Origin of the sequence: Actinomadura syzygii, from assembly GCF_008085905.1 — a bacterium.
Classification (GTDB): Bacteria; Actinomycetota; Actinomycetes; order Streptosporangiales; family Streptosporangiaceae; genus Spirillospora; species Spirillospora syzygii.
On sequence record NZ_VSFF01000015.1, the window covers coordinates 1 to 57671 of the forward strand.

Here is a 57671-nt window from a genome sequence, read left to right on the forward strand (position 1 = left end):
GTTACTCACCCGTTCGCCGCTCGAGTACCCCCGAAGGGGCCTTTCCGCTCGACTTGCATGTGTTAAGCACGCCGCCAGCGTTCGTCCTGAGCCAGGATCAAACTCTCCATTAAGGTCAACACGACCATGCGAAGGGCGAACTCCACACGGCCAAACCTTGGAAAACAATCCCAGCAAGAACACGGCCCCTCGTAGAGGGCCGTGCATTGCCTCAAAGAAATCCCCGCCACCCCAACTAGGAGTGGCTACGGGGTGGCCAAACCAGGAGAACAAATCCCCTGCCCGGCCGTATAAAGGCACTGGCTTTTAACACGCTGTTGAGTTCTCAAGAAACGGACACCCACCGTGTCGGATCGGCTTTCGCTTTTCCGGCTTCCGGGGCGACTCGTGTTACTTTACCGGATCCAAGCGGACTGTCAATTCCGCCCTTTTCTGGCACGCCGATCCGAACCCGCTTGCGCGGTTTCGTTCCGGCGGTGGAACCATTTCATCAGATCCGGCCCGATTGTCAAAACCGAGCCTTTCCGATGCCACGACGCGACGGACACGACGAAGCCGTGTCCGTTTGGGAGGTCATGGTTTCCCCGATCGGTCGGCCGCCCATGAGGCGTCCTGCATCCGTGCTGGGGACGAACGGCCAAGATACGTGGACTCGGCAACCTCGTCAAATCGGCGCCCGTGGCCCTGGGAGAAGGGAATGGATCAGCGTCCTCGTACGCTCTCTCCGTCACGACGGAAGGATCGATCATGAGCGACGACGGACGCGCCCTGGTGCTCGGCGGCGGGGGTGTCGTGGGCATCGCCTGGCTGACCGGGCTCATCGCCGGGCTCGCGCGTGCGGGAGCGGACGTCACCGGCGCGGACCTCCTGCTCGGCACCTCGGCGGGAGCCACGGTGGCCGCGCAGGTCGGGACCGGCGTGCCGGTAGACGAGATGTTCGCCCGGCAGGCCGACCCCGGGTTGCAGACCCGCGAACTGGTGCCGTCCGGCGGTATGACCCCTGCTGAGATCATGGAGATCTTGGCTCGGCTCGTGGAGGAGAACGGCGGTGACCTGACCGCCGTTCGTCAGCAGGTCGGGGCGCGGGCGCTGGCGGCCGAGACGGTGCCGGAGCGGGAGCGGCTGGCGGTGATCGAGGCGCGGCTGCCCGTTCACGAGTGGCCGGCCCGGACGCTGCGGGTCACGGCGGTGAACGCGCTGACCGGCGAGCCGCGGGTCTTCGACCGCGATTCCAAGGTCGGGCTGGTGGACGCGGTGGCGGCGAGCAGCGCCGTCCCGATGATCTGGCCGCCGGTGACGATCGACGGCGTCCGGTACATGGACGGCGGGGTGCGGACGATGACCAACCTCGACCTGGCCGCCGGTCATGGGCGCGTCCTGCTCCTCGCGCCGCTGCCCGATCCGGCGCTGGACGCGGGCGTCGCCGCGGTGGCGGAGAAGGGCGGGCGGGTCGAGGTGATCAGTCCGGACGAGCCGTCGCTGGCCGCGTTCGGAACGGATCCGCTGTCGCCGTCCACCCGGACCCCCACGGCGGAGGCGGGGCTTGCGCAGGGCGAGGCGCTGGCCGAGAAGGTCGCCGCGTTCTGGTCGTAAGCCCCCACACCCCGCACATAGGCTCGCTCGCCTGGCTTGAGCAGCCGAAGCGCAGGGCCGTTCATGAGCTAGGACTGCGCGGCGTTTCGCATTGAGAGACGTCAACTCGCATTGAGAGACGTCGACGCAGCAATAGCTCAGGAAAGCCGTTCTAGGCGTCGGCGTAGCCAGGCGAGGGCTTCGACGCCCTGGGCGCGCTGGAATTCGCGCAGTGTGGGGAGGCCCGGGGGCGGCGGACGCAGGCCCTGTTCTACGAAGAAGCCGGCAAGCGCGGCGACGACCCGTGTCACGGCCTCGGCGTCGGCGTCCCGGCCGAGCGGGTGGGCGGTGAAGACGTCGTCGGACGGCGGTCCGCCCTGCATGCGGACGCTCGGCAGCATCGCGAGGAGGTCGAACCACGGCGCGGCAAGGCAGGCCCACGGCCAGTCGACGACGACGACCCGGTCGGCGGTGAGCAGGACGTTGTCGGCGCGGATGTCGGCGTGCGCGAGCGTGGTCCCGGCGGCGGCGTCCTCCCACTCGGATTCGAGGGCGGCGAGCCGGGCGAGGTTCGTCCGGGCCCAGGGGTCGAGGTTCGCGAGGTCGCGTCCGGGGTCGGCGGAAGCGGAGAGGACGCGCCAGCCGCGGAAGGCGTCGCCGAACCGTTCGGCCAGGGTCGGCGCGTCGACCGGCGACGGGGTCATGGCGGACGCCAGCTCCCCGAGCGCGGCGAGGACGCGGCTCAGGTCGGCGTCGGACCAGGGTTCGCGGGGGTGGCGGCCGTCGACGTCCTCGAAGACGAGCGTCACCCAGCCGTCGTGGTCGAGGGAGCCGAGCAGGCGCGGGACGGGCGCGGACGCGGGCAGCGCGGCGGCGATCCGGGCCTCGGCGCGGTGGATGCCGGGCGAGTCGGGGTTCAGTTCGGGGCCGACGGACTTGGCGAAGGCGCGGCGGCCGTCGTCCAGCAGGAGGCGGGCGGCGACGCCGGGCGAGAACCCGCCGGGCTGGGAGACCGCCTCGACGACCCGGCCCTTCAGCAGCGCCTCGACCCCGGCGCGGACGTGCGCGGGCGTGCTCTCCCAGCGGAGTCGGGTGCCGGTCACGGTGTCCATCAGGGCATTGTGGCGTGCCGCGGTCAGGTGACGGGAACGATTTTCGCGGCGGTGAGCCGTCCGTCGCGGATGTCGAGGAGGCCGATCGTGCCGTGCGGCTGGCGGCGCCGGTCGGTCGGCGAGCCCGGGTTGAAGATGCGGACGCCGTCGCCCGTCTCGTCCAGCGGGATGTGGGAGTGGCCGAAGACGACGAGGTCGGCGGCGGGGAACCAGCGTCGCAGCCGGGCGGTGCGGCCGCGTGCCTGGCCGCTGTCGTGGACCATCGCGACGGCGAGGCCGTCCAGGTCGAGTTCGAGGCGTTCGGGCGCGCCCCAGGCGGCGACGTCGGGGCCGTCGTTGTTGCCGAGGACGGCGTGCACCGGCGCGAACGCGGTCAGCTCGTCCAGGACGGAGGCGGTGCACACGTCGCCCGCGTGAAGGATCACGTCGGCGTCCCGCAGGTGCTCGGCGACACGCGGCGGGCACGACTTCCAGCGCCGTGGGGCGTGGGTGTCGGAGATGGCCACCGCTCTCATCCGTCCCATTGTCGCGCACGACTGTGAACGACCCCGGGGAGGGCGGGTGATTTTGCCACGGCAGGGCTCGGACACCAGTGGGAAACAACTGTAAGCCCGATGTCATTACATTGTTCTGACCTGCGGAGTTAGGCTCGGAACTCCTCGCGTTCGTCCAGCGGATCCCGGCCGTACGCCCCCGGTCGTTCCGACACGGCGACCCAGCACCGCGAGGGCCAGAGGGGACGGCCGGACCCCGAGGAGGATGATCACTCCCTTGCACCGGCCCCGGGGTTCCGGCCGTCTCCAGCGCAGCCTGGGCGGACGTCAGCCGCCGACGGTCGGCAGGCCCGCCGCCCGCCAGGCGCGGAAGCCGCCCACGACGTCGGTCGCGCGGGTGAGCCCGAGCTCCTGGAGGGACGCGGCGGCCAGGCTGGACGTGTAGCCCTCCGAGCAGAGCACGATGACGCGCAGGTCGTGGCCGGTGGCCTCGGGCAGTCGCGCGTCGGACGCCGGGTCGAACCGCCATTCCAGGACGTTGCGCTCCACGATGAGCGCGCCGGGCACTTCGCCCTCGTCCGCGCGCTGGGCCGCGGGGCGGATGTCGACGAGCAGGGCGCCGTCGCGCGTCTCCGCGTGGGCCTGCGTCGGGTCGATGCGCGTCAGCCGGTCGCGGGCGTCGGCGAGGACCTCGTTGATTGTGCGAGCCATGGCGTCCAGCATGACATTCCACTAAACCGGTCGGAAATCCCGTCAGGGCGTGAGCTGCGTCTCCGCGGAGGCGAGGATCTCCTGAATGCGCAGGCCGTGCGCGGCGTCCAGCCGGGGTCCGTCCTCCGGCGTGTCGCGGACGGCGGCGGCGAACTCGGCGACCATCCTCGCGAACGCGTCGTCGCCCAGGTCGGACCAGTCGAGCCGGGCGTGCCCGTGCCGTCCGTACACCTCGACGTGGGCGGGCGGGAGGTCGCCCGCGCCCGCCATCGACACGGACGCCTGGCTGACCGCGCCGCTCTCGTGCTCCAGCGTCAGCCCGACCCAGCCCAGCGGGTCGCCGTGCGCGCGGACGCCGGCGACCCGGCCGAGCGCGGCGTCCAGGAGGTCGACCATGTGCGGGCCGAGGTCGAGCAGCGCGCCCTTCTCCAGCCGCCAGGGCGTGGCGAACGGCCCGCCGCCGAGGGTGGACGAGACGAACGAGCCGTAGCCGCCGAACGGGTCCAGGTCCCGTGCGCGGTCGAGGAAGGCGCGGGCCGCGGCGGAGTAGCGCAGCGTGAACACCATCCGGGACGCGACGCCCGACTCGGCGACGGCGTCCGCCAGCAGCCGCGCCCCGGCGAGGTCCATGGCGAGGGGCTTCTCCAGGAGGACGGCCTTGCCCGCGCGGGCCGCCCGCGCCGCCAGCTCGGCCTGCACGTCCGGCGGAACGGAGAACGCCACGGCCTCGCAGGCGTCGAACAGCTCCTCGATCCGGGCGAAGGACGGCGCGCCGTGCCGGGCGGCCAGCTCGGCGGACGCCTCCGGCCGCCGCGCCCACACGCCCGCGAGCCGGGTGCCGGGGCCCGCCGCCAGCGCGGGCGCGTGCACCATCCCGGCCCACGGCCCCGCCCCGACCAGACCGACCGCTACGGGGGAATCGCTCATGAGGAACAAACTAGACGTTCCCGTCCGCGCGGGGACGTTCAGCCGAGCTGGACGCCGAAGAACAGCGCGGCCAGGGCGCCCACCGCGCCGACCGCGCCCCACGCGGCGAGCCCGGCCTTGGACGTGGCGCGCATGTGCAGGAACGCGCCCGCCCCCGACAGCAGGACGAACACGAGCTTCACCTCGAGCGTCCGCTGGGCGGCGTCCGTGAGGTCGCCGGAGGTGATGTTCCACACGCCGGTGAGGACGAGGACGGCGAACGCGGGCCAGGCGATCGTGTTGAAGCGGCGGGCGGCGGCCTTGGCGACGCCGTCGTATCCGCGCAGCGCCGGCACCAGCGCGCCGAGCGTGATCTGCCCGCCGACCCAGATCGTCGCGGCCAGCACGTGCAGGAAGATGCGCAGGTCGGCGGTGGTGACGGCGAGCACGGAGCCTCCGGGGGCGAAGATCGGGGGACGGTTTTCCAGGGACGTTACCGCCCGTCCCGCCGGGCCCGCGTCCGGGGTCAGGGGACGCGCTCCCACCCCCTCGGCGTCCGGTGCATGCCGAGTTGGACGTCGCGGCTGCGGTACACGATGTAGGGGCGGGTGAGGTAGCCGACGGGCGCGGTGAGCATGTGCACGAGCCGCGTGAAAGGCCAGATGCAGAACAGCGCGAGGGCGCTCAGCGCGTGCAACTGGAACAGGATCGGGACGCCCGACATGAGGTCCGGGTCGGGACGGAGGTAGAAGATCGACCGGAACCACGGCGAGACGGTCTCGCGATAGTTGTAGCCGCCGCCGAGCAGGTTCGCGACGACTGTGGCGGACAGGCCGAGCACGATCGTCAGCGTCAGGACGACGTACATGAGCTTGTCGTTGCGGGTGGTAACGGAGAACACCGGGCCGACCGTGCGGCGCCGGTAGATCAGGATGGCGAGGCCCGCCAGCGTGCAGACGCCCGCGACGGTGCCGAGCACGAGGGCGATGACGTGGTATGCGTCCTCGCTGATCCCGACGGCGTTGGTCCAGCTCTCCGGGATGAGGATGCCGCCGACGTGGCCGAGCAGCACGACCAGGATGCCGAAGTGGAACAGCGGGCTGCCGACGCGCAGCAGGCGGTTCTCGTAGAGCTGGGACGAGCGGGTCGTCCAGCCGAACTTGTCGTAGCGGTACCGCCAGACGTGCCCGAGGACGAAGACGGCGAGCGTGACGTAGGGCAGCGCGACCCACAGCAGGACGTCGATCATGACCGGGCCTCCACGGACGGATCGGGCAGCGCAACCGGGTCGGGCAGCGCGACCGGGTCGGGCAGCGCGACGGGGCCGGGGGCCATGACCGGGTCGGGCAGCAGGACGGGCCCGCCTCCATAGGGCGCGAGGCCGACCTCTTCTTCGGGCGGGCCCTGGGCGATGAGGCGGGCGACGGCGTCCTCGGTGCGGCCGGTCAGGGGCGGGAGGGTCGCGGTGACGGCGTCGAGGACGGCCGTCCAGGGCGACGCGGACTCGGTGAGCGCGAGGCGGAGCAGTTCCAGCCCGGCGCGGTGTTCGAGCAGGAGGCGGCGCCCCTGGGCGAGGTCGCCTGTGGCGGCGAATTCCAGGACGACGGCGAGGTGGTCGGGCAGTTCGGCGTCGTCCAGGTCGAGCCCGGCGGCGGCGTAGGTCTGTTTGAAGCGGAGCAGCGCCATGCCGCGTTTCCTCGTGTCGCCGTAGGCGTAGTAGGTCAGGTAGAGGCAGCAGCGTTTGCGGTGGTCGAACGTGGCGACGTAATCGGCGGCCAGTTCGGGCAGGGGCGTCGCGTCGAGGTGGTCGAGGAATGCGCGCAAATGGCGTCCAGCCGGTTCGGGGGCTTTCTCAACGGCCCGGCGCAGCAGCGTGCGCTGCTCCATGAGTTCGGCGTCCGGATAACCGAGAAGGAGCGATGCCGCCTGCCAGGTAGTGGCCAGTTGGGCGTCCGTGAATTCCGGTTTCCGCGCGGGTTTGATCCTCACTGTTCGCGCTCCGATCCCGTGTCCTCCGGAGGCGTTTCCGGGCGGGACGGGAAGAGCCCGGCGGGGGCGCCCTTGCCGTCCCAGTTGAGCAGGTTGACGCGGTTGCTCTTGTCGGCCGGGTCGACCGGGTTGTCGGCGGTCTGCCGCTGCCGCAGCATGTGGAAGTTCTCCACCGCGATGGGGTTGGCGCCGCCCGACGACTCCCCGAACGGACCGGAGCCGCCGCCCGTCCCGGCGCCGCCCATGCCGGGGCCGCCCTCGTAGTTCAGCGGGCAGTCGGTGGCCAGTTCTTCGAGGCCGTGGGCCTGCTCCGCGTGCGCGGTGGGGATCACGTAGCGCTCGTCGTACTTGGCGAGGGCGAGGAGCCGGTACATGTCGTACATCGCCTCACCGGACATTCCCACCCGCTCCGGAATGGCTTCGTCGGGGTCGCGGCCCATGTTGATGTCGCGCATGTAGGCGCGCATGGCGGCCAGGCGTTGCAGGACGGCGTCGACCGGCGCGGTGTCCCCGGCGGTGAACAGTTCAGCGAGATACTCCACCGGAATTCGCAGTGCGTCGATCGCGGCGAAGAGGTTGCCCGCGTTCTCGGCGTCGTGGCCGGTGTCGCGGACGACGTCCACGACCGGCGACAGCGGCGGGATGTACCAGACCATCGGCATCGTCCGGTATTCGGGATGCAGCGGAAGCGCGACCTTGTAGGTGTTGATGAGCGCGTGGATCGGGGACCGTTGCGCGGCCTCGATCCAGTCCTGGGGAATTCCCTCCCTTTCGGCGGCGGCCACGACCTCCGGGTCGTTCGGGTCGAGGAACACCTCGCGCTGCGCCTCATAAAGCCCCGTGTCATCGGGCGTCGACGCCGCCTCCAGCACTTTGTCGGCGTCGTAGAGCATGAGGCCGATGTAGCGCAGCCGTCCCACGCAGGTCTCCGAGCACACCGTGGGAATGCCGACCTCGACTCGCGGGAAGCAGAACGTGCATTTCTCGGCCTTGCCGGTGCGGTGGTTGAAGTAGACCTTCTTGTAGGGGCAGCCGGACACGCACATCCGCCAGCCGCGGCAGCGGTCCTGGTCGACGAGGACGATGCCGTCCTCGGTGCGCTTGTAGATCGCGCCGGACGGGCACGACGCCGCGCACGACGGGTTGAGGCAGTGCTCGCAGATCCGCGGCAGGTAGAACATGAAGGTCTTGTCGAACTCCATCTTCACCTTGTCGGAGATCTGCTTGAGCAGGACGTCCTTGTCGCCGTGGTCGATGGAGCCGCCGAGGTCGTCGTCCCAGTTCGCCGACCAGGTGATCTTCATGTCCTTCCCGGACAGCATCGACTTCGGCCGGGCGACCGGCGTGTGCTCCTGCAGCGGCGCGTTGGTGAGGGTCTCGTAGTCGTAGGTCCACGGCTCGTAGTAGTCGTCGATGCCGGGCAGCTTGGGGTTGGAGAAGATCGTGAGGAGCTTGCGGAACCGTCCGCCGCCCTTGAGGACGAGGCGGCCGCGCCGGTTGAGCGTCCAGCCGCCGCGCCAGCGCTCCTGGTCCTCGTACCGGCGCGGATAGCCCTGCCCGGGGCGGGTCTCGACGTTGTTGAACCACACGTACTCGACGCCGGACCGGTTCGTCCACGCCTGCTTGCAGGTGACCGAGCACGTGTGGCAGCCGATGCACTTGTCGAGGTTCATCACCATCGCCATCTGGGCCATCACGCGCATCAGTACTCCACCTCCTGGGCGCGGCGGCGGATCACGGTGACCTCGTCGCGCTGGTTGCCGGTCGGTCCGAGGTAGTTGAACGCGAACGACAACTGCGCGTACCCGCCGATCAGGTGGGACGGCTTGACCAGCAGCCGGGTCAGCGAGTTGTGCACGCCGCCGCGGCGGCCGGACGTCTCGGCGCGCGGGACGTCGATCAGCCGGTCCTGCGCGTGGTACATGTACACCGTCCCCTCCGGCATGCGGTGCGAGACGATCGCGCGGGCGACCACGACGCCGTTGCGGTTGACCGCCTCGATCCAGTCGTTGTCCCGGACGCCGATCTTCGCCGCGTCCGCGCCGCTCATCCAGATCACCGGGCCGCCGCGCGACAGCGACAGCATGAACAGGTTGTCCTGGTACTCGGAATGGATCGACCATTTGTTGTGCGGGGTGAGGTACCGGACCGTCAGCCCGAGTTCCCCGGTGTCCCCGAGCTCAGGCTCACCGAAGAGCGCGTGCATGTTCAGCGGCGGCCGGAAAGTGGGGAGCTGCTCCCCTAGCTCCGCCATCCAGTCGTGGTCGAGATAGAAATGCTGGCGCCCGGTGAGGGTGTGCCACGGCTTGAGCCGTTCGACGTTGATGGTGAACGGCGAATAGCGGCGGTCCTCGCTCTCCGCTCCCGACCATTCCGGGGACGCGATGACCGGCACCGGGCGGGCCTGGGTGTCGGCGAACGTGATCCGCGTGCCCTCGTGCTCGGAGGCGAGGTCGGCGAGCGGGACTCCGGTGCGTCTTTCCAGGGCGCGGAACCCCTGGACGGCGAGGTGGCCGTTCGTCGTCCCGGACAGGGTGAGGATCATCTCGCAGGCGTGCACGTCGCGGCGCAGCGACGGGCGTCCGTCCGCCGGGCCGCCGCGCACGACGCCGTTCTTGTTCCGCAGGATCTCGACGGCGCGTTCGAGGTCGAACGTGACGCCCTTGGTCGTCGCGCCGAGCCGCTCGGCCAGCGGGCCGAGCGCCGACAGCTTCGCCGCGACCGCCGGGTAGTCGCGCTCCACCGTCACGAGCTTCGGCATCGTCACGCCGGGCACCGGCTCGCACTCGCCCTTCGCCCAGTCCAGGACGCGGCCGTGCGGCGTCGCCATCTCGTCGGGCGTGTCGTGCAGGAGCGGCGCGGCGACGACGTCGGTGCGGGTGCCCAGGTGGTCGGCGGCGAGGCGGCTGAAAGCCTCCGCGATGTCCTGGAACGCGCGCCAGTCGCTGCGGGTCTGCCACGGCGGCGCGATCGCCGGGTTGAACGAATGGACGAACGGATGCATGTCCGTCGTGCTCAGGTCGTGCTTCTCGTACCACGTGGCGGCGGGCAGGACGATGTCGGAGTAGATGGTCGTGCTCGTCATCCGGAAGTCGAGTGAGAGGAGCAGGTCGAGTTTCCCGGCAGGCGCCTCGTCCCGCCAGACGACCTCTTCGGGACGGAGCGCTTCGGGCGTCTCCTCAGCGCGGACGGAATTGTCCGTGCCGAGCAGGTGCTTGAGGAAATACTCGTCGCCTTTCGCGGACGAACCGAGCAGGTTCGACCGCCATACCGTCAGCACGCGCGGGAAGTTCTCGGGAGCGTCCGGGTCCTGGCAGGCGAATTTCAGCCGACCGGCTTTCAGCTCGTCGACGATGTGCGCCGGGACGTCCTTCCCGGCGGCCGCCGCCTCGTCGGCGAGGTCCAGGGGATTGCGGTCGAACGTCGGATAGGACGGCATCCAGCCGAGCCGCGCCGCCTGCGCGATGACGTCGGCGGTGGAGCGTCCGGCGAGTCGCCCGCCGCCGTTCGCGGCCGACAGCGTCCCGGCGCTGAACTGGTCGTAGCGGAACTGGTCGGTGTGCAGGTAGAAGAACGCCGTGCCGATCATCTGGCGGGGCGGGCGCGACCAGTCCAGGGCGCCCGCGAGCTGCGCCCATCCGGTCACCGGACGGCACTTCTCCTGCCCGACGTAGTGGGCCCAGCCGCCGCCGTTCACGCCCTGGCAGCCGGTCAGCGTCGTCAGCGCGAGGAACGCCCGGTAGATCGTGTCGGAGTGGAACCAGTGGTTCGTGCCCGCGCCCATGATGATCATCGAGCGGCCGCGGGACTCCTCGGCGTTCGCGGCGAACTCGCGTCCGATCCGCTCGGCCGCCTGGGCGGGGACGCCGGTGATCCCCTCCTGCCACGCGGGCGTGCAGGGCTGCGAGGCGTCGCCGTACCCGGACGGCCATTCGCCCGGCAGGCCGTCGCGCGGCACGCCGTACTGGGCGACCATCAGGTCGTAGACGGTCGTGACCGGGTGGCCGCCGACCTCCCGGACGGGGACGCCGCGGCGCAGCGTCCCCGGCGAGCCGTCGGGCGCGTCGAAGCGCGCCAGTTCCACTTCCACCGCTTCGCCGCCGTGGAGGGAGAGCAGCGGGTCGGCGTCGCCGAGGTCCAGATTCCAGCGGCCCTCGCCGGACTCGCCGTAGCGGAATCCGAGCGACCCGTTCGGCACCAGCGGATGCCCGGTCGCCGCGTCCAGGACGACCGTCTTGAAGGCCGCGTTCTCCGATTGAGCTTCGGCGCCGGGCAGGTCGGCGGCGGTCAGGAACTTGCCCGGGACGTACACGTCGCCGCGCTTCTCCAGCCGCACCAGGAACGGCAGGTCGCTGTACCGCTTGACGTAGTCGACGAAATACGGGACCTGCCGGTCGACGAAGAACTCCTTGAGGACGACGTGCCCCATCGCCATCGCCAGCGCGCCGTCCGTGCCGGGCTGCGCGGCGAGCCATTCGTCGGCGAACTTGACGTTGTCGGCGTAGTCCGGCGAGACGGCGACGACCTTCTGCCCGCGGTAGCGCGCCTCGGTCATCCAGTGCGCGTCCGGGGTGCGCGTCACCGGCAGGTTGGAGCCCCACATGATCAGGTATCCGGCGTCCCACCAGTCGCCCGACTCCGGCACGTCGGTCTGGTCGCCGAACACCTGCGGCGACGCCACCGGCAGGTCGGCGTACCAGTCGTAGAACGACAGCATCGTCCCGCCGATCAGGGACATGAACCGGGCGCCCGACGCGTGCGACACCATCGACATCGCCGGGATCGGGGAGAACCCGGCGATCCGGTCGGGGCCGTGCGCGGCGATCGTGTGGACGTGCGCGGCGGCGATCATCTCGGTCGCCTCGTCCCACGTCGCGCGCACCAGGCCGCCGCGTCCCCGCGCCGCCTTGTAGGCGCGGGCCTTCTCCGGGTCGGAGACCACCTCGCGCCAGGCCCGGACCGGGTCGCCCGTCCGCGCCCTGGCCTCCCGGTACATCTCCAGCAGCACGCCCCGCACGTACGGGTAGCGGACGCGCGTCGGCGAATAGGTGTACCAGGAGAAAGACGCGCCGCGCGGGCAGCCGCGCGGCTCGTACTCGGGACGGTCCGCGCCCACCGACGGGTAGTCGGTCTGCTGCGCCTCCCAGGTGATGATGCCGTCCTTGACGTACACCTTCCACGAGCACGAGCCCGTGCAGTTCACCCCGTGCGTGGAGCGCACGACCTTGTCGTGGGACCAGCGGTCCCGGTAGAAGGCGTCCGCCTGGCGTCCGCCGGTCTTGGTCATCGTCCGCAGGTCCGGGGAGACCCTGGCGCGGGTGAAGTACCTGCGGGTGCTCACCAGCGCGTCTTCCAGCGGGCCGTCCAGTCCTGGCTTCGTCGAGCTCAACCCTCGGATCCCTTCTTCGTGCGTGCCGTGCGGTCCGCCACCGGGGCGGACGGCCGGGGCTAGGCGCCCGTCCGGTCCTCGACCGCGCGCCGCACGACCGTGGCGGTGAGGACCGCCGCGGCCGCCGCCACCACCGCGAGCAGCGCGAGGCCGAGGGCGTAGGAGCCGAGGCTCCCGTAGATCGTTCCCATCACCAGCGGCGGGAGGAACCCGCCGAGCCCGCCGGCGGCGCCGACCACGCCCGTCACCGCGCCGACCCTGTTCGCCGGGGCGATCCGCGCGACCAGCGCGAACGTCGCGCCGCTGCCCGCGCCGAGCGCCGCCGCCATGGCGAGGAACGCGATCGTGCCGAGCGGCGCCAGCGGCGGCGCGAACGCCTGGACGACCGCGCCCGCCGCCGTCACGACCAGGGCGGCGAGCATCACCCGCACCGCGCCGATCCGGTCCGACAGCCAGCCGCCGAACGGCCGCATCACCACGGCGAGCAGCACGAACCCGGCCATCCGGTTCGCCGCGTCCGACTGCGACAGCCCGTACTGGGTCTTGAGGTAGGTGGGCAGGTAGACCGAGAAGGCGACGTAGCCGCCGAACGCCACCGCGTACAGCGCGGACGCCTGCCATGTGACGGGCAGCCGGACGGTCTCGGCGAGCCGCTTCGCGAGCGGCTCGGCGGGCGGCGTCCGGCCCGGCGCCTCCCGCAGGACGAACCACGACACCACCGCGTACGCCGCGAGCAGGACCGCCGTGAGGACGAACGGGAACGCCATCCCCCGCGAGTCCACCAGCCGGACCGTCGTCAGCGCGCTGATCGCCGTGCCGCCCATGCCCATGCCGAAAACCCCGATCGCGAAGCCGCGCCGCGCCGGCGGGAACCACGCGTTGACGAACGGCACCCCGACCGCGAACGCCGTCCCGCCGACGCCGAGGAAGAACCCGCCCACGAGCAGCGCCGCGAGGGACGAGTGCCCGGCGAGCCCGAGGTACAGCACGGGCACGATCGTGATGGCGGACACCGCCGGGAACAGGGCGCGCCCGCCGAACCTGTCGGTCAGCGCGCCGACCGGGATACGTCCCACCGAGCCGACCACGACGGGCACCGCGACCAGGAGCGCCTGCTCGAACGAGCTCAGGTCGAGGGTCTCCTTGAAGCGGGGGCCGAGGGGGCTGAGCAGCGCCCACGCCCAGAAGTTCACCGCGAACCCGATCGTCGCCACGGCCAGCATGACCATGGGCCGCCGGTCGCCGCCGGGACCTCCGGGGCCCGTCCGCCCCGGCCCGGCCTCCTGCCGTGTTCTCGTCACCGCGAGCACCGCCCCCACCGTCGCCGCGTAGTGCCGGGGACGTTCCCACCGGTCACGCCGGTAACCATGATCGGCTTCCGGCGGTTCTCAGCCTCCTGGAGCCGCGCGGCGGCGGATAGGGACCTTCGTCCCGGGAACGGTCCCCGTGATCAGGTCCCCGTGATCAGGGACGGGGCCAGGTGATCAGGGACGGGGCCAGGCGCGCCCGGAGAGCCGTTCGATGTCGATGTTGAACCGCTTGAGGTAGTCGGCGAAGGCGGCGACCTCGTCGGGCGTCCAGCCGGCGAGGACCTTGTCGAGCCCGGCGACGATGTGCTCGCGGTGCTCGTCCAGGCGGCGGGCGCCGTCGCGGGTGATGCGGAACTTGCGGGCGATGCCGCCCTCGGGGTCGGGGATGCGCTCCAGCAGCCCGGCGCGCGTCATCGCCGACGTCTGCCGGTTGAGCGTGGACTGGTCGAGCCCGAAGGCGTCGCTGAGCTGGCGGATGGACATCGGCCCCTCGGCGCGCACCCGGCTCAGCAGGATGTAGGCGCTGCGCTCCAGGCCGCCCGCCTCGTCGGCCGCGCCCGAGGCGACCCGCAGCGTGTAGCGGCCGAGCAGCATGGTCTCGTACTCGATCAGGTGCGTGGGCCGGTCCATCCTTCGCGATCGTACACCTCCGCTTTGTGCATAATGCACATCGTATGTATCGTGCACATGCACTCACCTGCGGCCGGACGCCGCGGACAGGACGGGAGACACCACGTGGACCACCCCAAGCACGCCGCCGCGGCCGGACGCCCCGGCGGGATCGTGGCGGTGCTGGCGGTCGCCGGCGTCGTCGCCGCGCTCATGCAGACGCTGGTGGTGCCGCTCATCGGCGAACTGCCCGAACTGCTGCACACCTCGGCGGCCAACGCCTCGTGGGCGGTGACGGCGACGCTGCTCGCGGGCGCGGTCGCCGTCCCCTCCACCGGGCGGCTGGCGGACCTGCACGGCAAGCGGCGCATGCTGCTCGCCTGCACGGTGCCGCTGATCGCGGGCTCGGTGCTGTGCGCGGTCGCGGGCTCGCTCACCCCGATGATCGTCGGGCGCGGGCTCCAGGGCATGGGGATGGGGATCGTCCCGCTCGGCATCAGCGCGATGCGGGACCTGCTGCCGCCCGAGCGGCTCGGGTCGTCGATCGCGCTGATGAGCTCCTCGCTCGGCATCGGCGGCGCGCTCGGCCTGCCGCTGGCCGCGGCGGTCGCCGAGAACGCGAGCTGGCGGGTGCTGTTCTGGGGCGCGGCCGGGCTGAGCGTGCTGATCGCCGCGCTGATCTGGTGGATGGTGCCCGCCGTCCCGCGGCAGGCCGCCGGGCGGTTCGACGTGCCGGGCGCGGTCGGGCTCGGCGCGGGCCTCGTGTGCCTGCTGCTCGGCGTGTCCAAGGGCGCCGACTGGGGGTGGACGAGCGGGACGACGCTCGGCCTGCTCGGCGCCGCCGTCGCGGTCCTGCTCGTGTGGGGCTGGTGGGAGCTGCGCACCGGCGACCCGCTGGTCGACCTGCGCGTCACCGCCGGACGGCAGGTCGGGCTGACGAACGCGGCGTCGGTCCTGGTCGGGTTCGCGATGTACGCGCAGTCGCTGATCGTGATCCAGCTCCTCCAGCTCCCGAAGGCCACCGGGTACGGGCTCGGCCAGTCGATGCTCGCGGCCGGGATGTGGATGGCGCCCGCCGGGCTCATGATGATGGCCGTGTCCCCGCTCGGCGCGCGGCTGTCGCAGGCGCGCGGGCCGAAGGTGACGCTGTGCGCGGGCAGCCTCGTCATCGCGCTCGGCTACGGCATGTCGATCGGGCTGCTCGGCTCGACGTGGGGCGTCCTCGCTCTCACCTGCGTCATCAACGCGGGCGTCGGGCTCGCCTACGGCGCCATGCCCGCCCTGATCATGAGCGCCGTGCCGCTGTCGGAGACGGGCGCCGCCAACAGCTTCAACACCGTCATGCGGTCGGTCGGGACGTCGGTGTCCGCGGCGGTCGTCGGCGTCGTCCTGGCGCAGCTGACCACCGACCTCGGCGGGCACGCGCTGCCGTCCGAGAACGGGTTCCACGCGGGGATGCTGATCGCGGGCGCGGGGGCGCTCGCCGGGGCCCTGGTGACGCTCGGCCTGCCCGGCGGGAAGGCGCGGCGCGCCGCCGCGGGCGGCGACGTGAAGGCCGAGGCGCCCGCCCGCACCTGACCCGCCCGCACCTGACCGGCGCGTCCGGGCGGGCGGGTTGCCCGGCTTGATAGCTTGATCGGCGTGAAGGTCGCATTGATCGACTCCGGGCTCGGCCTGCTGTCCACCGCCGGTTGGGTGCGGCACCTCGTCCCGGATCTCGACCTGCTCCTGCTCCTCGACCCGGACGGCGCGCCGTGGGGGCCGCGCAGCACGTCGTTCATCACCGCGCGGCTGTTCGCCGCCGCGCACGCCGCGCTCGAGCGGGACGCGGACGCGATCGTCGTCCCCTGCAACACCGCCACCGTCACCGCCATCGACGCCCTCCGGAGCGAGTTCGAGCCGCGCGTGCCCGTCGTCGGGACGGTCCCCGCGGTGAAGCCCGCGGCCGCGGCGGGCAGCAGCATCGCCGTGTGGGCGACCGTCCGGACGACGGCGAGCGCCTACCAGACCCGGCTGATCGCCGACTTCGCCGGCGGCAAGCCGGTCGAGCGGGTCGCCTGCCCGGGCCTCGCCGAGGCGATCGACCGCGGGGACGTCGCCGCCGCGTCGGACGCGATCGCGGACGCGGCGGAGCGCACCCCCCGGCACTGCGACGCCGTCGTCCTCGGGTGCACGCACTATCCGCTGGTCGCGGCGGAGATCCTGGGGCGGCTGCCCGCGGGCGCCACCCTCTACGACAGCGCGGAGGCGGTCGCCCGGCAGACGCTCCGCCGCCTCGGCCTGACACCCGCGCCGGACGGCCCCGAGGGCGCGGTCGACGTGATGCTCAGCGGCCGTCCGGGGCGGCTGCCGGACAGCGCGCACGCCTATCCGGTGGGCCGCGTCCTCGACGCGGCCGCGCGAATGCCCCGCGAGGCGCTGCTGGCCGAGTCCGCGCGGCGCCAGGACGCGCCGCTGCCGTCCGGGGACGGTGTCGGAGACCCCCTGTGACCCGGGGAGGCCCGGTGACTCGGGAAACCCCGTGACTCGGGAGGCCCTGTGACTCGGGAGGCCCTGTGACGTTCTGCGTGTTCGGGCTCGGCGCGGTCGGCGGGCTGATCGCCGCGCGGCTCGCGCGGTCCGGCGTCCCGGTCGCGGGCGTCGCGCGGGGCGCGACGCTGGCGGCGATCCGGGAGCGCGGCGGCCTGGTGCTCGCCGAAGGGCCGGACGGGGAGCCGTCCGCCCCGATCCCGCTGACCGCCACCGACGATCCCGCCGGGCTGGGCCCGCAGGACGTGGTGGTCGTCGCGGTCAAGACGACCGCGCTGTTATCGGCCGCACCGGCGATCGCCCGGGTCATCGGGCCGGACACCGTGATCGTGCCCGCGATGAACGGGCTGCCGTGGTGGTTCTTCCACGGCCTCGGCCACGACATCCGCCTGGAGGCGACCGACCCGGACGGGACGCTGTCGCGGTCGCTGCCCGCCGACCAGGTCGTCGGGGCCGTGCTGCACCTGGCCGCGTCGTGCCCGGAGCCGGGCGTCGTCCGGCACCCGGCGGGCGAGCGGGTCATCCTGGGCGACCCGGCGGGCGGCTCCGCGCGGGCCGAGCCGGTGGCGGCGGCGCTGCGCCGCGCCGGGTTCGAGGTCGAGACGGCCGACCGGATCCAGCGGGCCGTCTGGTACAAGCTCTGGGGCAACATGACCCTCAACCCGCTGTCGGTGATCACGGGCGCGACCATGGACCGCATCCTGGACGACCCGCTCGCCCGCGGGTTCGCGACCGCCTGCATGCGGGAGGCCGCCGAGGTCGGCGCGCGGATCGGGCTGCCGATCGACACCGACCCCGAGGACCGGCACGCGGTCAGCCGCGGGCTCGGCGCGGTCCGCACCTCGATGCTCCAGGACGCCGAGGCCGGGCGGCCCGTCGAGCTGGACGCGCTGGTCGCCGCCGTGACCGAACTCGGGCGCGCGGTCGGCGTCCCGACGCCGTCCGTGGACGCGCTGCTCGGCCTGGCCCGGCTGAACGCGCGGGTCCGCGGCCTGTACCCGGACGAATGACCTAACGTTGACAGCGTGACCGACGGACCCGACCCGGCCGAACCGGCCGACCGACTCGACCGGCCCGACCAGGGCGATCTTGTGGCCGCGCTGCGACGGGCGGGGGTGGGCCGGGTCGACGACTCCGCGCTGGCCCGCTCCATGTACTCGGCGGACGCCTCGCTGTACCGCGTCCCGCCGCGGGTGGTCGTGACGCCGCGCGAGGCCGCCGAGCTGCCCGCCGTGCTGGACGTGTGCCGCCGGTTCGGGGTGCCGCTGACGATGCGCGGCGGCGGGACGTCCATCGCGGGCAACGCGGTCGGCCCCGGCGTGGTCGTGGACGTCGGCCGCCACGTCAACCGGGTGCTGGAGATCGACCCCGAGGCGGGCACGGCGCTGGTGGAGCCGGGGATCGTGCAGGCGCGGCTGCACCAGATCGCGGCGCGGCACGGGCTGCGGTTCGGGCCCGACCCGTCCACCCGGACGCGCGCCACGCTCGGCGGGATGATCGGCAACAACGCGTGCGGGTCGCGGGCGCTCGGATATGGGCGGACCAGCGACAACGTCCTCGGGCTCGACGTGGTCGCGGGCTCCGGGGAGCGGCTGCGGCTCGGCGACGTCCCCGGCGCGGACGGCGCCGCGAGCCCGCTGCTCGACCGGCTGCAAAGCCTGGTGGGCGACCATCTGGCGGTGGTCAGGACGGAGTTCGGGCGCTTCGGCCGCCAGGTGTCCGGCTACTCGCTGGAGCATCTCCTGCCCGAGAACGGCTTCGACGTCGCGCGGGCGCTGACCGGCAGCGAGGGGACCCTCGCGCTGACGCTCGCGGCGCGGATCCGGATGGTGCGCGAGCCCGCGTGCCGGGTGCTGGTCGTCCTCGGCTACGGGTCGATGGCCGAGGCGGCGGACGCGGTCCCGGCGATCCTGCCGCACGGCCCGGTGGCCTGCGAGGGCCTCGACGCGCGGATCACCGGCGTGGTGGCCGAGCGGCGCGGCCCCGGCGCGGTGCCGCCGCTGCCCGCCGGGTCCGGCTGGATGCTCGTTGAGCTCGCCGGGACGGACGTCGCGGCGCTGCGCGCCAGGGCGCGCGAGGTCGTCGCCGACTCCGGGTGCGGCGACTCCATGCTCGTCGAGGACATGGCGCTCGCCGACGCGCTGTGGCGGATCCGCGAGGACGGCTCCGGCCTGGTCGCGCGCACCCCGGACGGCGAGCAGGCGCACGCCGGGTGGGAGGACGCGGCCGTCCCGCCCGAGCGGCTCGGCGCCTACCTGCGCGAGTTCGAGGAGCTGCTGGGGCGGTACGAGCTGTTCGGCGTCCCCTACGGGCACTTCGGGGACGGGTGCATCCACGTCCGCATCGACTTCCCGTTCGCCCGTCCCGACGGCACCCAGGTCTTCCGGAGCTTCCTGAACGACGCGGCCGCGCTGGCGGCGCGGCACGGCGGGACGATGTCCGGCGAGCACGGCGACGGGCGGGCCCGCAGCGAGCTGCTGCCGCACATGTACTCCCCCGAGGCGCTGGCCCTCTGCTCGGCGGTCAAGGACGTGTTCGACCCGGGCGACCTGCTCAACCCGGGCATCATCGTCCGCCCGGCGGCGGTGGACGAGGGGCTGCGCCCCGCCGAGGCCGTCCCGCTGACCCGCGGCCTCGGCCTCGCCTACCGGGACGACCGCGGCGACCTGTCCCGGGCCGTGCACCGCTGCACGGGCGTGGGCAAGTGCCGGGCAGACAACACCGGCGCGGGCGGCGTGATGTGCCCGTCGTTCCTGGCCACGCGGGAGGAGAAGGACTCCACCCGCGCACGCGCCCGCGTCCTCCAGGACGCGGTGGTCGGGAAGCTCGGCCCCGACCCCTGGAAGTCCGACGCCCTGCACGACGTGCTCGACCTGTGCCTGTCGTGCAAGGGGTGCGCGTCGGACTGCCCGACCGGCATCGACATGGCGTCCTACAAGGCGGAGGCCCTGTACCAGCGCTACCGCCGCAGGATCCGGCCCCGCGCCCACTACGCGCTCGGCCTGCTGCCGCGCTGGACCCGGCTCATGGCGCGCGTCCCCGCGCTGGTCCGGCCGACCAACGCGGCGATGCGCGCCCGCGCCCTGCGGCCCCTGGTCGCCTGGAGCGCGGGTATCGACCGGCGCCGCTCGCTCCCGAAGTTCGCGCCGCGGACGTTCCGCCGCCGGTTCGCGTCCCATCAGAGCCGGGAGGGGCGCAACGGCGAGGTCGTCCTGTTCGTCGACACGTTCACCGATGCTTTCTCCCCCGACGTCGGCATGGCCGCCGTGCGGGTGCTCGAACACGCCGGGTACCGCGTCACCGTCACCGAGCGGCCGGTGTGCTGCGGCATCACGTGGATCTCCACTGGGCAGCTCGACGGCGCCCGCGCGCAGGCGCGGCGGATCGTCCGCGCGCTGCTCCCGCACGTCCGGCGCGGCGCGGTGGTCGTGGGCCTGGAGCCGTCCTGCACGGGCGTGCTGCGCTCCGACACCGCCGAGCTGCTGCGCGGCGTGGACGCGGCCGCCGCCCGCGAGGTCGCCGCCGCCACCCGCACCCTCGCCGAGCTGCTCACCGAGACCGCCGACTGGACGCCGCCCGACCTGTCCGGCGTCACCGGCATCGCGCAGCCGCACTGCCACCACCACGCCGTCATGGGCTGGGCCACCGACGCCGCCCTGCTGGAACGGGCGGGCGCCCGGCTGGACCGGCTCGGCAACTGCTGCGGGCTCGCGGGGAACTTCGGCGTCGAGAAGGGACACCACGACGTGTCCGTCGCGGTCGCGGAGCAGCAGTTGCTCCCGGCGGTCCGCAAGGCCGGGGACGGGGACGCGGTCCTCGCCGACGGGTTCAGCTGCCGCACCCAGCTCCACCAGCTGGCCGGACGGGACGGCGAGCACCTCGCGGAGCTCCTCGCCCGGCATCTGCCGCCCGGTTAGGGTTCGCCGCCGAGCGTGCGGGACAGCGTGAGCGCCGCCGTGTGGACGGCGGGCGCGACGACCGCGAGCCGCATCGTCGTCGCCCAGCCCGACACCGACAGGGCGCCGAGCGCGTACCCGTCCGGGCCGAGGACGGGACTGGCCGCGCAGACGATCCCGGTCCCCGACTCCTCCCGGTCGTAGGCGACGCCCTCCCGCCGGACCCGCTCCAGCTCCCGGGCGAGCAGGCCGGGCGCGGTGACGCTGCGCTCGCTGGTCTTGGCGAGACCCTCCTCCAGCACGGACCGCACCACGTCCGGCGGGGAGAACGCGAGGATCGCCTTGCCGACGCCGGTGACGTTCGCGGGCAGCCGCCCGCCCACCTGGGACGGCATCCGCGGCCCGCCCGCCGAGCCGAGGATCTCCACGTAGACGACCTCGGCGCCCTCCAGCACCGCCAGGTGGACGGTCTGCCGCGTCGCCTCCCGCAGGTCGGACATGTGCGGGACGGCCGCGTCCCGCAGCACCCGCTGGCGCGGCACCCGCTGCCCGATCTCGAACAGCTTCAGCCCGAGCCGCACCCGCGGCCCGCGCCGCTCCAGCAGCCCGGCCTCGACGAGGTCGAGCGCGATCCGGTGCGCCGTCGACTTCGGCAGGCCGCTGCGGCGCGCCAGCTCGGCGGGGCCGAGGTCGGCGTCGTCGGCGCGGAAGGCGGCGAGCACCGCGACGGCGCGGCGCAGGAACGTGCCGCCGGACGGCGGGGATTCGGCCATGCAAGAAGTGTCCCACCACGCGGGACGCCCGCGTTGCCCGAGGTGGGCCGCACGGGGCAGGCTCGGCGTGCCAGCCGACGAGACGATGTGAAGGACGGCCCCATGGATCCGGGTTCGGTGGAGAAGGCCGCGACCGCGCTGCTCGACGCCTACGCGACGCGCACCCCGGTGGCGCCGCTGACGGCGGGCCATCCGGACATGACGGTGGCCGACGCCTACGCGGTCCAGCAGGCGCAGGTCGAGGCGTGGACGGCCGCGGGCGCGCGGATCAAGGGCCACAAGGTCGGGCTGACCTCGGCCGCGATGCAGCGCCAGATGGGCGTCGACCAGCCGGACTTCGGCGTACTGCTGGACACGATGTTCGTCCAGGACAGCGCCCCGATTCCGACCGGCCGCTTCCTGCAGCCGCGGATCGAGCCGGAGATCGCGTTCGTGCTCGGCCGCCCGCTCGCCGGGCCCGGCGCGACCGCCGCCGACGCGGTCGCCGCCGTCGAGTACGTGCTGCCCGCGCTGGAGGTCATCGACTCCCGCATCGCGGACTGGAGGATCACGCTGCCGGACACGATCGCGGACAACGCGTCCAGCGGCGGGGTGGTGCTCGGCACCCGCCCGGTCCGGCTGGACGGCCTGGACCTGTCGCTGATGGGGTGCCTGCTGCGCCGCGGCGGCGACCTGATCGACACCGGCGCGGGCGGCGCGGTGCTCGGCTCGCCGATCAACGCGCTGGTGTGGCTGGCGAACGTGCTCGGCGAGCGCGGGGTGTCGCTGGAGGCCGGGCACGTGGTGCTGCCCGGGTCGATCACGGCGGCCGTCCCGGTCGCGCCCGGCGACACGATCACCGCGACGTTCGGCGGCATCGGAACCGTGACGGCGAAGTTCGGGAAGGGGGAAGCATGAGCAAGCTGACGGCCGCGATCGTCGGGCCCGGGAACATCGGCACCGACCTGCTGGTCAAACTGACGCGCAGCGAGCTGATCGAGGTCCACTCGATGGTCGGGGTGGTGCCGGAGTCGGACGGCCTGGAGCGCGCCCGGAAGATGGGCGTCCCGGCGTCGGCGGAGGGGGTGGACTGGCTGCTGGCCCAGCCGGTGAAGCCGGACCTCGTGTTCGAGGCGACGTCCGCGAAGGCGCACCTCGCCAACGCGCCGCGCTACGAGGAGGCGGGGATCACGGCGATCGACCTGACGCCCGCCGCGACGGGCCCGCTCGTGTGCCCGCCGGTGAACCTGGACACGCTGTCCGACGCCCCGAACCTCAACATGATCACGTGCGGCGGGCAGGCGACGATCCCGATCGTGCACGCCGTGTCGTCGGTGGTCCCGGTGCCGTACGCGGAGATCGTCGCGTCGATCGCGTCCCGCTCGGCGGGGCCCGGCACCCGCGCGAACATCGACGAGTTCACGCAGACGACGGCCCGCGCGATCGAGCGCGTCGGCGGCGCCGGACGGGGCAAGGCGATCATCATCCTGAACCCGGTCACGCCCCCGATGATCATGCGGGACACGGTGTTCTGCGCCATCCCGGAGGACACCGACACGAAGGCCGTGGCGGCGTCGATCGAGAAGATGGTCGCCGAGGTGCAGACCTACGTCCCCGGTTACTCGCTGCGCGCGGAGCCGCAGTTCGACGAGCCCCGCGACATCTGGAACGGCATGGCCCGCGTCGCGGTGTTCCTTGAGGTCCGCGGCAACGGCGACTACCTGCCGCCGTGGGCCGGAAACCTCGACATCATGACCGCGGCCGCCGCCCGGGTGGGCGAGCAGCTCGCGCGCAGGAAGGCGACCTCATGACCGACAAGATCAGGATCACCGACTCGACTTTGCGGGACGGCAGCCACGCGATGGCGCACCGCTTCACCGAGGAGCAGGTCCGCGGGGTCGTGCACGCGCTGGACGCCGCCGGGGTGGAGGTCATCGAGGTCACGCACGGCGACGGGCTCGGCGGGTCGTCCTTCAACTACGGCTTCTCGCTGGAGGACGACGTCAGGCTGGTCGCCGCCGCCGTGGACGAGGCGACCCAGGCGAAGATCGCCGTCCTGCTGCTGCCGGGGCTCGGCACCGTCGAGGACCTGAAGCTCGCGCACGACGCGGGCGCTTCCGTCGCGCGGATCGCGACGCACTGCACCGAGGCGGACGTGTCGCTGCAGCACTTCGCGGCGGCCCGCGACCTCGGCATGGAGACGGTCGGCTTCCTGATGCTGTCGCACCGGATCGGCCCGGACGAGCTGGCGAAGCAGGCCCGGATCATGGTGGACGGCGGCGCCCAGTGCGTCTACGTCGTCGACTCGGCGGGCGCGCTCGTGCTCGGCGACGCGCAGGAGCGGATCAGCGCCCTGGTCAAGGAGATCGGGCACGAGGCGCAGGTCGGGTTCCACGGGCACCAGAACCTGTCGCTCGGCGTGGCGAACTCCGTCCTCGCGCAGCAGAACGGGGCCCGGCAGATCGACGGGGCGCTGTGCGCGCTCGGCGCGGGCGCGGGCAACTCCCCCACCGAGGTGCTGGTCGCGACGTTCGAGCGGCTCGGCGTGCCGACCGGCGTGGACGTGCAGGGCGCCCTCGCGGCGGCGGACGACGTCGTGAAGCCGTTCCTGCACCGGCTGCCGTTCGCCGACCGGGGCGCGATCACGCAGGGGTACGCGGGCGTGTACTCCAGCTTCCTGCTGCACGCGGAGCGGGCGGCGGAGCGCTACGGCGTCCCGGCGCACGAGATCCTGCAGAAGGTCGGCGAGGCCGGGTACGTCGGCGGCCAGGAGGACATGATCATCGACGTGGCGCTGCAGCTCGCGGCCGAGCGCGAGCGCGCCTCCTGACCCTCGACGGGGTCGACGGGCGGCCGTCCGGCACCGCCGGGCGGCCGCTCAGTGATCTTTGCACGGTGCAACCGTTGGGATAGCTTGGGCGGTATGACCCCCGAGGATCCGGCCGGCCAGCGCGCCGCGTCGACTCCTCGCGGACGCGCGCGCCGCGAACAGCTGGTGCGGATCGGCCTCGATCTGCTCGCCGAGGGCGGCTGGCCCGCGATCACCGCGCGGGCCGTGGCGGACCGGGCCCGCATCCGGCCCGGCCTGCTCCACCACTACTTCAACGGGCTGCCCGGCCTGCACGTGGCGGTCGCGCGGCGCGCCACGGAGATGATCGCCGACCCGGTGCTGGACGCGCTGCTCGCCGCCCCGGACACGGCGTCCGCGGTGGCGGCGATGCGCGCGCAGATCCCGGCCGCGGCGGCCGAGCGCAATCTCAGGCTCGCCGCCGAGCTGCTGGTCAGGGCGCTGCGCGACCCGCGGATGGGCGCCGAGCGGCGGGACTGGACGCGCGCCGTCCAGGGCCGTGTCGCCGCGCGGCTCGCCGAGACCTGCCCGGACTGGCCCGCCGAGCGCCGCGAGGGCACGGCGATGCTGTGCACGGCGATGCTGGACGGCCTGATGCTGCAGTTGATCCTCGACCCGGACCGGCCCGCCGAACCGGCCCTCGCCGCGACCGCCGCCCTCGTCGCGAAACCGTAGCCGCCGGGTCAGCCGGGGCGGCTCGCTCTGCCGGGGATGATCGCGACCGGGCAGGGCGCGAGCCGCAGCATCCTGGAGCTGGTCGCGCCGAGCGGGTCGGTGCCCGTCCCGCGGTCGCCGAGGACGAGCAGCGCCGCGTCCGCCACCGCGTCCTGGAGCGCCTCGCACGGGCGTTCCAGCAGCAGCGACACGGTCACCTCGACCTTCGGCCACCGGTCGCGCCACGGCGCGACGGCGTCCTCCAACTCGGCCGTGCGCGTCTTCTCCAGCAGCTCCCGGTCGTTGAACAGCGCCAGCTCCGCGTCCAGCACCACGCCGGGCTCCCAGCAGCCGTACACGACGTGCAGGTCGCGGTCGCGCAGCGCGGCCTCCTCGAACGCGAAGCCGAGCGCGGGGTCGCAGCGGGCCGTCCCGTCCACTCCGGCGACGACGGGGCCCGGCCCGCCGGTCGCCTCCCGGACGACGACCACCGGCCGCTCCGCCCGCGCGGGCACCTCCAGGGCGGTCGCGCCGGGGTCCAGCCGCTCGTGCGCGCCGATCACGACCAGCTCGGCGGCGCGGGACGCGTCCAGCAGCGCCGCCGCCGCGGGCCCGCGCATCAGCCGCCGCCGCACGCCGGGCGCGCCGAGCTCCCGGGCCCGCGCGACACCGCGCTCCAGCAGGTTCTCGCCCGCCCGCCGCCTGATCGTCTCGGCGTCGCGGTCGACGTGCCCGCTCGCGTACGGCCAGTGCCAGCAGTGGCACAGCTCCAGGTCGAGGTCGCGCCGGCGGGCCTCGTCGACGGCCCAGCGCAGCGCGGCGTCGTTCTCGGGCGTCCCGTCGAAGCCGAACAGGACGCTCGGTCCTCGGGTCCTTCCTCCGCGGTCCATATGCCTGCCCTCCTCCTGCCAGTCTGCGCGCATCCGGTCCACTCCAGAAGGGGACGAAGGTCCCTGGGAACGTGCCATCTCAACTCGTACGGCACTCCCGTGACGCGAGACGGCCGTCCAGGGCAAGAGAAGGTGATGGAAGGGTCAAGTCCCCTTGGTACCCGGCCCCCGGTCCGTAAACTCCGAGGTCATGATCAAGAGCGTCGGGCTCGGCGTCCTGCTGGGCGGAAGCATGGCCGTCGGCGGCGCCGCCGCCCTCCCCGCGAGCGCCGCCCCGAGGAGCGACGTCGGCGCGGACCTCGACGCGATCCTCAGGGACGGGCGACTGTCCGGCGCGGCGGTCGACGTCGTCGTCCGCGAGGCCGGGACGGGGCGCGTCCGCTACGACCGGAACGGCGAGCAGCGGGTCATGCCCGCCTCGAACAACAAGCTCCAGACCTCCGCCGCCGCCTTCGGGATCCTCGGCGCCGGGTACCGGTTCCGTACGACGGTGAGCGTCAAGGGCGGGAACCTGTACCTGAAGGGCACCGGCGACACGACGATGCGCGCGGCCGAGTACGACCGGCTGGCCGCCGCCGTCGCCGCGTCGGGCGTGCAGACGGTCAGGGGCGACCTCGTCGCGGACGACACCTGGTTCGACGCCAAGCGCGTCCCCGACGGATGGGAGCCGGGCGACCTCCAGTACGCCTACGCGGGGCGGACGTCAGCGCTGACGCTCTCGCCGAACGACGACTTCGACGCGGGCTCGGTCCAGATCTCGGTCGCCGCGACCCGTCCGGGCGAGCCGGTCAAGGCGGGGCTCAGCCCCGCGACCGGGGTCGTGAAGATCGACAACAGGGCGACCACGGGGGCGGCGGGGTCGCCGTCCACGCTCGCGGTGAACAGGGACAACGGGTCCGACACGATCGTCGTCACCGGGTCCCATCCGGCGGGCGCGGCGGAGGCGACCGTCCTGCGGACGGTCGAGCGGCCGACGCTGTACGCGGCGGACGTGTTCCGTCGCGCGCTCAAGGCGCACGGCGTCCGCGTGGCGGGCACGACCGAACGCGGCCGGACGCCGTCGGGCGCGACGACCGTCGCGTCCCGGACGTCGATGCCGCTGTCCCGGCTCGCGGCGCCGTTCCTGAAACTCAGCAACAACGTCATCGCCGAGACCCTCGTCAAGGCGATCGGCCGGAAAGCGCGCGGCGAGGGGACGTGGGCGGCCGGACTGCCCGTGATCCGCGCGCACCTCGACCGGCTCGGCGTCGACACGTCCCGGATCACGATGACGGACGGCTCCGGCCTCGGCCGCTCCAACCGCACGACCGCCGCCCAGCTCAGCACCCTGCTGAACAACGCGCGGCGGCAGACGTGGTTCCCCGCCTGGTACGCGGTGCTGCCGATCGCGGGCCAGCCCGATCCGCTCGTCGGCGGGACGCTCGCGAACCGCATGCGGGGCACCGCCGCGGCGGGGAACGTGCACGCCAAGACGGGGACGCTGACCGGCGTCACCGCCCTGTCCGGCTACGTCACGGACCCGGACGGCCGCAAGCTGATCTTCTCGATCGTGTTCAACGGCTACTCCGGCGGCGCGCCGAAGGACATCGAGGACGCGATCGCCGTCCGGCTCGCCGCCGGGGACCGCCCCGCGGCCCGCCTGCGCGGCCCGGCCCCGGCGGACGGCGGCCGCCTCGAACCGACCTGGACGCGCGGCCTTCAGCCCTGAGCGACCGTGCGCAGCGCCCGGTACAGCAGGCCCGCGTCGCCGAGCCGGTGCCGGAGCACCTTCTCCAGCCCGCCGATGGGAACGAGGTTCTGCGGCGCGCGCGGGTCCTTGTAGTCGACGCCCGCCAGCGCCGGGATGATCGCCGCGCTCTGGTCGGCCAACTCCGCGACCGCCTTGCGGGGCAGGTCGGGGGCCGCCTCGCAGCGCGCGACGCCCGCCCACGGCGCGTCCGACGGGGTCGGCAGCCGCAGGTACCAGGAATGCCGTGCCCAGCTCGTCGTCATCAGGAACACGGGCGTCCGCTGCCCCGGCCGCAGCGCCCCGAGGACGGACGCCTGCGCGCCCGTCAGGTACGCGGCGTGGTGGGTCTTGACGTAGCCGACGGTGCGCGGGAGGTGGGCGCGTCCGCGCAGCGGGCCGTCCACGATGAGGAGGTCGTCGTCGTGGCCGGACTCCGTCCGGTACCGGGTGGCGAGGCCGACCTCCACGTCCGTGAGCCGCCGCTGCAGCGCGAGCGAGAGCTGCTCGGCCGTACCGCCCTGCGCCTTCTCCGCCTGGTAGGTGCCCGCCCAGGTGACGACGTCGGCGGCGTGCGGGGACGGCGTGAACAGCGACCGGCGCACGTCCACCTCGGCCAGCTCCGCCGGGCGCCCCGGGCGGCAGCGGACGAGCCCGGCGGCGCAGGACGCGGCGATGCCGGGGACGGGCATGCCGCCGTCCGGGTCGTCGACCCACACCCGGGCCTCGACGCGGCGCACCCCGTCCGCGACGATCAGCCCGCCGGGCGGGAGCCCGGCCGCCGCCGGGGTGATCGGCCGCCACCGGTCGGCGGGCAGCTCCACGTCGAGGTCGAGCTGGCGGCGCGACCCGGAGTCCAGTTCGTCGAGCGCCTCCGCGGTGAGCGAGGTGGCGTACCCCGGATCCCAGGGGTCGACGGTGATGGCGGCCCGTGGCGCCGTGGTCGTCCGTGCCATCAGACCGCCTTCTTCGTGAGATGCGAGCCGGTGTTGTCGCGCGCCACGTCGAACCGGGCGGGCACGCGCTCGGCCAGCGCCGGGACGTGCGTGACGATCCCCACCATGCGGTCGCCGTTCGCCGTGAGCCGCTCCAGCGTCGTCGCGACCATGTCGAGGGTCACCGGGTCGAGGGTGCCGAAGCCCTCGTCCAGGAAGATCGAGTCCAGGCTCCGGGCCGCGCCGCCGCCGAACCGGGCGACCTGGTCAGACAGCGCGAGCGCCAGCGCGAGGGACGCCTGGAACGTCTCGCCGCCGGACAGCGTCCGCACGCTGCGCCGCAGCCCCGCCTCGGTGTGGTCGGCCACCTCGATCGCGTTCCGGTCGTCGAGGACGAACTCGAACTGCCCGCCGGACAGCTCCCGCAGCGTCTCCGACGCGGTCTCGACCAGCACGGCGAGCGCCTCGCCGCACAGCCAGTTCTCGAAGTTGTTCGCGCGCAGGTGCCGGGCCAGGTCGTGCGCGACGGCCGCCTCGCGTTCGTGGCGGCGGATCTCGTCGGTGAGCTTCCGGGCGAGCCGCCTGTCCTCCCGGATGCGGGTGAGGCGGTGTTCGGCCTGGCTCCGCGCGTCCAGCACGGCCTCGCGGACGCCTTCGACGGAGGCGGACGCAGGCGCGGCGACGTCGTGGGCGGCCAGCTCTTCGGCGAGCGAGCCCCGCTGATCGTCGCGCCTCCGGCGGAGGGCGCTCAGGTCGTTCTCCAGCTCGTCCGCGGCCTGCTCGCGGCGGCCGGACTCCTGGTCGCGCCAGGCGAGGAGGGCCGTCCAGGCGGCGTGCGGGTCGGACCGGTCGAGCGGCGGCGCGCCGAGCGCGACGACGGTGTCCCTGGCCGCGTCCAGTTTCGCGATCGCCTTGGCGGCTTTGTCGTCCAGCCTGGCGCGGCGCTGCTCGGCCTTGGTCAGCTCGTCGCGTGCGGCGCGGAGGTCGCGGTGCGCTTTCGCGGCGGCGGCTTCGGCTTCGGTGATGGCGTCGAGACGGCGGCGGACGTCGTCGGCGTCCGGGTGGGCCTCGATGTGCCCGGCCTGGGCGTCGAGTTGCCGCGCCAGTCCGTCGAGGACCGCTCTAAGCCCGGACAGCTCGCTTTCCAGGTTCCGGTGTTCCGACTGCGCTTCTTCGAGGGCTTGTTTCCGGGCCTTGACGTGGCGGTCGGCAGCGCCGAGGGCGGGCGGCGCGTGGTGCTCGGGCGGTTCGGCGACCTCGCGCAGGCACACCGGGCACGGTTCTCCCGCGGACAGCCGCTGCGCCAGGTCGGCGGCGGTGTGGGCGTCCCGGACGCGCTGCCGCTCGTGCTCCGCCGCGTCGAGTTCCGTGCGGGCGGCGACCGCCTTCTCGTCGGCGGCGTCCGTCACCCGGCGGGCCCGCTCGGCGTCGGCGCGGGCGGTCTCGATCTCGGCGGTCAGGCGGGCGTGCTCGCGGTGCGCCTTGGCGGCCAGGGTGAGGGCCGTCTTGTCGCCGAGGGTGTCGAGCCGTTCGCGCGCCGTGCCCTCCGCCTCCTCGTGGCGGGCCACCTCCTGCTTGAGGCGCTCCGTCTCGTCGGTCGCGGATCTCAGCTCGTCCGCGAGGGTCGGGACGTCCGCGGGCATGGCGAGTGCGGTCAGCGCGGCGAGCAGGTCGCGGGCGTGCTTGGCCTCGGTCTCGCGTTCGCGGATCTCGGCGTCCGTCCGCTGGAGGTCGTCCAGGGCCGAGCGGACCCGGTCTTCGAGCGCCCGCACCTCCCCCAGGCGGCGGACGGCCGCGTCCTCGGCGGCCTCGTCGGCGTCGTCCAGCTCGTCCAGCCTGGCCTGGGCGGCACCGGCGCGGGCCTCGGCCGCCCGCGCCTCCTCGCCCGCCCGCTTCATGATCGTCTCGAACATCCCGACGTCCAGGAGCTGGACGAGCAGGTCCTGCCGCTTCCTCGGCTCGGCCTGGAGGAAGTCGGCGAACCGCCCCTGCGGCAGGACGACGCACTGCGTGAAGTACCTGAACTCCAGCCCGGTGACCTTCTCGACGGCGGCGGTCACCCCCTCGCCCTCGGCCACCGACCGGACCTGGGCGGCGAGCATCGCCTCGATGCCGTCCGCCGGGTCGACGGACGGGTCCAGCTCGTCCAGCCGCGCCGTCTTGGTCGTCACCGTGCCCCGGCTGTTGCGGACGAGCGCCCGGACGACCCCGTACCGGCGGCCCGCCGACTCGAACACCAGCGCCACCCGTCCCGAGTTCGCGGACGGCGCCAGCGCCAGCTTGATCACGTTCTCCTTGCCCCAGCGCGGCACCGACCCGTACAGCGCGAAGCAGATCGCGTCGATCACCGTGCTCTTCCCCGAGCCGGTCGGGCCGACGAGGACGAAGTAGTCGACGTCGTGAAGCTCCACCGAGGTGGGCGTCCGGTAGCTGCAGAAGTCGTCCATGTGGACGCACAGCGGGCGCATCAGGCGTCCCCTCCCCCAGGCCCGTCGAGCTCGTCGTAGAGCCGGTCGAACAGGGCCACGACCCGCTCGTCCTCGTGGCCCTTGTGCTCCAGGTACGCGCGGAACAGCTTCCGCGGCGTCGGGGACTCGCCGCCGCCGGTCAGCGTCGCCGGGCGCCGCGCGGCGGCGGGCCGGAACGCCTCGTCGACGTCGACGGTCAGCGCGTCCGGCAGGATCTCCCGGACGTCGTCGGCGAGCCCGGCGCGCGGCCGCTCCGCGACGACGACGCGCAGCCAGGCGTCCGCGAGGCCGTCCCGCATCGCGGCCAGCTCGTCGAGCGTGCCGGTCACCGTCCGCAGGACGCGGGCGCTGCGCAGCGCCACCTCCCGCACCTCGGCCGGGCGCCCCGGCGAGGCGTCCACGACGAGGACGCCCGGCGTGTTCTGCTCCTCCCCGAAGTCGACCGCGATCGGGGAGCCGCTGTACCAGATGGGGCACGGACCCGGCATGCGCTGCCGCCGGTGCAGGTGGCCGAGCGCCGCGTAGTGCGCGGACGGCGGGAACGCCGCCGACTCGAAGTAGTAGGAGAAGATCGTCTGCGCCTCGCGCTCGCCGCCGCCGAGCCGTCCGCCGGGCAGCGTGCCGTGCGCCGCGACGAGGTTCACGGTGTCGGCCTCGAACCCGGCGGTGAGCGCGTCCGCGAGCCGCGCGAACCGGTCGGCGTAGTCGCGGTTGTGCTGGTCGGGCGTGCCGGTGAGCGCCTCGATCGCCCGGACGACGTACCGCTGCGACAGGAACGGCATCGCCGCGAGCCTGACCGGCTCGCCGGACCGGGACGTCCACGACAGGACGCCGCCGTCGTCCGGCCGCTTGAACTTTCCGACGACGTGGACGCCGAGCCGTCCGAGCACCGGCCGGTACACGTCGTCCAGCAGGCGCGGGTCGTCGTGGTTCCCGGCGAGCACGACGACCTCGCGGCCGTCCTCCCGGAGGGCCATCAGCGTCCGCATCACCAGGGCCTGCGAGGGCGGCGTCGGGACGGCGCCGTCGAACACGTCGCCCGCGACGACGACCGCGTCGACGTCCTCCTCCCGGGCGACGCCGACCAGCTCGTCCAGCACCTTCGCGTGCTCCTCGAACCGCGACCGGCCCCGGAGCACCTTGCCGACGTGCCAGTCGGCGGTGTGCAGGAACTTCATCTCCGCTCCCCGTGCGTCAGAACGGCGGCACTTCCTCGTCGGCGTCGACGCCGAGCCCCTCGAACGGGTCGGCGCGCCCCTTCGGGGAGTACGGCCCGGACCGCGCGGCGGGCGGCGGCGCCGCCTCGGCGGGACGGGTCGCCCACGCCGGGAACGGGAACTCGACCGCCAGCGGCACCGGGATCTCGGGCTGCCCGACGAACATCGTCCCCGGCTTCGCGATCGTGGCGCGGGCCCGCGCGGCGGGCGGCAGCCAGCCGTACTCGCCGCGGGACGCCTCCGCCGCGTCCAGCCGTCCCGCCACCCGGACCGCGCAGTTCGCGACGATCCGGCGCTCCACCTCCGACGCCGTCTGCTGCGCGCCGATGAGGATCACGCCGAGGGACCGGCCGCGCTCGGCCACGTCCAGCAGGATCTCCTTGATCGGGGAGCCGCCCTCGCGGGGCGCGTACTTGTTCAGCTCGTCCAGGACGACGAACAGCAGCGGCCGGGCGCTGCCCGTGCTCTCCTTCAGCGCGAACTCGCCGCGCAGCACCACCCCGACGACGAACCGCTGCGCCCGCTCCGGCAGGTTGTGCAGGTCGACGACGGTGACCTGCGACTCCGTCGCGATCGACGCCTTCGCCGACAGGTCGCCCCGGACGATCGGCGACAGCGCCCGCACCGACGACCGCAGCCGCCGCAGGAACGCGTTGACGGTGCCGAGCCCCATGAGCTGCGCGCCCCACGCGCGGCGGGAGTCCTCGTCGGTGAGCGTCTCCTCCACGAACCGGACGAGGTCGTCGTAGGTGCGGCAGATCACCGGCTCGGCGTCGTCGGTGGCGCGCAGCCGCACCGCGCCGCCGACGGGTTCGGCCGTGCGGGCGAGCCGCGCCGCGACCTGCCCGATCAGCATCGTGTACTGGGCGCGCTCGTCCTCGGCGTCGGCGAACACGAAACTCAGCAACTCGTTCTTGCAGAATTCGGCGAGCGTCCAATAGAAGGGGCTGACGTCCTGGGTGCGGGCGGACACGTGCGGCGTGCCGTTCGGGTCGCCCGGCCGCGGCGGCGCGTACACGTGGACGCTGCCGAACGGCTTCGGCTCCAGGCCGAGCCGCCGGTACGCCTCGCGGGCGCCCGCGTCCAGCCGCTTGTTGGCGTGGTCGAGGAAGAGCAGGTCCTCGCCCTTCACCGAGAAGATCAGCGCCTTGGTGTTGTGCGCCTCGGCGCCGAGCGCGCCCGAGTTGAAGATCGAGTAGAGCAGGAACGTGGCGAACGACGTCTTGGTCGCGACCCCGGAGATCCCCGAGATGGAGACGTGGGCGCCGCGCGTGCCGTCCAGGAAGTCCATGTTCACGTGGATCGGCTCGCCGTCGCGTCCGAGCCCGACCGGGACGCGCCGCTCCATCACGTCGAAGTACAGCGCCCGTTCCCGTTCCCGCTCACCTGCGCGGGACGCGATCGAGCCGGGCAGCGGCGGGACGTACACCTCCGGCTCGACCCGGGTGACCGTGACCTCGGCCGCCTCCACCACCGCCGCGGGCAGCACGCCGTCGGCGATCAGGAAGACGTCCGAGTCGTAGGCGGCGCCCTCGTGCCGGGCCTCGACGTTCGTGACCACCCCGGCGATCAGCACCTCGCCGCGTCCGGGCACGTCCCGGCGGGCGGCGATCACCTCGTCCAGTTGGACGACGGCGCCCGGCTCGAGCCCCACCCAGAACGACAGCGGCGTCGCCGACTGCGTCCCGAGCACCCGTCCGACGACCTGTCCCGACGCCTCGTCGGCCATGCATCCCCACCCGAATCACCCGCGGACCACCAGTTCACGGCAGGGTAACCGCACACGCGGACAAACCCGGGGGAACCCGCACCGATCCCTCTGACGAGCCCGTCACGCTACCGCACGACTCCGCTTCGTATCGCCCTCGTGTCTCCGGACGGTCGGACGGGCGGTCGGACGGGCGGTCGGACGGGCGGTCAGACGAGGGCTTCGCAGAACCAGTGGACCTCGTAGAGCGGGCCCGGGTCGGGGCGCTGGCGGAGGCGCACCTTGTCGAAGCGCGGAAAGTGCCACCGGCAGGACTCCGCCAGGTCGATGCGGTGCAGGCCGCTGCCGGTGTCCTGGCACCACCACTTGCGTCCGCCCTCGGTGTAGAGGGACGTCTCCTTGTAGCCGCGCGCCGCGCACTCGGCCGTCATGCGGTCCAGGCCGCCGACCTCGCGCCACTGCTTCGCGGGCGTCCGCGTGATCGTGACCGTGGGCTTCGCCGACGCGGGCGGCCCCGCCCCCTCGGCCGGACTGTCGCCTGACTTGCGGCCGAGGGCGTAGACGACGCCCGTCGTCCCGAGGAGGACCAGCGCGGTCGCCGCGGCCGCGACGATCATCCGGCGCGCGGCGGAGCGCGGCGGCACCGTCTGGGACGTGGACGGCCCCGTCGCCGTCCGCGTCCCGCCCTCCGGCCCGGCGGCAGGCGGCGGGATGGGCGGTCCGGGTCGCCACTCGTTGTGGATGATGTCGGTGGCCGCCTCCTCCGGGGCCTGCTCGCCCACCAGCCGGACCAGCAGCTCCTCCGCGTCCGGACGCCGGGACGGGTCGGGGTCGAGCGCCGCCCGGACCAGTGGCAGGAGGTCCGGCGGCACGCCGGTCAGGTCGTGCATGGCCTGCTGCGCGCGGGCGGCGAGGACGGGCATCGTCCCGGTGCCGAACGGGTTGCGGCCGGTCGCCGCGTAGGCGACGAGCGTCCCCCAGGCGAAGACGTCGACGGCGGTGCCGACCCGTCCCTCGAACGCCTGCTCCGGTGCGACGTAGCCGGGGCTGCCGATGACGGCGCCCGTCTGGGTGTGGTGGTCCTCGGAGTCCAGGGCGCGGGCGATGCCGAAGTCGATCACGCGGGGCCCGTCGGCGGCGAGCAGCACGTTGCGCGGCTTGAGGTCGCGGTGCACCAGCCGGACGGCGTGGATCGCGGTCAGCGCGGTCGCCACGCCGACCGCGAGGCTGCGCAGCGCGCCCGGCGGGAAGCCGCCGTGCGCCTTGATGTAGTCGGTGAGGGACGGCCCGTCGATGTACTCGGTGACCAGGTAGGGCGCGCCGTCCGACTCGCCGTGGTCGAGCACCCGCGCGGTGCAGAACGACGCGACGCGCTGGGCGTTCGCGACCTCGGTGGCGAACCGCGCCCGGAACGCCGGGTCGCGGGCCAGCTCGCGGCGGATCACCTTGACGGCGACCTTCCGTCCGGACGGGGCGAGCCCCAGGTACACCACGCCCATGCCGCCTTCGCCGAGCCGGCCGAGGAGGCGGTGCGTCCCGACGGACTCGGGGTCGGCGGCATCGAGCGGACGGACGCCGGGCCCGGCGGACCAGCCCGGAGGGTTCTGTGGGGTCATCGATTCGGTCGTCCCGTGGCGTGTGTCGGCGGCGGGGAGCATGCGCGGACGCGGCGGGGACGGTCCCCGACCACGAGAGCAGACTCCCACCCGGGCACGGCACGTGCAATCGACACGTCGCTATGCGTGAACTCCACCGTTTCGAGCCTCGCGAAGAGCACGGGCCGCCCCGGCGCGGGGACGAGGAGGCCGGGTGGCGCAGCACCCCCGGGAGGGCGGACGTGCTGCGCGCCTCGCACCGGGCGAGGTGACCCCGGCGTCGCCGGCGCCTCGGTGGGCACCCGTGCCACCGAGGAACCTTCGCCGGAAGGCGGACACGGCTCGCCGGTCCACCGGCCCCCCGTGCCGTTTCCCTCCTGCCGCGCCTCGTTCCCGCGCGTCTTCGTCGGACACTAGCGAGAGGGTCCTTACCGATCGCTTACCGGAATGCGCGACGGTCAGCCGATCATGTCGCGCGAACGCAGCCGCTCCTCGACGGAGGAGCGGCCCGCCGGGTCGTCGATCCGCTGGAACAGCTCGCGCGCCTCCGTCCACGACGCGCGGGCGGCATCGTGCTCGCCGCCGGCGGAGTAGGCGTCGCCGAGCGTCCGCAGGGCGCGGGCGAGGAACGGGATCCAGCCGCGGGTGCGCCACACCTGCACCGACCGTTCGAGGGACGCGACCGCGCCCGGCAGGTCGCCCTCCGCCAGGTTCAGTTCGCCGAGGACGCCGAGCGCGTCCGCGAGGTGGTGCCGGAAGTTCCCCGCCTGGCTGTAGGCGAGGGCGAGGTCGAGGGTCGGCCTGGCCCGCTCGTCCCCGGTCGCGACGAACAGCTTGGACAGGTACAGCAGGGAGAACGTCTCCAGGTAGCGGTCGTCGAGGCGCCGCGCCATCGCGACGGACTTGTCGAGCAGCGCGCGGCCGCCCGCGAAGTCGCCGCACAGCGCCTGCGCCGCGCCGAGGAACTGCACGATCGTCGCGACGAAGCGCGGGTTCCCGACCCGCTCGGCGATGACGAGCGCCCGCTCCAGGCATTCGCGGGCGGGCCGCGGGTCGCCCTCGCCGTGGACGACGGCCCTCACGTGCAGGGCCCGCGCCTGCCCGCTCTCGTAGCCGGCGTCGCGCGCGACGCGCAGCGCCCGCTCAGCGAGGTCGAGCGCCTCGCGCTCCGCGCCGTCGGCGACCCGGCCCCAGACCATCGCGACCATCGCGTCGGCCATCCCGACGGGGTCGTCCAGCTCGGTGAACAGGTCGAGGAGGCGGGCGGCCATGGTGCGCATGCGCGTCATCGCCGGGCCGGGCCCGGCGGGCGACGTCCAGGTGATGACTTCGAGCAGGCCGCGCAGGAGGACGGCCTCGCCGCGCCGGTTCCCCGTCCGCTCGCACAGGCCGAGGGCCCGCTCGTGCATGCGCCGCCAGTCGTCGTAGAGCGCGCGGACGTCGCAGTACCGCTCCATCGAGGCGGCGAGGTCCCAGGCGTGGTCGGCGAGGCCGAGGTCGACGGCCTGCCCGACGGCGGCGACGAGGGCCGCGCGCTCGGCGGCGAACCAGGCCATCGGGTCAGCGGGCGGACGTCCGCCGCCGGGCGGCGTCCACCGCTCCGCCGGGCCGTGCATCAGCGCGTAGCACGGCCCGGGGACGTGCTCGGCGGCCTGTTCGGCGAGCGCCAGCCAGCCGCCGAGGGCGCGCCGCAGGGCGGCGGTGCGCTCCGCCTCGGTGTCGTCGCGTTCGGCCAGCTCGCGGGCGTACAGCCGGAGGAGGTCGTGCAGCCGGTACCTGATCTCGCCGGTCTCGTCCACGCCCGCGACGGTCACGAGGTGGGCGTCCACGAGGGTCTCGAGCTGGCGGCGCGCGTCGAGCTCGGGGACGTCGAGGAGGGCGGCGACCGTCCAGCAGGCGAAGTCGGGCGCGTCGAGCAGGCCGGTCATGCGGAACGCGCGCTGCGCTCCGGCGGGGAGCAGCCGGTAGCTCATCGCGAACCCGGCCCTGACCTCCAGGTCGCCCGCGACCAGCTCGTCCAGGCGGCGGCGCTCCTCGCGGAGGATGTCGGCGAGGTGCGACAGCGTCCAGTGGCCGCGGCCGAGCAGCCGGGCCGCCGCGATCCGCACCGCGAGCGGCACGTGCCCGCACAGCCGGGCGATCTCCACCGCGACGCCCGGCTCGGCGGCGACGCGCTGCTCCCCCACGATGCTCGTGATCAGATCGACCGCCTGGGTGGACGGCAGGACGTCCAGTCCGAGCGGCTTCGCGCCCTCCAGGCCGAGCAGGGCGTTGCGGCTGGTGACGAGCACGGCCGCGTCCGGCGTGCCGGGCAGCAGCGGCCGGACCTGGCTCTCCCGCGCGGCGTTGTCGAGGACGACGAGGATCCGCCGCCCGGCGAGGCGGCTCCGGTACAGCGCGACGCGCTCGTCCAGGGACGGCGGGACGCCCGCGCCCGGCATGCCGAGCGTGCGCAGGAACCGGCCGAGCACCTCCCCCGGCTCGGCGGGGCTCGCCGAGTCGCCGTGCAGGTTCGCGTAGAGCTGCCCGTCGGGGAAGAAGTTCGCGATCTGGTGGGCGACGTGGACGGCGACCGTGGTCTTGCCGACGCCGCCCATCCCGGCGACGGTGGCGACGGCGACGGAGCGGTGGCGGCCCGTCCCGGCGCCGCCGATGAGCCGCTCGGCCAGCTCCGCGACCTCGATGGTGCGGCCGGTGAAGTCGGGGATGTCGGGCGGGAGCTGCGCGGGCGGCGGCGCGGGCGGCTCGGCCGCCGGTCCCGGCCCGCCCTTCCCACCCGGCTCGCCCTTCTCACCCGGCTCGCCCTGGTCGGCGGACAGCGCCCGCGTGTGCGCCCGCTGCGCCCGCTCGCTCGGCTGGACGCCCAGCTCGGCGTCCAGCCGCTCGCCGAGCCGCCGATAGACGCGCAGGGCCTCGGCCCGCCGCCCGCTCGCCGCGAGCAGGTCCATGAGGGCGGCGTGCAGCGGCTCGTCGAACGGGAACTCCTCGGCCAGCGCGGTGACGGCGGCGACCGCGCCGTCGGGCGAGCCCGCCGCGAGGGCGGCGGCGGCGAGGTCCATCCCGGCGCGGCGGATCTCCTCCTCCAGGCCGCGGACGAGCGGGTCGTCGCGGTCGATGCGGGGCAGCCCGGCGAGCAGCGGGCCCTTCCGCTCGGCGAACGCCGACGACAGCGCCCGGTACCGCCGCGCGGGCTCGGTCAGCGAGCCCGCGTCCTCGGTGAGGGCGCGGAACCGGCCGAGGTCGGAGCGGTCGGCGGCGTGGTGGAACAGGTATCCGTCGCGGTAGCTGATCTCGATCCGGTCGGGGCCGCCCGCGTCGAGCGAGGCGAGCCATTTCCGCAGCCGCGAGACGCCGACGTGGACCGACTGGCGGCTCGTCTCCCACGCCCGGTCGGCCCAGACCAGTTCGGCGAGCCGGTCGGCGGACAGCGGTTCGCCCCGCCCGATGAGCAGCACGCCGAGCAGCCCCTGGAGCACGGGCGAGCGCGGCGGCGCCACCTCGGCGCCGTCGACCCCGACCGACAGCGGACCGAGGACCCGGAAGGACACGCCCTCTGCGCTCACACCCGCCACACCCGCGACACCTCCGCCGAACGCCAATCAGGAGCCATTACGACGTATGCCGTCAACGGACCGATTTGATCGGCTGGACCAGGAATCCACCCAACACGGCCATGCCCGCCGCGAGGAGGAACAGCATCGGATAACCACCGTACGCGACGCTCTCCGCGGCGACGACCGGGGCGATCGCGACGGCGGCGCTGGTGGAGGTGTTCATCGTCCCGAGATCCTTGCCGCGGTCGCCTTTGCTGCGCAGCAACTGGGTGGCGAGTGCCTGGTCGACGGCGAGGTAGGCCCCGTACCCGGCGCCGAGCGCGGTCGCCGCCGCGGCGGCCATCGGCCAGGTCGGGACGAGCGCCATTCCGGTGAGCGCCCCGGCCATCAGGACGGCGGCGAGAACGACGAACACCTTGCGCTTCTCGACCCGGTCCGAAATCCGGCCGACCACCAGACTCACCGTGACGATCCCCGCCGTGTAAAGGAGGCTGAGCACGGCCACGCCCTTGGCCGGGTCGCCGACCTTGATCTGGTCGCGGAGAAAGTAGAGCAGGTAGATGGTCGCGAGCGAGGTCGCGAACTGGGCGGCGAACCGGCCGGCCCAGGCCCAGCCGAAATCCCTGCCGAGGGCGGACGGGTCGGGCAGCCAGCGGCCGACCGGGGTGCGGTCGGCGGAGGCGGGGACGTCCCGTCCGATCAGCGCGTACGGCAGCGCGAGGACCACGACCAGGGCGGCGACGACCGGGTACCCGACGCCGACGGAGAGCCCGGAGACGAGCAGCGTGCCGAGCACCAGGCCGAGCGGCTGAGCGAATCCGAGAATGGCGAACACGGTGCCGCGGCGGTGCACCGGCACCTTGTCGGGGATGATGGCGCACAGTACGGCGTGAATTCCGCCGACGCCGCCGTGCACGACCGTCCAGCAGATTCCGACGACGACCACCGACGATTGCCTGGACATCGTGAGAAGGGCCGCGGCACAGCAGGCGATGCCGCCGAGAACCCAGCAGCGACGTTTTCCGAAGCCCCATTTCGTGCGGTCGGAAAGGGCGCCCATGACGGGCGCCGCGATCACGGCCGCGATCGCCCCGGAGGTGGTCACCGCGCCCATGAGCCACACTTTGTCGGACGGGTCGAGCGCCTCGATCTGACTGGGCAGCAACACCTGCGCGGCCGCGAGGAGGCCGATCCACATTCCGAGGGTGACCCCGAACAGAGCGAATACCCAAGAATAGGACAGATCCTCGAATTCAGCGGATTCCGCAGCCGGGGGCCCGGCCACGGAAAGAGGTTTCTCCACTGCGAATTCCCCGACTCCCTTACCCTCGCGACCTGGTGACACCCGGCTCACAAGGTAGCACACACAGTACGGACCTACCACCCGAAACCACCATAAACTGATCAGCGTGAGAATCGCCCCGAATCCCACTCGCTCCTACCAATGACCCATGCGGTGGAACGTCGTAATTCCCTTTTCCGCCCCCGTGCGCCGATCTCCCATTCACCTGCCGGACACCGGGCCACGCTCCCGCCCGGCGGGCGTCCGCGTCACGGCTCCCGCGTCACGGCTCCGCGTCGTAGACGAGCAGGCCGTCGTCCCGCAGCCGCGCGCCCGGCGTCGGCGGGTGCTCGGCCAGGCGGCCGTCATGGGCCAGGTGCAGCACGTCCCGCCCGCGCGCCAGCACCGCGAAGTCCGCGATGAGCCGCCGATGGCAGCGCCACCACACCGACTCGCTGCACATCACGGCCGTCCGGGTGCGCCCGGCGACGGAGAGGAGTTCGTCCATGGCCGCCAGGAACTCGGGCGTGCGCATGTGTCCCGCATAGCCGCGGAACGCGTCGTTTCGCCAGAAGGTGTCAGGGGCGTCCGGCGCGGGCTTCCTGAATCCGCCGAGCCGCTTGTCCCAGCGGTAGCCGATTCCGGCGGCGGGCAGCCATTCCTCCAAGGCGTCGCGCATGACGTCCGGGTTGCGGCGGCTGCCGGGCGCGGTGCGGACGTCGACCACGTCCCGCACCCCGGCGCCGTCGAGCAGCCGGACGATCTCCTCCCGCCCGGCGACCCCGTGCCCGAACGTCACCAACGCCTCCACGCCCCCATGCTCCCCGGACTCGCCGCGGCGGAACCCGTCCCGGTCAGCGGCTGGTGGTGACCTCTTCCAGGATGGTGTGGAGTTCGCGCAGGGCCACCGTCGCGCACATGGACGCCGGAGAGGTTCAGGACGATCTCGTCCGCGCCCGCCTCGGTATGCTCCCCGAGCCGCTCGCGGACGTCGGCGAGCCCGCCGCCGACGAACGCCCCGCCCTTGAGCAGCGCCGTCGCCGCGGCGCGCGGGTCGGCGGTGTCGACATCGACGCCGGAGCGGCGCAGCATCGCGGCGTAGTGCGGCAGGCGGAGATGGCGGGAATGGCCGGCGACGACCACGTCGGGCAGGTCGCGTCCGTCCGTGTCGAGGGCGACGGGGACGACCGACACGAGGCGCGGCATCGGGCGTCCGGCCGCCTCCGCGCCCTCGCGCAGCACCGGGACGATCACGTCCCGCAGGTGGCCGGCGGGCGTCAGCAAGGTGATCGCCACGTCGGCCGGCCCGCCCGCGACGCGCGCCATGGCCGGTCCGAGCACGCCAACGCCGACCTCCACCGGCGGGCTCGGGACGGGCCGCAAGGCCAGACGGCACGAGAAGTACTCGCCCGCGTGCTCGACCTCCTCCCCGTCCAGGAGGCCGCGCATGATGGTCAGGTATTCGCGCGTGGCGGTCAGCGGGCTCCGGTACGGAGCGCCGAGCAGGGCGCGCTGGTAGGACGCGGCGCCCGGTCCGTACCCGGCGACGACCGGGTGGCCCATGGCCATGGCGAGGGTCTGGGCGAGTTGCGCGGCGGCGACCGGGTGGCGGCTCGGCATGAGCAGCACGCCCGTCCCGACCGGGACGCGGAAGCCCGACGCGGCGGCGAACACGAACGTCTGGTGCGCGTCGCTGACGTCCGCCTGCCCCTGCCAGAGGCTTTGCGCGCCGCTCCACTGCGTGAGCGCGGCGTACGGCAGGATCTGGTGCGGACGCGCGGGCACGAACGGCATCATGATCGAGTACGCGGTCACGTCACGGGGCTCGCCTTCACGGGAGGGGCCGCCCCGCCGAGCCAGGCCAGCGGGTCGCGCTTGGCGAGCGCGCCGTGGACGGCGAGGAGCACGCCCGCCGTCCCGGTGCCGAGGTCCATGGACAGTCGAGCGAGGTCGTCCGTCGGGAACGCGAGGTGCTGATGGAAGCGGATCGCGTGCCAGCCGAGGCGGCGCAGGTGCGCGCCGACCGCCGGATCGCCGCCCCCGGACGCGCGCGCGAGGACGGCCAGGACTCCCGCGCGTCCGTCGAGGAGCCCCGCGGACGCCACCAGGTCCATCCGCAGCCCGGCGTGGACGGCGTCGAGGACGCGGTGATAGTGGTCGTCGTCCGGCCGGTGCGCGAGGTACTCGCGGAGCGCGACGGCGATTCCGGCGCTTCCGCCCGTGAGGCTCAGCCGCCATCCGGCCCCGTCACGCACTTGGAGGCAGCCGTCCGCCGGGACGCCGCAGTGGGCGATATCCCTGGCCAGCGCCGTCGCGGCGGCGTCGAGGTAGTGCGGGCGGTCGGCGGCGAGGCGGGTGAGGAGCAGCGCGATGCCCGACCAGCCGCGCATGAGGCCGGGACGGGTGACGGGCGCGATGCCGTCCGCGTCTCCGGCGACCAGGCGGGCCAGACGGTCGGCGATCCGGATCACCCCGTCGTCGTCCAGGCCGCCGCCAGTGAGCGTGTCGCGGAGCCGCAGGAGGCCGAGGCCGATCCCGGCGAGGCCGCCGAACAGTCCCGCCGCGCTTCCGCGCAGGTCGAGGCGGCGGAGCCGGTCCAGGGCGGCGAGCGCCTCGTCGTCCCGGCCGAGTTCGGCGAGGACGCAGGCGACTCCGGCCAGCCCGTCGCACAGTCCCGCTCGCGGTGGGTCGAGGCGTTCGCTTGCGCGGGCCAGCCAGTCGACGTGCTCGTCGAAGCCGGGGTAGCCGGTGCGTCCGGTGGCATGCAGCGCGTGGAGGACGCCCGCCGCGCCGAAGGCGAGCGTCGCGCCCTGGCCGTCGAACTGGCGAGGGTCCCCGGGGAAGAGGCGGTCGTCGCGCCCTGGCGTCGCGCTGCAGACGATCGCGTCCCGCATCGCGTCGAGGACCGGCGTCCAGGACGGCCCCTCCGGCGTGCCAGGCCAGGGCGGAGCGGCGAGGGGCGACGGCCGGGCGCAGGCACGGTGCCGGGACGGTCACAGCGCCCGCTGCGGGGGCGGGGCGAGGCGGTCGCGCAGCCCGCGTCCGAACCCCGGCGGAAGCGGGAACAGCTCCTCGGCGGCGTCCGCCAGGACTCCGGCCTTGGCCGGGTCGAGCCCGATGAGCTGGGTGATCGGCAGGAACAGGGCGAGGCGAAGGCAGTCCAGGGCGAAGTGGTCCGGGTCGAACCCGGATCGGGCCCACGGCGCGGCAAACCCCGCCGTGGCCACCACGGACGCGGGGCCGTCGCCGATCCGGGTCAGCGACATAGAACCGGTCGCAATCGCCAACGCTCTTCACAGCACTCCCCCGGCCAGAACCGCGGCCCCTCCGACCGCTCCCCTGAGAATGACGAGGCCAGGAGAGTCCGAGGTATCCCCAACCCTCGGGATTGACACCACGTCCAAGCAGGCCCCGCGCGCGCGTCGCCGTGCCGCCGGAGGCAGAGTTTGTCCGACATCGGTCAACGTCCGTACTACGTAGACACTGACTCTTCGCGTGGTTAGCCTGCCTTGCGAGGAACCTGCCGGTTCCTCCAGGCCGCACCATTGCGTCCGGAGAGGCGGAGGAGCGGTAATGCGCCTGATGCGTCCGCCGTTACGCCCGGACGACGACTCCCGCCCCAGCTCTTGAGCAGCCCGCCGCCCCATCACGTGATCGCGGCAGACCGCCCCGTGCCCACGCCAGGACCCGTCCGGCCCGCGGGTCGAAGCCGGCGCCCAAGAGACCTCACGGAGAAGGTGATCATGTACCGCGCAGCCCGGCGTCACTCCATCGTCATCGCGGCCCTCACCGCACCGCTGCTTCTCGGCTCCACCGCCGCCCAGGCGGCGGAGCCCCACGCGGACGGACATGTCCGGATCTCTACGGCCTTCGAACTCCCCGGCGACCGCGTGTACCCCGAGGGAATCGCCACCGACCCCTACACCGGCGACTTCTACGTCGGGACGTACGAGGGCGGCACCATCTACAAGGCGTCACCCGGACAACGAGTCGCCACCGAATTCCTGCCCCCGCGCATCGACGGACGCTCCCAGGCCCTCGGCCTGGAAGTCGACCGCGCCAGGCGCCTCTGGGTGATCGACCGTCCCACCGGCCTCGCGGTGTACGACATCCCGACCCGCCGCCTGGTGGCCCGTTTCGTCGTCCCCGGCGACGCGGCCCGCCTGGTCAACGACATGGCCATCACACCGGACGGCACCGCCTACATCACCGACAGCCGACGCTCCACCGTCTACCGCGTGACCCCCGCCCAACTGGCAAAGGCGCACGAACAAGGCGGCGAAACACCCCTGACCCCCGCCTTCGACCTGACCAACGTCGTCGAACCGCACGCCCCCGACACGATCACCCTCAATGGAATCGTCGCCGGACCCTCGGGCCGCTACCTGCTCACGGTCGACATGACCGGCGGCGACCTGTACCGAATCGCCCTCCCCTCCGGCAAGGTCGACAAGGTGACCCTGACCGGCGGTGACGTGACCACAGGCGACGGAATGGAATTCCAGAACAACACCCTCTGGGTCGCCCACCCCATTACCGACGCCTACGCGATCAGCCGCTGGCACATCGGCTCAGACGGCCACACGGCCCGACTGACCCGCCGAGTCATCGACCTGGACTTCCAAACCCCGACGACCCTGCTGCGAAAGAACGGCAAGCTCTACGTGGTCCGCTCCCAATTCGACAAGGGCGGCCCCACAGGCCCAGGCACCCCCAAACTCCCCTTCACGATAGCCACCGTCCGCGGCCTCTAACCAAGCCTTAGTCCCGTGAACGTCCATGTCCACGCCCGCACCTTGTAGCCGAGCGTGGACATGGACGGTCCCGGGGCTCTTGGAGCGGTGGCCCAGGCGGCACACCAGCGCGACACAATCGCTGAATGTCGCCATTGACCCGGCAAGACCCGTCAGCGCCGACCGGACGCTCTCTGCTCTTTGTCTTCTGAAGACAGTCTCTCCATGAGCCTCGACCTCGATGTGGGGCGGGGCGGCAAGCACTGTTTCGCGGACGAGGTGTCGCTCCCCAGGTGGAACGGGGAGCCGAGCCGACCAGGCCAGCCGGACGTCGGACGATCCTGGGCCGGAGAGCTTCTTGATGCTCTCCGCAGGGTCTCGGTCCAGTTGGGACGGATTCCGACCGGGCACCGTGCCCTCGCCGCTTCGACGTGATGACCGTCAGGCCCGTCGCCGGTTCGCGCGCCGCAGACGGGGCTTCGGGACGGACTGGGCAGCCATCCGAACACCATCTTCACCCGCCGGGCTCGCAGCCAGTCCAGCCTGCGGACGCGAAAACCCCGGCCGTCAGGTCGACAGCCGGGGCCCCTGATTGACCGGTCTCAGCTCAGGTCTCAGCTCAGGTCGAGGGCACCTGACTTGGCCTCGGTCGCGAACGCCTGCCACACGGCGGGACCGAACACCAACTTCGGCCCGTCCGGATCCTTGGAATCCCGCACGGCCACCGCCGCCGCCAAGCCCGCCACCTCGACGCACGCATCTCCGGTGTCGGTACTACGGCTGCTCTTCTTCCATTCAGCAGCCGAGATCGGCACCATGGCCGCCACCTCGACGCACGCGCCACCTGTATCAGTGCTGTAGCTGCTCTTCTGCCAACCTGACGACACCAACGCGACGTCAACGCACCGTGCGCCAGTGTCAGTACTGTGGCTACTCTTGCGCCATTGCACAACCCACGGGTGTTGCGCGCTCATAGGCTCTCCAAGATCGTCCGGAGGAGGTCCAGGGAATCCTCGACGTTCATCGCCGAGGCCCTGATCAAATCGAAACGTACCCCATACTTCCGGACAACCGCAGAGTGATCGACTAGCTGTCCACCTACGTGCCCCTCGACGCGCACGGCGCTCGGCTCGACCTGAAAGCCGAGAATCATGAACGCGCCGGGCAACCCCGCGTATGCGCCCTTGCTGGCTCGGACAATCTGGATCGTAACGTGCGGCAGCTCCGCAAGATCGATGAGATGCCGGATCTGCCCCCTCAGCACTTCCAGATTTCCGATCGGACGTCGGATGGCGCCTTCATCGAAGATCGCGACTACATGAGGTGGGTCCTCTCGCTTGAGGATTTCCTGTCGCTCCATCCGGGTCGCAACGAGTTGCTCCACTGCGTCGAGCGCCTTCCCCACCTTGAGCACCTCTTGCGCATACTCGGGTGTCTGGAACAGGCCAGTGATGACCATGGTCTCGAAGATGTAGATCACCTCGGCCTCCCGCTCCCGTTCGATGAAGTCGGGGAAGCCCGGCGGTAGGAGCTGCAGCCTGTCGAGCTCCTGCATCCACTCCCAGATGCGGAAGAACGTCCCGCTCGCCTGGAAGAAAGCGTCACAGTCGTTGGCGAAGTCCTCGGACGGGGCACCCACTCCGGACTCGATCTGCCCGATCCACTGAGGCGAATAGCCGAGTCTCTCCGAGAGTTGCGGTCGCGACAACTTGGACAATTCCCGCCTAGCGCGCAACTCAGTCCCGAAGTATTCGGACGGCGAGGACGGGACGCCGGGGTCGCGAGGGCGGCGAGGCATGGAGAACTCCAAGATCCGAAAGTGGCGCGACTTTCCAACCGCACCCGGAGGGCTTTCTTTCGACGGCCTTCTTGCTCTTCCCGAAGATAACCCGATTACGCGAAGGTGGGAAGCGGTAACAGAGAGAAACTGCGACGAAAGTTCAACCGATCATGAACACGCCCGTCAACCCCACTGACCAGGTGTTGGCTCGACTCCGCGAGGAGTTCCAGGGACACCGCATCTGGCGCGCAACATGCCCCGACGGAAAACTCGGCGCCTGGGTCGCCACTCTGCACGACCTAAAGGCCGGTGTAGAAGCGACCGTTGTACGCAACAACGCACAGGAACTACACGAGGCGCTCACCGTCGAACTCAATCGCGCATCCATCAACCCAGAGTCCAACCCCACTAAGTGGGTGCGCTGGTGATTAGATGGGTCGAACCGAAGCCGTGGAACGGCGACGATCCCGCTTCATCCAGAAAGGTCCATCTCGACCGATTCGCCGACGAAGCCGCCCGAGAAGGATGGCAGGTCACCCGGCGCTACGACGGACCACAGCCACTGATCCACGTCTACGACCGCGAAATCCAGGACTTCGGCGAGAGCATCACACTCGCCCCCGGCCGGACCGCCGACATGTGGTGGTTCAGATCAAGCACAGGCGAGAACCTCGCCCCTCATACAAAACCGGCCCAGGCAGCCAAACAGGTAACCCGCATCCTCATCCCGTACGTCACAGCCGTCCGAGCAGCGCGCTCACACCAAACCCAGACGCCCAGGCCACCATCGCCCACTCCCCCAGCCGTCCCAGACCCGTCCCACCAGACAACGATCGCCGGACTACACGAACGATTCGCCGGCGTCGTCTGCTGGTGGGGCACCTACACCTACGAGTGGTGGGCAATAGTCCCCGGCGGCACCCAATGGAAGATCGTCAACGCCGAAGACCCAGAAACCCTCCTCCACAAAATCCTCAAGGCCCGCAACCCCTAACGGCCGCGCCCGGAAACCCGCCCCTTCCGTCCCACACCCCTCAGCGGGTGCCTCAATGGTCCGGGATCCAGAACGACACCGCACGAACACCCGATCGACGGCCGGGCTCAACGGGGCGGGCCAGGCGCATCAAGGCCCCGAGACAGTGCGAGCAACCGGGCCTGCCTGAGACGCTACAGGCGTGCCCGCCCTCGAGACCGCCCTTGATCGTTTCAGCGACACGCCGGGGCCAGGCGCACTACCGGAGGTCCGCTGCAATCGCACCCCATGTACGCGCCCCTAATCAGGGTTTAGAGGCCGCCGACGCGGCCTTCGGTAGACCCGGGCGAGAGGTTTCCCCGGCCGGGCCTACCTCGGTCCAGACGGTCGGCTGCTTGTCGGCGCATGAACGCCTCTCATCGCCCTGGCCCCTGAGTCCTCCTCAAAGGCCGAGCAACTTGGGGCCAGCCCAGCCCGCCGTCGGCCGTCTGGACCGTTCTCTGCATGATCGTGACAGCAGCCAGCATCAATTGGCTCTGACCCACTTTGCGTGATCGCGTTATTCCATGAGCAGGACGCGCTTGCGCAGCAGGTCATGGTGGGCGCGGCCGTACATCTTTCTTGATCATCTTGCTCCGGTTGACGTTGCCTTCCACCGGACCTGAGTTATAGGGAAGGGTGAGCCCGGCTTTGACGGCGTCCCAGTCGCGGCGCAGGTCCTTGCCGCGCAGGTTCACCAGCATCTCGGCGAGCTGGCGGGTGAGCTCGACCGTGGCGGCGATCTCCGGGCACGGATCGCTGATCTTCTGCAGTGTCACGCGGTCGGTGTCGGTGAGCTGGTCGGGAGGGGGCACGATCCAACCGGTGACCTCGCGAACCATGGGCGCTGGAGGCGGTGTCGCGCGGACGGTGTCAGCGCGCAGTTGGGCGGTGACCCGGCGCAGGGTGCGCATGCTGCCGCGATAGCCGCGAGTGCGTAGCTCCTCGCCTGGTGGAAGCACATCTGGAGGGCGCGGAGCCAGCGCTGCGGACAGGGTGGTGAGTTGTTGCCACTGGCAATGAGTCGTCACGGTGCGGGTGAGGCAGTTACAGCGACCAGCTATCCATTGCTTTCGGCTAGGTGAGCATCTGGCGATGACCTGAGGTGGGTCATGCGCCTACGAGTACCCAGCCAGCAGCCGATGGCTCTCCATGCTCTCAGGCCAAGAGATGAGATATCGGGCTGTCGAGTCTTAAGTCGTGCCTGCCCGCTGGGGCCTCTGGGGCTGCAACAATCCGGTGCATGGCGGGATCGACGGGGAGACTGCGTCGTCTGCTCGTACTCGTCGTGGGCCAGGCCGCCCTGCTGGCATCGGTTGTCGTCCTGCTGGTCCTTTGGCGGACCAAGGATCTGGCCACTGCCGCGAACACCGGCCAGATCCTGGGCGTCGTGCTCGCCCTCCCGGCGCTGTCGGTGGGCCTGTTCGGCTGGTGGTGGCGAGGCAGGACTACGGAAGTCGCCCCGGCCGAGCTTGCGGAGTCGGTGGCCGTGGCGCTCGCCCGGCTGGTCGGCGACCAGTGGGAGGACGAGGCGGCTCTGCGGGCCTTGGACGATCCTGATCCGATGCCTGTGCGGTGGCGGCTGACGACCGATCCCGGCCTGGTGGATGTCGCCGCTCAGGCGGACGCCGCCGGTTGGGAAGCGACAGGCGAGGACATCGAGCGGTTGGTGACACAGTTCCGAACTCTGGAACGACGGCGTTTGGTGGTTCTGGGCGCACCGGGCGCGGGCAAGACCACCCTTGCGGTCCAGATGGTGCGCGAGCTGATCCGGACGCGAGGGACGGGCGAGCCGGTTCCGGTGCTGCTCTCCGCCACATCCTGGACAAAGCGGCCGGGCGAGGGTTTTTGGGATTGGCTCGCCGACCATCTTGCCCGTACCTACCCCGCGCTCCTGGCCGGGCAGTACGGGCGCGACGCCTACCGTGACCTGGTAGCCGGATCGAGCCATCTCGTCCTCCCGGTCATCGACGGTCTGGATGAGATGCCGACTGATGCTCAAGCTCAGCTCGTCGACACCCTCAACGCCACGCTCGGAACCGGCGGGCTGATCCTCACCTGCCGGACCACCGACTACCTTCTCCTTGCCGACCGGACCGACACTGTCCTCAGCAGCGCCGCGGTCATCGATCCTGAACCCCTGACTCCGACCGCGGCCGCCGACTACCTGGCCAGGACGCTGCGGCGCGCTCCCGGCCCGGACTGGCGGCACGTCCTCGATCACCTCTCGGCGCAGGGGACGGTCCCGGAAAGCCCGCTCGCCCAGGTCTGCTCGACACCGCTGGGCCTCTGGCTGGTCCGCGTCGTCTACCGGCCTCCGGCCAGTGAGGCTCCCGCCCCCTCCCCCAGCGTTCTGATCGACCCGGTCGTTCATCCCACGGCTGAAAAGCTGCACGATCACCTGTTCGAGCAGCTTGTTCCGGCCCTGGTCCGCGCCCGCCGACCCGCCGACGGTCCTCATGAGCTCTTCCGACCGCGGCGGTCCTACCGTGCCGATGATGTGACGCGCTGGCTGGCCTGGATCGCGCGCCATCTCAGCGAGCCGCGACTCGACGACGGCCAGCCACGCACCCGCGACCTGGCCTGGTGGAAGCTGGGCGACAGGATCCTTCCCAAGCGGGCTCTTCAGCTTCTGGCGGCGTCCGCGGCTGTGGCGGTCTCGAGCATCGCCGGGTTCTTGGCGGTGGGGCTCACATTTGGCATGGAAGCCGGGGTGGCTGCCGGCGTCCTCAACGCAATCGTGTGCATTCTCTCCGGGGTCTGGGACATCTCCGACTGGACTCACGGAGAGCTTCCAGAGTACGGCCGATCTCCCGTACGGGAAGGGCGTTCGCGTGGCCGCGTGAGCTTCGATTTCCTCCAGGGAGCCGGCGATACGCTGATCGCGATGACGGCTTACGGGTGCATATTCAGCGTGTTCTTCACCATCGTTCTGGCAGTGCCCTTCGGGGTCGCCTTCGGCTTGGCCTTCGGGCTCGAGACCGGCATCTGGGCGGCACTCTTGGGCGGCTCGGTGTTCGGATTTCTCCTCCCCTTCCTCCTGACACCAGTGTTTTTCTTGTCGCTTTTGGCGGAAAGGGTCGGATTTGACGCTCGGACGGCGTCCGCAGTCGGTGCCGCGCGGGTCAGCCGAAAGGTTTTGGTCCGATCCGTTATCCTGGGCTTTATCATCGCCGGAATCGAAGGCTTCGCTGTCGTCGGCATCTTCACCGGAACGGCCGGTGGACTGGCGTTCGGCGCGTCTCTCGGCTGCACGCTCGGCTGCGGGACGGCCCTCAGCTCATCCGGCGCCCGAATCTGGCTCACCTTCCGCCTGGCCGGAGCCGATCTCGGACGAAAAGGCGTGCTCCCCTGGAGGCTGATGAGCTTCCTAGAAGACGCCCACCGGCTTGGACTACTACGCGCAGTCGGGCCTATCTACCAGTTCCGGCACGCCGAGTTCCAAGACCACCTCGCGGATCGACCGGATCTCTAACGTTCCCGGCGCAGTGGTGCCGTTCCGTAGAACCAGGCATGCAAGCAGGACCGTACGCGACCAATGAACTGCGACCTCACGCCGGGTCGCGGATCGACTTTCAGCTAAGGAACAAGCTCGGCGGAAGCAATGACGTGGATGTGGTGTCGGGGCCACGGGTTGTGGCTACGGTCGTCGGTCTGACGGACGTGCGCTACTTCTGGCATGAGGAATCGGTTCCGGCTGACTTGGAAGTCACGCAGGTGTACGGGTGTCTGATCTGCCGGCGCCGTTGCACGTGTCGTCGCCCGCCACCGCAGCAACCTGCGTGAACCTCCGAACGAACCCGACGCTCCAGCCACCACCGCCGCACGGGAGGAGAACCCTGGAGCAGCGCGGACCCGCGCACGCTATGCCGACGTCCATGAGGCGATGCGCCGCGGTCTGGAGGAGCTACGCACTCGCGGCTATCGCGGCAGCATGCGCACCCTGCGCCGGGTCACCGCCTCCAGCGCCCAAGGTTCGCGAGGTCACCGGTTGGATCGTGCCCCCTCCCGACCAGCTCACCGACACCGACAGCGTGACACTGCAGAAGATCAGCGATCGGTGCCCGGAGATCGCCGCCACGGTCGAGCTCACCCGCCAGCTCGCCGAGATGCTGGTGAACCTGCGCGGCAAGGACCTGCGCCGCGACTGGGACGCCGTCAAAGCCTGGCTCACCCTTCCCTATAGCTCAGGGCCGTGGAAGGCAACGTCAACCGGATCAAGATGATCAGAAGACAGATGTACGGCCGCGCCCACCATGACCTGCTGCGCAAGCGCGTCCTGCTCACGGAATAGCGCGATCACGCAAAATGGGTCAGAGCCCATCAATTCCCTATCTACGGCCAAGTGGCGAGTGACGCTGGTGTTGGGCGCGAGAGCGGCCGGAAACAAGCCGGTCGGGGCCTGGGCGTGATGCCGGTGAGGGCGGTGGGCGGGGTGACAGGGCAGGTGGGGTCACAGGCCGGCGATGGCGGCGATGACGGTTCCGTCTTGGCTGGTGAGGCCGCCGGGGGCGAGGCAGTTGAGGGGGCTGGGCGGCAGGTAGGCCCAGGTGAAGACGGCGGTGTCGCCGTTGAATTCGCCGGAGGTGACGGTGCCGGTGCCGACGTACTGCTGGACGCCGGCGACGACGGTGGCCTCGGTCTCGGTGAAGGCGATGGTGGAGGTCTGGCCGTTGTTCCAGATGACGGGGTAGCGGTCGGGCCCGGCGGTGACGTTGGCGCAGGACAGTCCGGCGACGGGGAAGGAACCGGAGATGTGCCCGCTGGTCAGGGTGGGGTCGCTGGAGGTGCAGGAGGTGTAGGTGTCGGTCTCGGTGATGGTGACGGTCTGGGGGGTGAAGGTCAGGCCGGGGCTGTAGGCCAGGTGGCTGGTGCCGGTGCAGGTGAGGGAGCCGACGTCGGCGCCGGCGGCCTGGGCGGGGAGCAGGGCGGCCGGGGCGGCGGCCCCGAAGGTCAGGCCGATGGCCAGGGCCGCCAACCGGCTGCGGCGACTGGGGCGCCTTGCGGGCGGGGCCGATAACGAACTGTTCGATGACATGGGGTGTCTCCCTTTCCGGCCGGTGCACTGCCCGGCGGCCCCGGCTGGGCCAGCCCGACGCCGCAGAACACCGGAGGCTCGCCGCCCGCCCCCACGACGCCAGACCGCGCAAGGCGGAATCGAACCCCTCTTTTTCGGCCACCCTTCTGAGCGACGGGCCTTCAAGGCTCCAACCTCACCCGTCTTGATCACCTAATGAGATCATTTATGCACATTGGGTTACCGAAATCAGCTTCCCACGCTGGCGACCTGGTCCCAAGGAGCACAAGCGGCCGCCCCCGGCCAACTCCCTACTCTGGGCTTAACGGCAAGCACGTCTCGCGTCTGCCGTCCACCCCGGACGTCCTCCTCATCGAGACCCACAAAACCATCGTCACGCAGGCAGTCAGCTTTACACACGCAGCGCACCAAAAGGACAAATGGGCTGTTTGCACTCAGAAGTAGCTGCCTGGACGAGAAACGAGTCCTTGACGTTCAGCACGCTGGCGGCATCTGGACGTTTCTCCCCCGAACACCAGTGCACCTCCGCGCAGATGACCATCTCCGACCACTGTCCGCTCACCTTTCACAAGGCCATGCCCTGGGCTGCGCCGTCGGGGCGCTAGCCGGGGGACGACGAACCTTCGCCCCGCATATACCCGGCGTTGTTGGCAATCATCGGCAACCGTCCAGCAGTTCCGGATCCTTGTGGTGGACGCGAGTGCGCCACCAAGCCAACTCCAACCATCGGAGATCGACCAAAGACCCCCGAGCAGCAACGTTGGACGTCAGGCGCGTCCGCAGACAACAAGCCGTGCGGCCCCCTGTTTCCTGGGATGGTGTCGCTCACCGCCTCGGAGTTAATGTTTCTCTAGGTCGCGTCTCGCAAGCCAAGCGATCCGTTCGGACTTGCCGGAGAATGGGCGGCCATCGCCTTTTGACCGAGGAGCCCTTTCGCAGCAATCTCCCTGCCCGCCTGAGTACTCGCCGATCTGTCGATCATCCTGCTCCCCGCCCCCCTTGATCATTTTCTCATGCGTGAGAGCGCGAACTGACCGGATGCTGACATGACCCGAAGTGACACGACCGTGCACAGGTAGAATTTCCTCGACTCCAGGGGTGTGTGAAGCGCGCGAAATAACGACCAGGAGACCTGGATGACGCGTATTCACGTTGGAGTGCTGGGAACCACGGTTCTGAGCGTGGGCGGCCGACCTGTCGGCTTGGCTCCGCTCACCGTCAAGCTGCTCCTCAGGCTTGTCGCCGCGGATGGCGAGGCCATCCCGGCCATGCGGTTGTACAGGGAGGTCTGGGAGGAGCCGCGAGCCGCGGACACCGGGACGGCCGGGCGGCTCCACCGCACCGAGGTGCAGAAACGGATCCTCGAACTGCGCCGGGCGCTCGGACGAGACGAAGCCGCGCGGGTGCTGCTGACCGAACAGGTGCTGAACGGTCGCGGCACCGAGTCCGCCTACCGGCTGGTGCTCGCGGCCGGCCAGCTCGACTGCGCCGAGTTCGGCGAGCGGGTGAACCGCGCCGCGCACGCCGCGCCCGCCACGGCGGCGGCGCTGCTGACCGGGGCGCTGGAGTTGTGGCGCGGCAGGCCGCTGGCCGAAGCGGCCGGAGCGGGGTTCGCGGACGCCCTGGCCGAACGGCTGGCGGCGCAGTACGAGACCGCGCGCAGGGAGCTCGTACGCGTCCATCTGGAGCTCGGGCACCCGGACGCGGCCCTGCCGCTCGCGGAACGCCTGGCCGCCGAGCGTCCGGGCGACGGGGAGGTCGCCCGGACACTGCGGCTGATCCGGGAGCGACTGCGGGCGCGTCACGGGGACGAGGTCCTGCGCCGCGAGTTCACCGGTCTCCGGGTGACCGTCACCGTCAAGCGGGGCGACCTGTTCGCCGAGGACGACGCGAACCTCGTGGTCGGCTTCGGGGACACCTTCGACACCGACACCGCGGACGACGTGGTGATCAGCAGCGAGAGCGTGCAGGGCCAGTTGCTGCACCGCGTCTACGGGAGCGACCGGGAGTTGCTCGACAAGGAGCTGCGCAGGGCGCTGCGGCGGGTCGCCCCGGTGGGCCGGGAGAGCCCGAGGTTCAAGCCGAGAGGCAAGCGCCTGCGGTACCCGGTCGGCACGGTCGTGCCGCTGACCCTGTCGGGGCGCAGGGTCTTCGCCACCGTGCACTGCCGGCAGGGCCTCGACCTGGCCACCGTCTCCACCCCGGAGGACCTGCGGCTCTGCCTGGAGCGGCTGTGGGAGTCCGTCGACGTGCACGGGCTGCTCAAGCCGGTCGCGACACCGCTGCTCGGGGCCGGGCTGGCCCGGCTGCGCGAGCTGGGCCGCGAGCAGATCATGATCTTGATCATCGCCTCCTACCTGCGGGCGTGCCGGGTCCGCCCGGTGGCACCGGAGCTGCGGATCGTGCTGCGCCCCGACGACCTGGCCCGGATCCGCCTCACCGACGTCGCCCGCTTCGTCGAGGCGCTCGGCCATGACGGGCTGCCCGGGGAGAACGCGTGAGCGAGGTCCTGGACCAGCAGTTCGTCGTCCACCTCTACGCGCCCACCGACGGGCCCGGCTCCGGCGCCGCCTACCGGGCGCTGACCGGGATCTGGCGGGGCTGCCGCCTGCTGCTCCACATGACCGAACCGGTGCCCGGCACCGGGCTGCCGCACGTGCTGCCGGGCGATCCGGGCGCGCTGCCCCAGGACGGGGAGACGGCCGTCGCGGCGCAGGAGCGCCCGGGGGCCGACTGCCAGGCCGTGCTGCGCCGCCATCACGACCTGCTCAACCTGTCGGTGGCGCTCGCGCCTTCCGAGGCGCACGGGGACGAAACCTGGTGGCGGACGCTGGACGGGCAGTGGGAGGCGATCACCGCCGAGCACGCTCCGGCGCTGCTCGGCGAGGCCCGGCTGTTCCTCGCGCGGGTGGACGCGGAGGATCGCATCCGCACCGCCGCACCGTCCCTCTACCGGCGCCTCGGCTCCCTCCTGCCCGACACCGCCCATGACCCGGACGCCCCGGACCGGGGAATCCCGGCCGGGGACGGGCTGGCCCTGTGGGAGACCATGGCGCAGCCCGACGAGCGCCTCGTCCGGAGGTTCGTCCTCGCGATCGCCCCGGACGCCGACCCGGCCGCCAGCGCGTGGGTCTGGTCGCGCGGCGACACAGCGATCCCCCCGCTGGCCCGCTACCTGCTGCACGCCGCCAAGCTCCGCTACCAGCTCCGCGTCTGGCAGCGGGACGGCCAGGCCCGCCGGCTGAAGGCGGCTCTGGACACGCTGGGCGACGAACTCGTCCGGCTCGGCGCGGCCGAACCGGTTCTGGCGGAGCTGCTGCGGCTGCGCAGGCTCGACGCCCGGTTCCTGCTCGCCGACCTGCGGGAGATGCGCCGCTCCGTGGAGATCGCCGCCGCCAACCTCGGCCGCGCCTCAGGCCACCCGGCGCCGGGGCCCGCGACGACGCGCGGCCCGTTCGCCGACGACGCGGCCCTGGCGCACCGGTTCCTGGAGCGGCTGGACGACGAGACCGCCTACCTCACGATCTCGGCCGACCGTGCCGAGATCGTCGTCGACCTCGACCAGGCCGGGCGGACGCCGCCCGGGCGTCCCGCCGAGCCCGTGCCCGCTACGGAGCCAACGCCGCCGCCGGTCCGCGACCGGACGCGCGACGTCTTCGTCGTCCACGGCCGGGACGAAGCCGCCCGCGTGGCCGTCTTCGAGCTCCTGCGGGCGCTCGGGCTGCGCCCGCTGGAGTGGGAGGACCTGGTCGCCATGACCGGAAAGCCCTCCCCGTTCCTCGGCGAGGTCATCGCGCACGCGATGCCGCTCGCCCAGGCCGTCGTGGTGCTGATGACCCCCGAGGACGTCGTGCGCCTCCACCCCGACCTCCGCGATCCGCACGACGACGGCGCCGAGAACGGCCCGGTCATGCAGGCCAGGCCGAACGTGCTGCTGGAACTCGGCATGGCCCTCGCCGTGCACCCGGACCGGACGCTGATCCTCCTCGCCGGGGACCAGCGCCCGGTCACCGACGTCGGCGGCCGCAACTACGTGCGGATCCGGCGCGACTCCGGCTTCCGCGAGAAGATCGCCAACCGGCTGCGGCTGGCGGGCTGCCCCATCGCCCCGGCCGGGCCGGGCTGGCGGTCGGCGGGCGACTTCTCCGCGCTGGAGGCGCTGCGGCGCGTCCCCCGCGGGGACGGCCCCGCCTGAACCCGGCCGGGACGGCGGTCGATCAGGGCGCCGTGGGGACCGCGTCCGCGCCGACGCGCTCCACCGACACCACCCGGGGCGGCTCCGCCGGGGCCTTGCCGACCTCGGCCCTGGCCTGCGTGATGGCGACGATCTCGGCGAGCAGGTCCTCGGTGCGCAGCACCCGGTCGGCACCCGTCCGGCAGACCGCGCGGGTCGCCGCCGACGTCACCGCGTTGACCATGTCGCCGCCGCTCAGCCCGTCCGAGGACGCGGCCAGGGCGGCGACATCGAGCGGTTCGGCGCGCGGCACCTCGGCCGGGACGAGCGAGGCCCACAGCCGGCGGCGGGTCGGGTCGTCGGGAAGCTCGAAGCGGACGTGCACCAGGATCCGGCGGACGAACGCCGCGTCGTAGTTGCGGGGGAAGTTGGTGGTGAACACGACCAGCCCGGCGAAGTCGTCAAGCTGCGACAGCATGACCGCGCGGGACACGTTCACGCTGTGGTCGGAACTCTGCGTGACGTTGCTGAGGCGGCTGCCGAGGATGGAGTCCGCCTCGTTGAAGACCAGCACGGCCTGCTGCCGATCGGCCTCGCGGAAGCACGCCACGATGTTCTTCGGGGTGTCCCCCACGTACTTGGACTCGATCTCGGCGTAGTTCACGTCGATGAGCGGGCTACCGCGGCGCGCCGCGATCGCCTCGGCGGCCAGGGACTTGCCGGTCCCCGACGGCCCGTAGAAGTTGAGCGCGGCGCCCGACCGGTAGGGGTCGATCTTCCGCAGGTTC

Annotated in this window: 46 protein-coding genes and 1 rRNA gene (1 of these 47 running past the window's edge); 17 read left to right on the forward strand and 30 right to left on the reverse strand. The window is 72.3% G+C overall.

The features are described 5' to 3' along the window. Positions 1-113, reverse strand: a 16S ribosomal RNA gene (locus FXF65_RS35485); the annotation flags it as partial. Positions 114-747: 634 nt separating this feature from the next. On the opposite strand from FXF65_RS35485, the gene FXF65_RS35490 reads away from it, so the two are divergent. Further along, the gene (locus FXF65_RS35490) at positions 748-1593 is read left to right on the forward strand and encodes a patatin-like phospholipase family protein (protein WP_148354470.1); all 846 of its coding nucleotides are present in this window, start codon (positions 748-750) and stop codon (positions 1591-1593) included. A 137-nt stretch (positions 1594-1730) separates the two neighbouring features. On the opposite strand, the gene FXF65_RS35495 is transcribed toward FXF65_RS35490, so the two are convergent. The 11 genes from FXF65_RS35495 to FXF65_RS35545 all read right to left on the reverse strand — a co-directional run bounded on the left by FXF65_RS35495 (position 1731) and on the right by FXF65_RS35545 (position 14113). Beyond that, positions 1731-2684, reverse strand: a complete 954-nt coding sequence (locus FXF65_RS35495; RefSeq protein WP_148354471.1) for an aminoglycoside phosphotransferase family protein — start codon at positions 2682-2684, stop codon at positions 1731-1733. A gap of 23 nt (positions 2685-2707) precedes the next feature. Further along, positions 2708-3199 carry a metallophosphoesterase family protein gene (locus tag FXF65_RS35500; protein WP_148354472.1) on the reverse strand — a complete coding sequence of 164 codons (492 nt, stop codon included), beginning with the start codon at positions 3197-3199 and terminating at the stop codon, positions 2708-2710. A 306-nt stretch (positions 3200-3505) separates the two neighbouring features. Then, entirely contained in the window at positions 3506-3889 is a 384-nt protein-coding gene (locus FXF65_RS35505; RefSeq protein WP_222868903.1) for a rhodanese-like domain-containing protein, read from the reverse strand. 42 nt (positions 3890-3931) lie between these two features. Next, on the reverse strand, positions 3932-4816 hold the full coding sequence (locus tag FXF65_RS35510) for a Gfo/Idh/MocA family protein (protein WP_148354474.1): 885 nt from the start codon (positions 4814-4816) through the stop codon (positions 3932-3934). A 38-nt stretch (positions 4817-4854) separates the two neighbouring features. Then, on the reverse strand, positions 4855-5340 hold the full coding sequence (locus tag FXF65_RS35515; protein ID WP_222868904.1) for a hypothetical protein: 486 nt from the start codon (positions 5338-5340) through the stop codon (positions 4855-4857). After that, positions 5322-6044 carry a respiratory nitrate reductase subunit gamma gene (gene narI, locus FXF65_RS35520; RefSeq protein ID WP_148354475.1) on the reverse strand — a complete coding sequence of 241 codons (723 nt, stop codon included), beginning with the start codon at positions 6042-6044 and terminating at the stop codon, positions 5322-5324. Before narI ends, FXF65_RS35515 begins: the two co-directional genes overlap by 19 nt. Beyond that, positions 6041-6784, reverse strand: a complete 744-nt coding sequence (gene narJ, locus FXF65_RS35525; RefSeq protein ID WP_246199331.1) for a nitrate reductase molybdenum cofactor assembly chaperone — start codon at positions 6782-6784, stop codon at positions 6041-6043. Before narJ ends, narI begins: the two co-directional genes overlap by 4 nt. Next, complete coding sequence (gene narH / locus FXF65_RS35530) at positions 6781-8487, reverse strand: nitrate reductase subunit beta (protein WP_148354476.1); 1707 nt, start codon at positions 8485-8487, stop codon at positions 6781-6783. The genes narJ and narH overlap by 4 nt, the downstream gene beginning before the upstream one ends. Beyond that, a complete protein-coding gene (locus FXF65_RS35535) occupies positions 8487-12173 on the reverse strand; it encodes a nitrate reductase subunit alpha (protein WP_222868905.1) in 3687 nt (1228 codons plus the stop codon). The genes narH and FXF65_RS35535 overlap by 1 nt, the downstream gene beginning before the upstream one ends. A 59-nt stretch (positions 12174-12232) precedes the next feature. Further along, positions 12233-13402, reverse strand: coding sequence for an MFS transporter (locus tag FXF65_RS35540; RefSeq protein WP_148354715.1), 1170 nt, complete (start codon positions 13400-13402; stop codon positions 12233-12235). A 255-nt stretch (positions 13403-13657) separates the two neighbouring features. After that, positions 13658-14113, reverse strand: coding sequence for a MarR family winged helix-turn-helix transcriptional regulator (locus FXF65_RS35545; protein ID WP_148354477.1), 456 nt, complete (start codon positions 14111-14113; stop codon positions 13658-13660). Positions 14114-14218: 105 nt separating this feature from the next. Between FXF65_RS35545 and FXF65_RS35550 the strand changes: the two genes are divergently transcribed. From FXF65_RS35550 to FXF65_RS35565, 4 genes are all read left to right on the forward strand, one after another. Next, the gene (locus tag FXF65_RS35550; protein WP_281288985.1) at positions 14219-15670 is read left to right on the forward strand and encodes an MFS transporter; all 1452 of its coding nucleotides are present in this window, start codon (positions 14219-14221) and stop codon (positions 15668-15670) included. A 63-nt stretch (positions 15671-15733) separates the two neighbouring features. Beyond that, entirely contained in the window at positions 15734-16582 is an 849-nt protein-coding gene (locus FXF65_RS35555) for a glutamate racemase (RefSeq protein ID WP_148354479.1), read from the forward strand. Positions 16583-16647: 65 nt separating this feature from the next. Next, positions 16648-17631: a 2-dehydropantoate 2-reductase gene (locus tag FXF65_RS35560; RefSeq protein ID WP_148354480.1), complete on the forward strand. Its 984-nt coding sequence runs from the start codon at positions 16648-16650 to the stop codon at positions 17629-17631. Positions 17632-17772: 141 nt separating this feature from the next. Next, positions 17773-20538 (forward strand): FAD-binding and (Fe-S)-binding domain-containing protein, encoded by a 2766-nt coding sequence (locus tag FXF65_RS35565; protein WP_148354716.1) that lies wholly within the window; start codon positions 17773-17775, stop codon positions 20536-20538. Here the strand turns inward: FXF65_RS35565 and FXF65_RS35570 are convergent. Next, entirely contained in the window at positions 20535-21290 is a 756-nt protein-coding gene (locus FXF65_RS35570; protein WP_148354481.1) for an IclR family transcriptional regulator, read from the reverse strand. The genes FXF65_RS35565 and FXF65_RS35570 overlap by 4 nt on opposite strands. 102 nt (positions 21291-21392) lie before the next feature. Here FXF65_RS35570 and FXF65_RS35575 point away from each other — a divergent pair, with 102 nt between their 5' ends. The 4 genes from FXF65_RS35575 to FXF65_RS35590 all read left to right on the forward strand — a co-directional run bounded on the left by FXF65_RS35575 (position 21393) and on the right by FXF65_RS35590 (position 24792). Next, positions 21393-22187 carry a 2-keto-4-pentenoate hydratase gene (locus tag FXF65_RS35575; protein ID WP_148354482.1) on the forward strand — a complete coding sequence of 265 codons (795 nt, stop codon included), beginning with the start codon at positions 21393-21395 and terminating at the stop codon, positions 22185-22187. Then, positions 22184-23080 (forward strand): acetaldehyde dehydrogenase (acetylating), encoded by an 897-nt coding sequence (locus FXF65_RS35580; protein WP_148354483.1) that lies wholly within the window; start codon positions 22184-22186, stop codon positions 23078-23080. Before FXF65_RS35575 ends, FXF65_RS35580 begins: the two co-directional genes overlap by 4 nt. Then, positions 23077-24099, forward strand: coding sequence for a 4-hydroxy-2-oxovalerate aldolase (dmpG, locus tag FXF65_RS35585; protein WP_148354484.1), 1023 nt, complete (start codon positions 23077-23079; stop codon positions 24097-24099). The genes FXF65_RS35580 and dmpG overlap by 4 nt, the downstream gene beginning before the upstream one ends. Before the next feature lie 93 nt (positions 24100-24192). Next, positions 24193-24792 carry a TetR/AcrR family transcriptional regulator gene (locus tag FXF65_RS35590; protein ID WP_148354485.1) on the forward strand — a complete coding sequence of 200 codons (600 nt, stop codon included), beginning with the start codon at positions 24193-24195 and terminating at the stop codon, positions 24790-24792. Positions 24793-24800: 8 nt separating this feature from the next. On the opposite strand, the gene FXF65_RS35595 is transcribed toward FXF65_RS35590, so the two are convergent. Beyond that, positions 24801-25661: a universal stress protein gene (locus FXF65_RS35595; RefSeq protein WP_148354486.1), complete on the reverse strand. Its 861-nt coding sequence runs from the start codon at positions 25659-25661 to the stop codon at positions 24801-24803. A gap of 190 nt (positions 25662-25851) precedes the next feature. Between FXF65_RS35595 and dacB the strand changes: the two genes are divergently transcribed. Beyond that, the gene (dacB, locus tag FXF65_RS35600; protein ID WP_148354487.1) at positions 25852-27369 is read left to right on the forward strand and encodes a D-alanyl-D-alanine carboxypeptidase/D-alanyl-D-alanine endopeptidase; all 1518 of its coding nucleotides are present in this window, start codon (positions 25852-25854) and stop codon (positions 27367-27369) included. Here dacB and FXF65_RS35605 read toward each other — a convergent pair. The 11 genes from FXF65_RS35605 to FXF65_RS35655 all read right to left on the reverse strand — a co-directional run bounded on the left by FXF65_RS35605 (position 27360) and on the right by FXF65_RS35655 (position 43412). Then, positions 27360-28343 (reverse strand): hypothetical protein, encoded by a 984-nt coding sequence (locus tag FXF65_RS35605; RefSeq protein ID WP_148354488.1) that lies wholly within the window; start codon positions 28341-28343, stop codon positions 27360-27362. The two genes, dacB and FXF65_RS35605, sit on opposite strands and share 10 nt — an antisense overlap. Further along, positions 28343-30790, reverse strand: coding sequence for an AAA family ATPase (locus FXF65_RS35610; protein ID WP_148354489.1), 2448 nt, complete (start codon positions 30788-30790; stop codon positions 28343-28345). Before FXF65_RS35610 ends, FXF65_RS35605 begins: the two co-directional genes overlap by 1 nt. Then, positions 30790-31968 carry an exonuclease SbcCD subunit D gene (locus FXF65_RS35615; protein ID WP_148354490.1) on the reverse strand — a complete coding sequence of 393 codons (1179 nt, stop codon included), beginning with the start codon at positions 31966-31968 and terminating at the stop codon, positions 30790-30792. The genes FXF65_RS35610 and FXF65_RS35615 overlap by 1 nt, the downstream gene beginning before the upstream one ends. A gap of 16 nt (positions 31969-31984) precedes the next feature. Then, entirely contained in the window at positions 31985-33736 is a 1752-nt protein-coding gene (locus FXF65_RS35620) for an ATP-binding protein (protein ID WP_148354491.1), read from the reverse strand. A 188-nt stretch (positions 33737-33924) separates the two neighbouring features. Then, on the reverse strand, positions 33925-35331 hold the full coding sequence (locus FXF65_RS44910) for a serine/threonine-protein kinase (protein ID WP_222868906.1): 1407 nt from the start codon (positions 35329-35331) through the stop codon (positions 33925-33927). Between the two features lie 437 nt (positions 35332-35768). Continuing rightward, positions 35769-38873, reverse strand: coding sequence for an AfsR/SARP family transcriptional regulator (locus FXF65_RS35630; RefSeq protein ID WP_187412681.1), 3105 nt, complete (start codon positions 38871-38873; stop codon positions 35769-35771). 61 nt (positions 38874-38934) lie between these two features. Beyond that, positions 38935-40149, reverse strand: coding sequence for an MFS transporter (locus FXF65_RS35635; protein ID WP_148354493.1), 1215 nt, complete (start codon positions 40147-40149; stop codon positions 38935-38937). Positions 40150-40429: 280 nt separating this feature from the next. Then, entirely contained in the window at positions 40430-40957 is a 528-nt protein-coding gene (locus tag FXF65_RS35640; protein WP_148354494.1) for a DUF488 domain-containing protein, read from the reverse strand. Beyond that, positions 40942-41961 (reverse strand): LLM class flavin-dependent oxidoreductase, encoded by a 1020-nt coding sequence (locus FXF65_RS35645; RefSeq protein ID WP_222868907.1) that lies wholly within the window; start codon positions 41959-41961, stop codon positions 40942-40944. The genes FXF65_RS35640 and FXF65_RS35645 overlap by 16 nt, the downstream gene beginning before the upstream one ends. Beyond that, the gene (locus FXF65_RS35650) at positions 41958-43040 is read right to left on the reverse strand and encodes a lanthionine synthetase C family protein (protein WP_148354495.1); all 1083 of its coding nucleotides are present in this window, start codon (positions 43038-43040) and stop codon (positions 41958-41960) included. Before FXF65_RS35650 ends, FXF65_RS35645 begins: the two co-directional genes overlap by 4 nt. A 99-nt stretch (positions 43041-43139) precedes the next feature. Beyond that, positions 43140-43412 (reverse strand): hypothetical protein, encoded by a 273-nt coding sequence (locus FXF65_RS35655; protein ID WP_148354496.1) that lies wholly within the window; start codon positions 43410-43412, stop codon positions 43140-43142. A 477-nt stretch (positions 43413-43889) separates the two neighbouring features. Here FXF65_RS35655 and FXF65_RS35660 point away from each other — a divergent pair, with 477 nt between their 5' ends. Then, positions 43890-44900: an SMP-30/gluconolactonase/LRE family protein gene (locus FXF65_RS35660; protein WP_222868908.1), complete on the forward strand. Its 1011-nt coding sequence runs from the start codon at positions 43890-43892 to the stop codon at positions 44898-44900. 593 nt (positions 44901-45493) lie between these two features. On the opposite strand, the gene FXF65_RS46150 is transcribed toward FXF65_RS35660, so the two are convergent. Both FXF65_RS46150 and FXF65_RS35670 read right to left on the reverse strand, forming a co-directional pair. Continuing rightward, positions 45494-45853 (reverse strand): DUF397 domain-containing protein, encoded by a 360-nt coding sequence (locus FXF65_RS46150; RefSeq protein WP_148354497.1) that lies wholly within the window; start codon positions 45851-45853, stop codon positions 45494-45496. Next, a complete protein-coding gene (locus FXF65_RS35670) occupies positions 45850-46689 on the reverse strand; it encodes a helix-turn-helix domain-containing protein (RefSeq protein ID WP_246199336.1) in 840 nt (279 codons plus the stop codon). Before FXF65_RS35670 ends, FXF65_RS46150 begins: the two co-directional genes overlap by 4 nt. A 140-nt stretch (positions 46690-46829) precedes the next feature. On the opposite strand from FXF65_RS35670, the gene FXF65_RS35675 reads away from it, so the two are divergent. Both FXF65_RS35675 and FXF65_RS35680 read left to right on the forward strand, forming a co-directional pair. Next, positions 46830-47087 (forward strand): hypothetical protein, encoded by a 258-nt coding sequence (locus FXF65_RS35675; RefSeq protein ID WP_148354498.1) that lies wholly within the window; start codon positions 46830-46832, stop codon positions 47085-47087. Further along, positions 47072-47653 carry a hypothetical protein gene (locus tag FXF65_RS35680; protein WP_148354499.1) on the forward strand — a complete coding sequence of 194 codons (582 nt, stop codon included), beginning with the start codon at positions 47072-47074 and terminating at the stop codon, positions 47651-47653. The genes FXF65_RS35675 and FXF65_RS35680 overlap by 16 nt, the downstream gene beginning before the upstream one ends. Positions 47654-48225: 572 nt before the next feature. Here the strand turns inward: FXF65_RS35680 and FXF65_RS35685 are convergent. Beyond that, entirely contained in the window at positions 48226-48585 is a 360-nt protein-coding gene (locus FXF65_RS35685) for a transposase (protein WP_148354500.1), read from the reverse strand. 329 nt (positions 48586-48914) lie between these two features. Here FXF65_RS35685 and FXF65_RS35690 point away from each other — a divergent pair, with 329 nt between their 5' ends. After that, positions 48915-51146 (forward strand): NACHT domain-containing protein, encoded by a 2232-nt coding sequence (locus FXF65_RS35690; RefSeq protein ID WP_148354501.1) that lies wholly within the window; start codon positions 48915-48917, stop codon positions 51144-51146. A 559-nt stretch (positions 51147-51705) separates the two neighbouring features. Further along, entirely contained in the window at positions 51706-51897 is a 192-nt protein-coding gene (locus FXF65_RS35695) for a hypothetical protein (protein ID WP_148354502.1), read from the forward strand. Between the two features lie 227 nt (positions 51898-52124). Here the strand turns inward: FXF65_RS35695 and FXF65_RS35700 are convergent, their stop codons facing one another. Beyond that, the gene (locus FXF65_RS35700) at positions 52125-52709 is read right to left on the reverse strand and encodes a hypothetical protein (protein WP_222868909.1); all 585 of its coding nucleotides are present in this window, start codon (positions 52707-52709) and stop codon (positions 52125-52127) included. Between the two features lie 1181 nt (positions 52710-53890). Between FXF65_RS35700 and FXF65_RS35705 the strand changes: the two genes are divergently transcribed. Together FXF65_RS35705 and FXF65_RS35710 are read left to right on the forward strand one after the other, a co-directional pair. After that, positions 53891-55210: an AfsR/SARP family transcriptional regulator gene (locus FXF65_RS35705; RefSeq protein WP_222868910.1), complete on the forward strand. Its 1320-nt coding sequence runs from the start codon at positions 53891-53893 to the stop codon at positions 55208-55210. After that, positions 55207-56904 (forward strand): CATRA conflict system CASPASE/TPR repeat-associated protein, encoded by a 1698-nt coding sequence (locus tag FXF65_RS35710; protein WP_148354505.1) that lies wholly within the window; start codon positions 55207-55209, stop codon positions 56902-56904. The genes FXF65_RS35705 and FXF65_RS35710 overlap by 4 nt, the downstream gene beginning before the upstream one ends. 22 nt (positions 56905-56926) lie before the next feature. On the opposite strand, the gene FXF65_RS35715 is transcribed toward FXF65_RS35710, so the two are convergent. Next, positions 56927-57671 carry the 3' portion of an ATP-binding protein gene (locus tag FXF65_RS35715; RefSeq protein ID WP_148354506.1) on the reverse strand. The gene runs 218 nt beyond the window's last position, so 745 of the gene's 963 nt are visible here — the last part of the coding sequence; the start codon falls outside the window, past its right edge — the gene reads right to left on this strand; its stop codon occupies positions 56927-56929.

Coding starts and splice junctions, on each gene's coding strand:
- FXF65_RS35490 (WP_148354470.1), top strand. CDS start 748: ATGAGCGACGACGGACGCGCCCTGGTGCTCGGCGGCGGGGGTGTCGTG.
- FXF65_RS35495 (WP_148354471.1), bottom strand. CDS start 2,684: ATGGACACCGTGACCGGCACCCGACTCCGCTGGGAGAGCACGCCCGCG.
- FXF65_RS35500 (WP_148354472.1), bottom strand. CDS start 3,199: ATGAGAGCGGTGGCCATCTCCGACACCCACGCCCCACGGCGCTGGAAG.
- FXF65_RS35505 (WP_222868903.1), bottom strand. CDS start 3,889: ATGGCTCGCACAATCAACGAGGTCCTCGCCGACGCCCGCGACCGGCTG.
- FXF65_RS35510 (WP_148354474.1), bottom strand. CDS start 4,816: ATGAGCGATTCCCCCGTAGCGGTCGGTCTGGTCGGGGCGGGGCCGTGG.
- narI (WP_148354475.1), bottom strand. CDS start 6,044: ATGATCGACGTCCTGCTGTGGGTCGCGCTGCCCTACGTCACGCTCGCC.
- narH (WP_148354476.1), bottom strand. CDS start 8,487: ATGCGCGTGATGGCCCAGATGGCGATGGTGATGAACCTCGACAAGTGC.
- FXF65_RS35540 (WP_148354715.1), bottom strand. CDS start 13,402: ATGGTCATGCTGGCCGTGGCGACGATCGGGTTCGCGGTGAACTTCTGG.
- FXF65_RS35545 (WP_148354477.1), bottom strand. CDS start 14,113: ATGGACCGGCCCACGCACCTGATCGAGTACGAGACCATGCTGCTCGGC.
- FXF65_RS35565 (WP_148354716.1), top strand. CDS start 17,773: ATGTACTCGGCGGACGCCTCGCTGTACCGCGTCCCGCCGCGGGTGGTC.
- FXF65_RS35570 (WP_148354481.1), bottom strand. CDS start 21,290: ATGGCCGAATCCCCGCCGTCCGGCGGCACGTTCCTGCGCCGCGCCGTC.
- FXF65_RS35575 (WP_148354482.1), top strand. CDS start 21,393: ATGGATCCGGGTTCGGTGGAGAAGGCCGCGACCGCGCTGCTCGACGCC.
- FXF65_RS35580 (WP_148354483.1), top strand. CDS start 22,184: ATGAGCAAGCTGACGGCCGCGATCGTCGGGCCCGGGAACATCGGCACC.
- dmpG (WP_148354484.1), top strand. CDS start 23,077: ATGACCGACAAGATCAGGATCACCGACTCGACTTTGCGGGACGGCAGC.
- FXF65_RS35590 (WP_148354485.1), top strand. CDS start 24,193: ATGACCCCCGAGGATCCGGCCGGCCAGCGCGCCGCGTCGACTCCTCGC.
- FXF65_RS35595 (WP_148354486.1), bottom strand. CDS start 25,661: ATGGACCGCGGAGGAAGGACCCGAGGACCGAGCGTCCTGTTCGGCTTC.
- dacB (WP_148354487.1), top strand. CDS start 25,852: ATGATCAAGAGCGTCGGGCTCGGCGTCCTGCTGGGCGGAAGCATGGCC.
- FXF65_RS35605 (WP_148354488.1), bottom strand. CDS start 28,343: ATGGCACGGACGACCACGGCGCCACGGGCCGCCATCACCGTCGACCCC.
- FXF65_RS35610 (WP_148354489.1), bottom strand. CDS start 30,790: ATGCGCCCGCTGTGCGTCCACATGGACGACTTCTGCAGCTACCGGACG.
- FXF65_RS35615 (WP_148354490.1), bottom strand. CDS start 31,968: ATGAAGTTCCTGCACACCGCCGACTGGCACGTCGGCAAGGTGCTCCGG.
- FXF65_RS35620 (WP_148354491.1), bottom strand. CDS start 33,736: ATGGCCGACGAGGCGTCGGGACAGGTCGTCGGACGGGTGCTCGGGACG.
- FXF65_RS44910 (WP_222868906.1), bottom strand. CDS start 35,331: ATGACCCCACAGAACCCTCCGGGCTGGTCCGCCGGGCCCGGCGTCCGT.
- FXF65_RS35650 (WP_148354495.1), bottom strand. CDS start 43,040: ATGCGGGACGCGATCGTCTGCAGCGCGACGCCAGGGCGCGACGACCGC.
- FXF65_RS35655 (WP_148354496.1), bottom strand. CDS start 43,412: ATGTCGCTGACCCGGATCGGCGACGGCCCCGCGTCCGTGGTGGCCACG.
- FXF65_RS35660 (WP_222868908.1), top strand. CDS start 43,890: ATGTACCGCGCAGCCCGGCGTCACTCCATCGTCATCGCGGCCCTCACC.
- FXF65_RS46150 (WP_148354497.1), bottom strand. CDS start 45,853: ATGAGCGCGCAACACCCGTGGGTTGTGCAATGGCGCAAGAGTAGCCAC.
- FXF65_RS35675 (WP_148354498.1), top strand. CDS start 46,830: ATGAACACGCCCGTCAACCCCACTGACCAGGTGTTGGCTCGACTCCGC.
- FXF65_RS35685 (WP_148354500.1), bottom strand. CDS start 48,585: ATGCGCACCCTGCGCCGGGTCACCGCCCAACTGCGCGCTGACACCGTC.
- FXF65_RS35690 (WP_148354501.1), top strand. CDS start 48,915: ATGGCGGGATCGACGGGGAGACTGCGTCGTCTGCTCGTACTCGTCGTG.
- FXF65_RS35700 (WP_222868909.1), bottom strand. CDS start 52,709: ATGTCATCGAACAGTTCGTTATCGGCCCCGCCCGCAAGGCGCCCCAGT.